The 41,328-nt window shown below is 71.3% G+C and carries 37 protein-coding genes and 1 pseudogene; 15 read left to right on the top strand and 23 right to left on the bottom strand.

Going from position 1 to position 41,328, the window contains the following annotated elements:
- A pseudogene (gene secA, locus ACIY1X_RS05385) lies at nucleotides 1-668 on the bottom strand (preprotein translocase subunit SecA); the annotation flags it as partial.
- Between the two features lie 180 nt (nucleotides 669-848).
- On the opposite strand from secA, the gene ACIY1X_RS05380 reads away from it, so the two are divergent.
- Both ACIY1X_RS05380 and ACIY1X_RS05375 read left to right on the top strand, forming a co-directional pair.
- Nucleotides 849-1,175, top strand: coding sequence for a DciA family protein (locus ACIY1X_RS05380; RefSeq protein ID WP_399678684.1), 327 nt, complete (start codon nucleotides 849-851; stop codon nucleotides 1,173-1,175).
- 162 nt (nucleotides 1,176-1,337) lie between these two features.
- The gene (locus ACIY1X_RS05375; protein ID WP_399678682.1) at nucleotides 1,338-2,558 is read left to right on the top strand and encodes a tyrosine-type recombinase/integrase; all 1,221 of its coding nucleotides are present in this window, start codon (nucleotides 1,338-1,340) and stop codon (nucleotides 2,556-2,558) included.
- Nucleotides 2,559-2,635: 77 nt separating this feature from the next.
- Here the strand turns inward: ACIY1X_RS05375 and ACIY1X_RS05370 are convergent, their stop codons facing one another.
- The 3 genes from ACIY1X_RS05370 to ACIY1X_RS05360 all read right to left on the bottom strand — a co-directional run bounded on the left by ACIY1X_RS05370 (nucleotide 2,636) and on the right by ACIY1X_RS05360 (nucleotide 6,056).
- Nucleotides 2,636-3,457, bottom strand: coding sequence for a TM0106 family RecB-like putative nuclease (locus tag ACIY1X_RS05370; protein WP_399678679.1), 822 nt, complete (start codon nucleotides 3,455-3,457; stop codon nucleotides 2,636-2,638).
- Between the two features lie 270 nt (nucleotides 3,458-3,727).
- Nucleotides 3,728-4,645 carry an MBL fold metallo-hydrolase gene (locus ACIY1X_RS05365; protein WP_399678676.1) on the bottom strand — a complete coding sequence of 306 codons (918 nt, stop codon included), beginning with the start codon at nucleotides 4,643-4,645 and terminating at the stop codon, nucleotides 3,728-3,730.
- A 418-nt stretch (nucleotides 4,646-5,063) separates the two neighbouring features.
- On the bottom strand, nucleotides 5,064-6,056 hold the full coding sequence (locus ACIY1X_RS05360; protein ID WP_399678675.1) for an oxidoreductase: 993 nt from the start codon (nucleotides 6,054-6,056) through the stop codon (nucleotides 5,064-5,066).
- Nucleotides 6,057-6,159: 103 nt separating this feature from the next.
- Here ACIY1X_RS05360 and ACIY1X_RS05355 point away from each other — a divergent pair, with 103 nt between their 5' ends.
- Nucleotides 6,160-7,083, top strand: a complete 924-nt coding sequence (locus ACIY1X_RS05355; protein ID WP_399678673.1) for an AraC family transcriptional regulator — start codon at nucleotides 6,160-6,162, stop codon at nucleotides 7,081-7,083.
- On the opposite strand, the gene ACIY1X_RS05350 is transcribed toward ACIY1X_RS05355, so the two are convergent.
- Nucleotides 7,050-7,505 carry a hypothetical protein gene (locus ACIY1X_RS05350; protein ID WP_051953865.1) on the bottom strand — a complete coding sequence of 152 codons (456 nt, stop codon included), beginning with the start codon at nucleotides 7,503-7,505 and terminating at the stop codon, nucleotides 7,050-7,052. The genes ACIY1X_RS05355 and ACIY1X_RS05350 overlap by 34 nt on opposite strands.
- Nucleotides 7,506-7,738: 233 nt before the next feature.
- On the opposite strand from ACIY1X_RS05350, the gene ACIY1X_RS05345 reads away from it, so the two are divergent.
- The gene (locus tag ACIY1X_RS05345) at nucleotides 7,739-8,026 is read left to right on the top strand and encodes a hypothetical protein (protein WP_399678672.1); all 288 of its coding nucleotides are present in this window, start codon (nucleotides 7,739-7,741) and stop codon (nucleotides 8,024-8,026) included.
- Between the two features lie 23 nt (nucleotides 8,027-8,049).
- On the opposite strand, the gene ACIY1X_RS05340 is transcribed toward ACIY1X_RS05345, so the two are convergent.
- The 3 genes from ACIY1X_RS05340 to xdhA are packed head-to-tail and all read right to left on the bottom strand — an operon-like array spanning nucleotide 8,050 to nucleotide 12,253.
- Nucleotides 8,050-8,484: an NUDIX hydrolase gene (locus ACIY1X_RS05340; protein ID WP_399678670.1), complete on the bottom strand. Its 435-nt coding sequence runs from the start codon at nucleotides 8,482-8,484 to the stop codon at nucleotides 8,050-8,052.
- The gene (xdhB, locus tag ACIY1X_RS05335; protein ID WP_399678667.1) at nucleotides 8,481-10,784 is read right to left on the bottom strand and encodes a xanthine dehydrogenase molybdopterin binding subunit; all 2,304 of its coding nucleotides are present in this window, start codon (nucleotides 10,782-10,784) and stop codon (nucleotides 8,481-8,483) included. Before xdhB ends, ACIY1X_RS05340 begins: the two co-directional genes overlap by 4 nt.
- Entirely contained in the window at nucleotides 10,781-12,253 is a 1,473-nt protein-coding gene (gene xdhA / locus ACIY1X_RS05330; RefSeq protein WP_399678665.1) for a xanthine dehydrogenase small subunit, read from the bottom strand. The genes xdhB and xdhA overlap by 4 nt, the downstream gene beginning before the upstream one ends.
- A gap of 90 nt (nucleotides 12,254-12,343) precedes the next feature.
- Here xdhA and ACIY1X_RS05325 point away from each other — a divergent pair, with 90 nt between their 5' ends.
- Nucleotides 12,344-12,958 carry a TetR-like C-terminal domain-containing protein gene (locus ACIY1X_RS05325; protein ID WP_399678662.1) on the top strand — a complete coding sequence of 205 codons (615 nt, stop codon included), beginning with the start codon at nucleotides 12,344-12,346 and terminating at the stop codon, nucleotides 12,956-12,958.
- An 8-nt stretch (nucleotides 12,959-12,966) separates the two neighbouring features.
- A complete protein-coding gene (locus ACIY1X_RS05320; RefSeq protein WP_399678661.1) occupies nucleotides 12,967-15,678 on the top strand; it encodes an ATP-binding protein in 2,712 nt (903 codons plus the stop codon).
- A gap of 241 nt (nucleotides 15,679-15,919) precedes the next feature.
- On the opposite strand, the gene ACIY1X_RS05315 is transcribed toward ACIY1X_RS05320, so the two are convergent.
- From ACIY1X_RS05315 to ACIY1X_RS05285, 7 genes are read right to left on the bottom strand one after another with little or no spacing between them, the layout of a single operon-like run.
- Nucleotides 15,920-16,669: an SDR family NAD(P)-dependent oxidoreductase gene (locus tag ACIY1X_RS05315; RefSeq protein WP_399678659.1), complete on the bottom strand. Its 750-nt coding sequence runs from the start codon at nucleotides 16,667-16,669 to the stop codon at nucleotides 15,920-15,922.
- A 32-nt stretch (nucleotides 16,670-16,701) separates the two neighbouring features.
- Entirely contained in the window at nucleotides 16,702-17,880 is a 1,179-nt protein-coding gene (locus ACIY1X_RS05310; RefSeq protein ID WP_399678657.1) for a hypothetical protein, read from the bottom strand.
- A 22-nt stretch (nucleotides 17,881-17,902) separates the two neighbouring features.
- On the bottom strand, nucleotides 17,903-18,919 hold the full coding sequence (locus ACIY1X_RS05305; RefSeq protein ID WP_399678656.1) for an HlyD family secretion protein: 1,017 nt from the start codon (nucleotides 18,917-18,919) through the stop codon (nucleotides 17,903-17,905).
- A complete protein-coding gene (locus ACIY1X_RS05300) occupies nucleotides 18,916-20,454 on the bottom strand; it encodes an MFS transporter (RefSeq protein ID WP_399678654.1) in 1,539 nt (512 codons plus the stop codon). Before ACIY1X_RS05300 ends, ACIY1X_RS05305 begins: the two co-directional genes overlap by 4 nt.
- Nucleotides 20,451-21,902: an efflux transporter outer membrane subunit gene (locus ACIY1X_RS05295; protein ID WP_399678651.1), complete on the bottom strand. Its 1,452-nt coding sequence runs from the start codon at nucleotides 21,900-21,902 to the stop codon at nucleotides 20,451-20,453. The genes ACIY1X_RS05300 and ACIY1X_RS05295 overlap by 4 nt, the downstream gene beginning before the upstream one ends.
- Before the next feature lie 2 nt (nucleotides 21,903-21,904).
- Complete coding sequence (locus ACIY1X_RS05290; RefSeq protein ID WP_399678649.1) at nucleotides 21,905-23,422, bottom strand: phospholipase D family protein; 1,518 nt, start codon at nucleotides 23,420-23,422, stop codon at nucleotides 21,905-21,907.
- Nucleotides 23,423-23,449: 27 nt separating this feature from the next.
- On the bottom strand, nucleotides 23,450-24,295 hold the full coding sequence (locus ACIY1X_RS05285) for a peroxiredoxin-like family protein (protein ID WP_399678646.1): 846 nt from the start codon (nucleotides 24,293-24,295) through the stop codon (nucleotides 23,450-23,452).
- 389 nt (nucleotides 24,296-24,684) lie between these two features.
- Here ACIY1X_RS05285 and ACIY1X_RS05280 point away from each other — a divergent pair, with 389 nt between their 5' ends.
- Entirely contained in the window at nucleotides 24,685-25,110 is a 426-nt protein-coding gene (locus ACIY1X_RS05280) for a hypothetical protein (protein WP_399678643.1), read from the top strand.
- Here the strand turns inward: ACIY1X_RS05280 and ACIY1X_RS05275 are convergent.
- Genes ACIY1X_RS05275 through wrbA form a run of 4 tightly spaced genes read right to left on the bottom strand, consistent with a single transcriptional unit; the run spans nucleotide 25,086 to nucleotide 28,194 of the window.
- Entirely contained in the window at nucleotides 25,086-25,703 is a 618-nt protein-coding gene (locus ACIY1X_RS05275; protein ID WP_399678642.1) for a response regulator transcription factor, read from the bottom strand. The genes ACIY1X_RS05280 and ACIY1X_RS05275 overlap by 25 nt on opposite strands.
- A gap of 11 nt (nucleotides 25,704-25,714) precedes the next feature.
- The gene (locus ACIY1X_RS05270; RefSeq protein ID WP_399678639.1) at nucleotides 25,715-26,353 is read right to left on the bottom strand and encodes a DNA-binding response regulator; all 639 of its coding nucleotides are present in this window, start codon (nucleotides 26,351-26,353) and stop codon (nucleotides 25,715-25,717) included.
- On the bottom strand, nucleotides 26,350-27,555 hold the full coding sequence (locus tag ACIY1X_RS05265; protein WP_399678638.1) for an alpha/beta fold hydrolase: 1,206 nt from the start codon (nucleotides 27,553-27,555) through the stop codon (nucleotides 26,350-26,352). Before ACIY1X_RS05265 ends, ACIY1X_RS05270 begins: the two co-directional genes overlap by 4 nt.
- A 36-nt stretch (nucleotides 27,556-27,591) precedes the next feature.
- Nucleotides 27,592-28,194 (bottom strand): NAD(P)H:quinone oxidoreductase, encoded by a 603-nt coding sequence (gene wrbA / locus ACIY1X_RS05260; RefSeq protein WP_038212675.1) that lies wholly within the window; start codon nucleotides 28,192-28,194, stop codon nucleotides 27,592-27,594.
- A 386-nt stretch (nucleotides 28,195-28,580) separates the two neighbouring features.
- Between wrbA and ACIY1X_RS05255 the strand changes: the two genes are divergently transcribed.
- The 7 genes from ACIY1X_RS05255 to ACIY1X_RS05225 all read left to right on the top strand — a co-directional run bounded on the left by ACIY1X_RS05255 (nucleotide 28,581) and on the right by ACIY1X_RS05225 (nucleotide 34,060).
- Nucleotides 28,581-29,567, top strand: a complete 987-nt coding sequence (locus tag ACIY1X_RS05255; RefSeq protein ID WP_399678635.1) for a LysR family transcriptional regulator — start codon at nucleotides 28,581-28,583, stop codon at nucleotides 29,565-29,567.
- A 292-nt stretch (nucleotides 29,568-29,859) separates the two neighbouring features.
- The gene (locus tag ACIY1X_RS05250; protein WP_399678632.1) at nucleotides 29,860-30,687 is read left to right on the top strand and encodes an alpha/beta fold hydrolase; all 828 of its coding nucleotides are present in this window, start codon (nucleotides 29,860-29,862) and stop codon (nucleotides 30,685-30,687) included.
- A gap of 33 nt (nucleotides 30,688-30,720) precedes the next feature.
- On the top strand, nucleotides 30,721-31,584 hold the full coding sequence (locus tag ACIY1X_RS05245) for a hypothetical protein (RefSeq protein ID WP_399678631.1): 864 nt from the start codon (nucleotides 30,721-30,723) through the stop codon (nucleotides 31,582-31,584).
- Nucleotides 31,581-32,156 (top strand): acyloxyacyl hydrolase, encoded by a 576-nt coding sequence (locus ACIY1X_RS05240; RefSeq protein WP_399678628.1) that lies wholly within the window; start codon nucleotides 31,581-31,583, stop codon nucleotides 32,154-32,156. The genes ACIY1X_RS05245 and ACIY1X_RS05240 overlap by 4 nt, the downstream gene beginning before the upstream one ends.
- 51 nt (nucleotides 32,157-32,207) lie before the next feature.
- Nucleotides 32,208-32,666, top strand: coding sequence for a carboxymuconolactone decarboxylase family protein (locus ACIY1X_RS05235; RefSeq protein WP_399678625.1), 459 nt, complete (start codon nucleotides 32,208-32,210; stop codon nucleotides 32,664-32,666).
- A 32-nt stretch (nucleotides 32,667-32,698) separates the two neighbouring features.
- Nucleotides 32,699-33,139: a cupin domain-containing protein gene (locus tag ACIY1X_RS05230; RefSeq protein ID WP_084217337.1), complete on the top strand. Its 441-nt coding sequence runs from the start codon at nucleotides 32,699-32,701 to the stop codon at nucleotides 33,137-33,139.
- Nucleotides 33,140-33,175: 36 nt separating this feature from the next.
- Entirely contained in the window at nucleotides 33,176-34,060 is an 885-nt protein-coding gene (locus ACIY1X_RS05225) for a LysR family transcriptional regulator (RefSeq protein ID WP_399678622.1), read from the top strand.
- Here ACIY1X_RS05225 and ACIY1X_RS05220 read toward each other — a convergent pair.
- On the bottom strand, nucleotides 34,036-34,809 hold the full coding sequence (locus ACIY1X_RS05220; RefSeq protein WP_399678620.1) for an AraC family transcriptional regulator: 774 nt from the start codon (nucleotides 34,807-34,809) through the stop codon (nucleotides 34,036-34,038). The genes ACIY1X_RS05225 and ACIY1X_RS05220 overlap by 25 nt on opposite strands.
- A 159-nt stretch (nucleotides 34,810-34,968) precedes the next feature.
- On the opposite strand from ACIY1X_RS05220, the gene ACIY1X_RS05215 reads away from it, so the two are divergent.
- A complete protein-coding gene (locus ACIY1X_RS05215) occupies nucleotides 34,969-36,204 on the top strand; it encodes an MFS transporter (protein ID WP_399678618.1) in 1,236 nt (411 codons plus the stop codon).
- Between the two features lie 81 nt (nucleotides 36,205-36,285).
- Here the strand turns inward: ACIY1X_RS05215 and ACIY1X_RS05210 are convergent, their stop codons facing one another.
- From ACIY1X_RS05210 to ACIY1X_RS05200, 3 genes are all read right to left on the bottom strand, one after another.
- Nucleotides 36,286-39,186 (bottom strand): ATP-binding protein, encoded by a 2,901-nt coding sequence (locus tag ACIY1X_RS05210; RefSeq protein ID WP_399678616.1) that lies wholly within the window; start codon nucleotides 39,184-39,186, stop codon nucleotides 36,286-36,288.
- Nucleotides 39,187-39,540: 354 nt separating this feature from the next.
- The gene (locus ACIY1X_RS05205) at nucleotides 39,541-40,656 is read right to left on the bottom strand and encodes a LuxR C-terminal-related transcriptional regulator (RefSeq protein ID WP_399678614.1); all 1,116 of its coding nucleotides are present in this window, start codon (nucleotides 40,654-40,656) and stop codon (nucleotides 39,541-39,543) included.
- Between the two features lie 46 nt (nucleotides 40,657-40,702).
- Entirely contained in the window at nucleotides 40,703-41,203 is a 501-nt protein-coding gene (locus ACIY1X_RS05200) for an Ohr family peroxiredoxin (RefSeq protein WP_399678611.1), read from the bottom strand.
- Nucleotides 41,204-41,328: the final 125 nt, after the last annotated feature.

Here is a 41,328-nt window from a genome sequence, read left to right as displayed (position 1 = left end):
AGCGGCGTGCGCGCCTCGTCGATCAGGATCGAGTCCACCTCGTCGACGATGGCGTAGTTCAGGCCGCGCTGCACGCGGTCGACCGGCTCGTACACCATGTTGTCGCGCAGGTAGTCGAAGCCGTACTCGTTGTTGGTGCCGTAGGTGATGTCGGAACCGTAGGCGGCCTGCTTCTCCTCGCGCGGCATGTTGGGCAGGTTGATGCCCACCGTCAGGCCGAGGAAGTTGTACAGGCGCCCCATCCAGGTCGCGTCGCGGCTGGCCAGGTAGTCGTTCACCGTCACCACGTGCACGCCCTTGCCGGTGAGCGCATTCAGGTACACGGGCAGCGTGGCCGTGAGCGTCTTGCCCTCGCCGGTGCGCATCTCGGCGATCTTGCCGTAGTGCAGCGCCATGCCGCCCAGCAGCTGCACGTCGAAGTGGCGCATCTTCATGACGCGCTTGGAACCCTCGCGCACCGTGGCGAAGGCCTCGACCAGCAGGTCGTCCAGCTGCTCGCCCTTGGCCAGCCGGTCCCGGAACTCCTGCGTCTTGGCGCGCAGCGCCTCGTCGCTGAGCTGCTCGAAGGAGGGCTCGAGCGCATTGATCCGCTCGACCGCCTTGCGATACTGCTTGAGGAGACGGTCGTTTCGACTGCCGAACAGTCGGGTCAGGAGATTGGTGGCCATGAATGCTGGATCGGCGCGTGCGCCGCATCGAGCGGCACGGCAGGTCGAAAAGCCTAAGATAAGGTGAATGAGACGGGCCGCAGCGCCGCCGCCTTCGGTGTCATCCGAAAGGCCACCGCGTCGTCGGGCCGTTGCCGGCGGTGCAGCCGGCGAACCCGTCATTTTAGACATCGGCCTTCCATGGCATCCCGCCCCCTGCTTTCGCCCCGCCGCCCGCCTGCCCTGAGCCTGCACGAGGCCGCCGAATCGTCGCCGACGCTGTCCGGGCTGATGGCCCGCGTGCGCGAAGCCCAGGCCTGCCTGCAGGCCATCCGCCCGCTGCTGCCGCCCGGCCTGCGCGCCGGCGTCCAGGCCGGGCCGGTCGAGGAAGGCCGCTGGTGCCTGCTGGTGGACGGCAGCGCGACGGCCGCCAAGCTGCGGCAGATGACGCCGATGCTGCTCGCGCACCTGCGCAGCCAGGGCTTCGGCATCGACGCGCTGCGGATCAAGGTGCGCGGCCGCGCCTGAGCCGGGAGCGCAAAAAAGCCCGGGCGGTCATGGACGCGTCCGGGCCTGGATGTGTGGCTTGTCGGACTGGAACATAGCCCGCAAACCCGCATGAATGCTTGAAATCGTCAGGTCGGGGGCAGAATGTGCCCCCAATTGTGCCCCCACGCTCAACGGGATGCCATGAAACTGACTGACGCGAAGCTGCGAAACCTTACCACGCCCGGCAAGCATGCCGACGGCGGCGGCTTGTACCTTGAAGTTACGGCGGCTGGTGGCCGCTACTGGCGCCTGAAGTACCGCCACGGCGGCAAGGAAAAGCGCCTGGCCTTCGGGGTCTACCCCACGGTGAGCTTGAAAGAGGCACGGGAGAAGCGCGAGGCGGCCAAGCAAGTCCTGGGGCGTGGCGAAGACCCCGGCGAAGCGCGCAAGGAGGAGAAAGCCCGCGTCGCCGTGGAAGCAGCCAACAGCTTCAAGGCGGTAGCCTTGGAGTGGCACAAGGCCAATGCGAAGCGCTGGGCCGAGATCACGGCAACCAAGACCATGAAGCACCTGGAGGCGGACGTGTTCCCCGCCATCGGCAATCGGCCGGTGTCGGCGGTCACCGCCCCCGAGTTGCTCGCGATGCTGCGCAAAGTCGAGTCGCGGGGCGCCGGCTACACGGCAACGCGCCTGCGCGAGTTTTGCGGGCAAATCTTCCGCTATGCCATCGCGACGGGCCGAGCCACCTACAACCCGGCGGGCGATCTGGTGCGCGCCATCGTCGCGCCCGAAGTGAAGCATCGGCCCGCCCTCACCGACCGCCGCCAGTTCGGCGAATTTCTGCGCGACCTGAAAGACTACCAAGCGGCGGACAAGTTGACCCTCCTGGCCACGCGCATGGCCCTACTCACCTTCGTGCGCTCGCAGGAGCTACGGCATGCACAATGGGAGGAAATCGACTTCGAGGCTTGCGAATGGCGCATCCCCGCCGCGCGGATGAAGATGGGCAAGGGGTTGAATCAGGCCCACGTCGTGCCGCTGTCTCAGGCCGCTATCGACACGCTGCGCGACATTCAGGCACTCACGGGCGACACCCCGAGCGTCTTCCCCAACGCCAACGGCGCGGATGGGTTCATGAGCGAGAACACCATAGGCCGCATGCTGGTGCGGATGGGCTACCAAGGCCGGCAGACCCTGCACGGCTTCCGTGCCTCTGCGCGCAGCCTGCTTTCCGAACGGGGCTGGAGCGTGGCCGCGCTGGAACGCCAGCTCGACCACGCCGAGCGCTCGAAGGTGGTGGCCGCCTACGCTCGCAGCGAACACTTGGACGAGCGCCGCAAGATCATGGATGACTGGGGTGCGCTGGTGACTTCACTGGAGACCGGCAACAATGTGGTGTCGCTCGGCAAGAAGGCTGCCTAAATACTGGCAAGCCACGCGCCGATCAGCATGCCTCCGGTAGAACCGCCACACTTGGTCAGCGAAACAGCCTCGGAAGCTCACGCAGCCATCTGGACAGGCGCTGCCAGTGGCAGTCCAAGACGCTCGTAGACGGTGGACTTCTTCACCGCCTGCGGCGGAAAGTCGGGATCCGCCACCAAGCCGGCCAGGCACTCAGGATCCTCCAGCAACTCGTTCTCCGACAGTTCCATGCGCTGGAACATCGCCCAATAGTCGGGCTTGTCGGCCCGGCGATGAAAGTCCAGAAGCTGATAGGTGAGTTCGCGTGCCGCCTCATCTGCGGTCCAAGTCAGCCGGTCCTCGGGCAGCGGCTCAACCAAGGCTCGCCGATAGGGGATGAGGCGTGCTTCGGCCTCCGTCAGGGGCTCCGACGTGGTGGCGCTACTGCTTGCGCCGCCGGCAGGGATGCGAGGTGCGGCCCACGGTAGGTCAGCTGGCCGCAGCTTCAGAAGCGAGTCGCGCAGCTCCTGGGTGGAGCGAACGTCGTCCTCGTTATATTTCTCGATGGACTCCAGTAGCGCTGGCTCGCCGGTTTCCTTCCAGCGCTCGTACCAGACGATGCTGGCGCCGGCGTTGGTGACGTCGCCCTCGCGCGCCTCCAAGTAGAAGTGCTCGATGTTCTTGATGGAGTAGCGCGGCTCCGAAACCATGATGCCTTCGCGCACTACCTGATACAGGTCGACGAGCACGCCGCGGCGCAGCCAGTTGTCCACCTCGGCCTCGCGCTTCGCATGCAGCGTCATCAGCTTCTTGAGGGCGGTTTCCTCGTACTTGGCATAGTGATAGACGTGGGCGCCCGGGTAGCTCATGTAGAACAACAGATGAAAGTCCAGCGTGCCCTTGCTTCTGCTGATCGGCATGGTCTCCTGAAAGTCCAGGGCGCAGCACCACAGGTGCGAGACGTCCGGGGAATCAAAGCCGCATGGTCACGATTCGGCACGCGCCGCGGGGCGCTGCCCGCGACCCCGACGGCGAGCGCCGGGGCATCGAACAGCCAGAGTGGTTGATGCCACCACAGGCCAAGATGCACCAGCACCTCGTCCTTGAAAATGCCTTGCTGCCGAAGCAGCCGGCAGCGTCAGTTTCGAGGAGATGCCGATGCTTGCACTGATAGAGAAAGAAGGATGCAATCAGTAGTCCCAGATGACCGGCACCCAGCGGAAAGCGTCCCCATCAACCGCGACACGGCCGACGGATGGGAATGGAAGGTGTGCGGCCACCAGCAACCCACGGTTCTCCGCAAGCTCTCGGAAGAGGCCAACTCGAACACGTGTTGATTCCTCAGGGTCGTGTTCGAAACCGTTCTGCCAGTCGGGGTGATCGAACCCGACCGGGAACATGGCATCGCCGGCGAAGAGGAGCCGCTCCCCTTCAGACACCAATTCGACCACGCTGTGCCCCGGCGTATGGCCACCCGTGAGGCGAACGAACACACCTGGTGCAACCTCGTGCTTGTCCTTGAAGATCCGAAGTCGATCGCGATACTCGTCGTGGAAGCTGGTCGCGGTCGTCCGGAGCACGGGAGGCACCGGATTCGGCATGACGGTCTGGGAGAAATCAGGCGCCGTCCAGAACTCCACCTCGGCAGCGGCAACGTGGATGCGCACGTCCGGGCGCAGCCGATCCCTGACTTCGGGGACCAAGAGCCCGCCCACATGATCCATGTGCATGTGGGTGATGATCACATCGGTCACGTCCTCGAGCCTGATGCCTGCGGCTTCCAGCCGCCGGGGAAACTGTCCGGCGCGCGGAAAGCCCGAGAACTGGCCTCCCAGCCCGGCGTCAATGAGGATGGTCTGGTCTCCACTTCGAGCGACCATGACATTGAGCGGCCAGTCGAACTTGTCCGGCGGCATGAACATGTGGTCGAGCCATTGCGCGAGGTCGGCCGGATCCACGTTGGTGGCCATGGTGGACGTCGGCAGCGGAAGCACCCCGTCGCTGACCACCAGCGCGTCGATCTTGCCGATCTGCAGCGCATAGCGGGACGGGACCAGGTCATCGGCCTGCGGGGTCGTCTGTTGGGGGGGATTGGCTACTGAAGGCATTGTGGAATCTCCAAAGTGATGGCCCAGCCACCGGGGCCGGAAGCGGCTGGCAACGGGTCGGGATCGCCCTCCTGCCTCAGGGGCTGTCGGGCACCAATCACGGCGAAAGGCCGGACGACATGAAGCGTAGGCATCCAGGGTCTGGGCTGGTAGATCTGCCTGGGGCTGCACACCGTTGCCGGATGCACACCAATCGCCTCCGCAAGAAGTGGGTCGCCCTCGTTTCAAGGACGCACCGCGAAGGGGGAGGAATGACGCCACAGCGCTCCTTCCTGCCTGGCAGCAAGGCGGGCGATTCGTACCATGGCCCCTGAGCCCCGCCCCCCCTGTGCCCCGAGGAAGCAAACCCGGCATCGGCGGCCCATGGCATTGACAGATGGCACAGCTCAGACGCGGGCGACCATCTCGCTGACCGCCATCACGTGAGCGGTCGTGCTTCGAATTTCCCGGCAAGCTGCTCGCTCAGAGCCCACAGACGCTCGGCCTGGATGTGGTCCATCGCCCAGGTTCGAACGCCCGATCGCCCGGTCTCCCCGTCCTCGGCCAGGCGCGCGATATTGCAGTCCTCGCAGTACAAGCCCCCCACTCCCTGCAACAAGGGACTGATCGCGCACCAGAGGGCGGTTGCCGCCCCCTGGGCGGGCGTCTTCAGGTCGCGCTCCGGCGCCACGACGAGCCCGCCGTCCGCATCGTGCACGCCGAAGGCGGCGATCTCTTCCAGCGTCAGGTGCCGCGCCAGGGGGCCCAGCACCGAGCCCGGATGGACCGAGAACGCTCGCACGCCCGCCACGCGACCCCGCCGATCGAGGCCGACGGCGAACAGCGCATTGGCCGTCTTCGACTGCCCGTAGGCGATCCACTTGTCGTACGGCCGCCGCACGAACGAGACGTCGTCGAAATCCACCGGCGCCAGTTGATGCCCGCGGGACGACATCGAGACGACGCGCGCGTCGCCTGCCTCCAGCAGGGCCGGCCAAAGGGCTGCCGTCAGCCGGAAGTGGCCCAGGTGATTCACGGCGAACTGCCATTCCACGCCGCGCGGGTCGCGGGCGAAGGGCGTCGCCATGACGCCCGCGCTGTTGATCAGCAGGTGCAGCGGCCGCCGCATCGCCAGACAGCGCCCGGCAAAGGCTTCGATGGAAGCGGGGTCGGCGAGGTCCATGGCGTCCACGACGACGTTCGGCTCGTCATCGAGCGCCTGGCGTGCCCGCGCGAGGTCCCGCGCCGGCACGGTCACCTGCGCACCGGCGCGGGCCAGCGAGCGCACCATCTCCAGGCCCAGCCCCGAGTAGCCGCCCGTGACGATGGCGTGCTTTCCGTCCAGGCGGATGTCGGCCATGACATCGGCGGCAGTGCTGGCGGCATGGAAGGGCGAGGCAATCGGTGCCTGGGGAAAGATCGTCGTGTGCATGGCAAGAAAAAAAGAGGTGATGAGACCGGTGCCGTCACTGTGAACCCGCAAGACTGGACGTGGAAGCCTCGTTCTGCTCGATTCATGTCGAGATAATCCACTCATGGCCGATCCGCTCTCGGATACCCTGTCGCTGCTCGATGCCCGGTGCGAGCTGTCCACAGGCCTTTGCGCAGGGGAGCGCTGGGGCGTTCGCGTCGGCCGGTACGAAGGCCTCAAGTTCAACGTCGTCCTGCAGGGCAGCGCCTGGCTGGTGCCCGAGGGGGCCGCCGCGGTGCCCCTGGCGGCCGGCGACTGCTTCATGCTCGGCGGGGGCGCACCGTTCGTCCTCGCCAGCGCGCCGGACGTGCCGCCGCGCGACGCCGCCGAGGTCTTCGCCGGCGCGCCGGAGGGCGGCAGCGCCCGCATCGGGTCGGGGAAGGACTTCTCGGTGGCCGGCGGCAGGATGGTCCTGGCGCCGGCGTCGGCCGGCCTGCTGGTCGGCGCCCTGCCCGCGCTCATCCACCTGCCCGCCTCGTCCACGGCCGCGCAGACGGCCCGCTGGCTGCTCTCGCAGTTCGTGCACGAACTGCAAGCAGGTGGCCCGGGCAGCCGCACCCAGGCCACGCATGCGATGCACATGATCTTCGTCGAGCTGATGCGCATGCAGCTCGCATCGCCCGGCGGCGTGCCGGCGGGCTGGCTGTCCGCCCTGGCGGACGAGCGGATCGGCCGCGTCCTCGAGGCACTGCACGGCGAGCCGCTGCGGCGGTGGACGCTGCCCGAGCTGGCCGCGATCGCGCGGCTGTCCCGCTCGGGCTTCGCCCTTCGCTTCAGGAAGGTCGTGGGACGCCCGCCGCTCGACTACGTGCTGACGCTGCGCATGCACATCGCCGCGCGCGACCTGCGGCAGCAGCGCAAGCCGGTGGCCGCCATCTCGCAGGCGCTCGGCTACTCGTCCGAAAGCGCCTTCGGCAGCGCCTTCAAGCGCGTGTTCGGCTGCGCGCCGCGGACCTACGCGCCCCGGCGGCCCGGCACGCCCGCCTGAGCCGCATCGGCACGCGGAGGCAGGAAGCCGCGGGCGCTCGCCAGGTCCGGCCACGGCAGGACGGTCTCTCCCGAGACCAGCCACCGGCCGTCGACCTTTCTCAGGCGCAGCTCGTACAGTGCCGCGTCCGCCCGCTCGCTCATGCGCCGGTACAGGATGGCGGTGGCGGTATCGCCCTGCTCCTCGACGTGGAGGATGCGCTTCTCGGTCGACAGGGGCGGCTCGCCGGCATCCCGGCGGCTGCGGAACTCGGCCATCATCTCGGCCTTCGAGAAGCGCGCGACCTCGCCCTGCGGGGTCAGCACCAGGAAGCCGAGGTCTTCGGTGTACAGGCGCTCCATCTGCTCCATGCGGTAGTGGCTGCCTGTCTCCGCAAGTTCGTCGATGAAGGCGGAAATCTCGGGGTTGACGGTGGTGTTCACTTTTGAATCTCCTGGAATGGCCGCGAGGACCGGAGCCTCGAATCTGGCGGCGGGCGCCGCCGTTGGGTAGACCGGCTTCGGACAAACACCGTTGCCCGGACGGACAAGGTGCGAACGCCCACGGTGCCGATGGCTCACCACCGTGTCGCATCCCTGCGATCTACCGCTGCGGCCGGGCTCTTTCTACGATGCCGCTGAACACAGGCACCCGTTTCCAACGAAAGGAGCGCGCCATGGTCACGCAGAGGATTGGCAGGCCCGTCCAGGTCCTGGACGACGAGGCATGGCACGGCTACCAGAGGACGCGCCTGCTGCAACGGCACGCGCAGCTCGGCCGGCATTTCGCACTGGACTGCGCCGGCCTCGTGCGGCGCCTGGCATGCCCGCAGGGCACGCCCGCCTCCGTCAACGCCGCGCCCGCGGCCGGCGCGGCGCGATCGGAGAGGGTTCAGGCGATCGGACACCTCGTGCGCGTCGCCCCGCTGCCCGGCCAGTGCGGGTGGCAGTGGTTCGCCCGATGAGCATGGGCGCTGCGGGCAGCGCCTCATCCAGGTGCCTGCCTCGATGCCGATGAGGCGCAGGCGAAGTAGCCGGCGGTGGGGGCGAACAGCGGCCCCGGGCATTCGTCCCGCCGCAGCCACTGCCAGCCCGCGCACTTCGACGGCTCCCTGAGCTGCGCGTCGCCGCCGGCATCGCCGCAGACGTACAGCGTGAGGTAGCGCCGCCCGCCGTCCACATGGCTGAACCAGCCCTCGGCCCGGGCATTCGACAGGTGCAGGCCCGTCTCTTCGAGGAGTTCGCGCGCCGCGCACGCGAACGGATCTTCGCCGGGCTCCAGATGGCCTCCCGGAAACCCCCAGGTGCCGCGCCCCAAAGCGCTGCGCCGCAGTCCGAGCAGGTAGCGTCCGTCCCGCCGGATCGCCACGCCGACGCCGAGAACGGTCTCGAGCGGCACACTGCTTGTGGAATTCACGTTCATCGAATGCTTTCGAGGGCGTCGAGGATGGCCTCGGGCGTGGCGGGCGCACGCAGCGCAGGCGCCTTGGCATGGCCGCCTGCGGAGGCGACCGCGTCCCATATGGCAAGCCACACGGACACGGCCAACTGCAGCGGAGGCTCGCCGACGGCCTTGGAGCGGTGCACGGTGTCCTCGGCGTTCTCGTTCTCGAAGAACGCAACGCGGAAGTCCGTCGGCACGTCACGCGAGGTCGGTATCTTGTAGGTCTGGGGGGCGTGGGTCAGCAGGTACCCGTCGTCGCGCCAGGCCAGTTCCTCGGTGGTGAGCCAGCCCATGCCCTGGACGAAGCCGCCTTCGACCTGGCCGCGGTCGAGCGCCGGGTTGAGCGAACGCCCGACGTCCTGCAGGATGTCGACCCGCTCCACCTGGAGTTCGCCGGTGAGCAGGTCGATGCTCACTTCGCTGCAGGCCGCGCCATAGGTGTAGTAGTAGAACGGGCGGCCCTTGAACGCGTCGAAGTCGTATGCGACCTTGGGAACGCGGTAGTAGCCCGTCGCCGACAAGGACACCTGCATCGCGAAGGCGTGCCCGCACAGTTCGGCGAAGGCCATGCCGCGGCCGCCGCATCGGGCCCGGCCGTGCGCGAACCACACCTCGGCCGGCGTGCAGTTCCACAGCGCTGCCGCAACCCGCGTGAGACGCTGCCGCAGCTCCCGCGCGGCGTTGAAGGCGGCCATGCCGTTCAGGTCGGTGCCGCTGCTGGCGGCGGTAGACACGGTGTTGGGCACCTTCGCCGTATCGGTGGCGGTCACGAACACGTCGCCGGCGCGCAGCCCCAGTTCGTGCGAGACGATCTGTGCGATCTTGGTGTGGAGTCCCTGCCCCATCTCGGTACCGCCGTGGTTCACGCTGACGGTTCCGTCGACGTAGATCTGGACCAGCGCGCCGGCCTGGTTGAGGCAGGTGGCGCCGAAGCCCACGCCGAACACCGCCGGCACCAGCGCAAGGCCGCGGCGGATCCAGCGGCTGCCGCCGTTGAACGCCTCGACGGCCTGCCGGCGCGCCCGGTAGCTGCAGTCCTGCTCGAGTCGATCCACCAGTGCGGGCAGCACGTTGTCCTCGAGCACGAAGCCGTAGTGCAGGCGGGCTCTCTCGCCCTGCGCCAGCAGGTTGCGCTTGCGCAGATCGAGCGCATCGATCCCCAGCTTCAGCGCCAGGTCCTGCATGGCCGCTTCCATGCCGAGCACCCCCTGCGGCCCGCCGAACCCCCGGAAGGCGGTGGCCGATTGGGTGTGGGTGCGGGCGCGGAACGACGTGCAATGGAAGTGGGGCACGAAGTACGCATTGGTCGCGTGAAAGACCGCGCGGTCCGCAACGGCCCCGGAATAGTCGGCCGACCAGCCGCAGCGCACGAGGTGGTCGAAGGAGGCGGCAGTGAGCCGGCCCGCATCGTCCACCGCCACCTGCCAGCCGATGCGGAAATCGTGGCGCTTGCCGGTGATCATGAAATCGTCGTCGCGATCGGGCCGCAGCTTCACGGGGCGGCCCAGCGCCGCAGCCGCCAGGGCGGCCAGGGCCGCGAAGACATAGCACTGCGACTCCTTGCCGCCGAAGGCGCCGCCCATGCGCCGGCATTGCACGTTGACCCGGCCCAAGGGCCACCCCAGGGTCCGGGCGACGATCTGCTGCACCTCGCTCGGGTGCTGAGTGGCGCAATGCACGACCACGCGGCCGTCTTCCGCCGGCAGGGCATAGGCGATCTGCCCCTCCAGATAAAAGTGCTCCTGGCCGCCTATGTCGACGCATCCGGTGGAAACCATGGACGCGTGCGCGAGCGCATTTATGACATCGCCGCTGCTTGCAACACGCGCGGGAACCGCCTCCATCCCCTTTTTGCGTGCAGCCGTTGCGTCGACAACGGCCGGCAGCAGCGCTGTCTCCACCTTGGCCAGGCGCGCGGCGCGGCGCGCCGCCACGCGGGTTTCGGCGACGACGAGAAACAACGGCTGCCCCCAGTACGAGACATTCTCGTGGGCCAGCAGGCATTCGTCCCTGACGATGATGCCGTGGAGATTCGATCCCGGGATGTCGTCGGCCGTGAGCACGCGCAGGACACCGGGGTGCGCGCGCACCCTCGAAAGATCGAGCGCCAGGATGCGCCCACTGGCCACAGGCGCGAAGCCGATGGCGGCGTGTGCTGTGCCCTGCGTCTCGGGCAGGTCGTCGGTGTAAGGCGCCAGCCCGGCGACGTGCATGTGGGCACTGTCGTGTGCCCGGGCGTCGCCGACACGCGATCCCGCGGCGTCGATGGCGGCGGTCATGGCTCGGCCTCTTCCTGGCATTCGAGGCGGGCACGCTCCGTGCCCTCGAACTCCAGCGCCGCGCGCAGCAGGAGGTTGCCGGCCACGCGCATGCGGTACCCGGCGCTGGCGCGGTGATCGGACAAAGGTGTGAAATCGTCGGCCAGCGCGGCAGCGGACGAGGTCATGGCGGCCGCGTCGAGCGTGCGGCCGCGCAAGGCGGCCTCCACCCCCCGCGCTCGCTTGGGCGTCGCCGCCATGCCGCCCAGTGCGATCCTCGCGGCGGTGACGCAACCGTCGCCGTCCAGCCGCAGCGCGAGCGCCATGCTGACCGCCGAGATGTCGTCGTCACGCCGCTTCGAGACCTTGTAGGCACGCACGAACAGGTTGTTTCCTCGCGCCGGTACGTCGATCGCCTCGATGAACTCGTCCGGCCGCAGCGCGGTGCGCTGGTAGCCGAGGTAGAAGTCTTCGATCGCCATGGCCCGGCGCCCGGCGGCGCCGCGCAGCAGCAGGCGCGCGCCGAACGCCATCAGCACCGGCATCGAGTCGCCGATGGGCGAGCCGTTGGCGATGTTGCCGCCCAGCGTGGCGACGTGGCGCACAGGCGGCGACGCGAAGCGCTGCCATAGCTCCGCCAGCTCGGGAAAGTCGCGCGCCAGCGCCTCGGCAGCGTCCTCGAGCGGCAGCGCCGCACCGATGCGCAGGCCATGGCCGGTCCGGACGACGCCCCGCAGGTCGCCGACACCGGCAAGGTGGATCACCTTCGGCAGCGCGCGCAGCTGCTTCGTCACCCACAGGCCGACATCGGTGCCGCCGCCGAGCAGCACGGCCTCGGGATGCGCCTGCCGCTGCGCGGCGAGTTCGTCACTGCTGGCGGGGAACATCACGGTCTCCCCGTGGCTTTCGAGCACCCGCGGCGCGGCGTCGACGAGCGTTCGCACGCGCTGCAGCAGCGATGCATCGGCCGCCGCGTCGCGTGCGATCCGCGGCAGGCGGTACATGGACCGGGCGGCGCGCAGGATCGGCGCGTAGCCGGTACATCGGCACAGGTTGCCGCTGAGCTGGCGATGGACCTGTTCGACCGGCGTGGGCTGAGGGTGCCGCAGGTAGTGCTCGTAGAGGCTGACCACGAAGCCGGGCGTGCAGAAGCCGCACTGCGAGGCATGCTCCTCGACCATCGCAGCCTGTACCGGGTGCAGGGCGGACGGGCACCCGATGCTCTCGACCGTCACCAGCAGCCTTCCGTGAACGGCGCTCAGCGGAAGGAAGCATGCGTTGACGCTGCGCCAGCGCACGCTGTCGCGGGAAGACGTGAACTCCCCGAGCAGGACCAGGCAGGCGCCGCAATCCCCTTCGGCGCATCCTTCCTTGGTGCCGGTCAGCCGCCGCTCTTCGCGAAGGTGCTGCAGCAGCGTGTGCGCATTGCCCTTCCATCCGGCGTGGACGATGCGCCCGTCATGGCCGTAGATGATGCTTGCGGAATGCATTGGCCTGGCCTTTCGATTTCATTTCGAAACAGTGTGTAGCTTAAATATATTCGCTACACTGTGTTCCGTAAAGTCAAAAGCAGCATCGCCATGCCGGATCGTCAGGATTGCACCGAGCCCAACGAGCCCACGCTGGGCCGGCCACGCAGCGCCGATGCCACCAAGGCCGTCCGGGCGGCAGCGCTGGCGCTGGCGTACGAAGGGGGCGTCCACCATGCCACGGCGGTACGTATCAGTGAGCGCAGCGGCGTGGCGAAGACCACCCTCTACCGCCGCTGGCCGAATGCAGCCGCCATCGTGATGGACGCGTTCCTGGACGAGGTATCGCCGTTGATCCGCTACCGGCGCAAGGCCGACGTGCGTGCGACATTCGTCGCCGCCATCAAGGAGCTGGCGCGGGCGTTGCGCGGGCCGCGAGGCGATCTGCTCCGTCACCTGCTGGGCGCCGCGCAGAGCGATGCCGAGCTGCAGAAGGCGTTCTGGAACCAGTGGATCGCGCCACGGCGCGAGCAGGCGAAGGCGGTGATCGCCGAAGCGAAGGCGCTCGGGCAACTGCGCGACGACGTCGACGAGGACGTGCTCATCGACACCCTCTTCGGCGCCGTCTACTACAGGCTGATGATTCCGTACGCCGAAATCTCGGGGGCCTACGTCGAGGTGCTCGTGAAGCAGGTCTTCTCCGGCGCCTCGGCACCCCTCCCCTAGGGCCCGTCATGCGAGCACGACCCGAAGAAGCGCTCGACGTTCGCTGGCATTTCGGAGACTTCACCCTCCGGGAGACGCAGCGCCGGCTCGAGCGCGACGGGCAGGCGGTGCGGCTCGGGCCGCGCTCCTTCGACCTGTTGCTCCTGCTGCTCCAGCGTGCCGGGCAGTTCGTCAGCAAGGACGAGCTTCTCTCCACGGTCTGGGCCGGCGTCGTGGTCGAGGACGGGAGCGTGCGCGTTCACATGTCCACGCTCCGGAAGGCCCTGGGCAGGCCGGACGATGGCGACGGTTGCGCGGAATGGATCACCACCGTTCCCTTGCGGGGCTATCGCTTCAACGGGCGGGTCCGCCGCGAGGTACCCGATGCATCGCCCGGCGCCCCGCCGCGGTCGGCTCCCCCTTCGTTCGCAAGGCTGCCGGTGCGGCTGTCCGGGCTCGTGGGTCGGGAGGCGGACGTGGAAGACGTGCTCGCATCGCTCGAAAGCCAGCGGCTGGTCACGATCGCCGGCACGGGCGGCATCGGCAAGACCAGCGTCGCGATCCATGCCGTCGAGCGCTACCAGCTGACGCATGGCGCCCAGGTCGCCTTCGTCGATCTCGCCCCGCTGATCTCCCGGGACCACGTGCTCGGCACCATCGCGCGTGCGGTGGGTGCGCCCGCCGACCTTCCCGATGCCCTCGGCGCCATGACGCAATGCCTGGCGGGCCGGGACGTGCTCTTGCTGATCGACAACTGCGAGCACGTGGTGGATTCGCTGGCGCCGCCGGTCGCCGGCCTGCTGTCGGCATTGCCTCGGCTGCGCATCCTCGCGACCAGCCGCGAACCGCTGCGCGTGCCCGGCGAATACGTCCTCAGGCTGTCCGCGCTCGCGATACCGGATGCGCAGTGCCTCTCTCTCTCCGAAGCCATGCGCTGGCCCGCCGTCGAACTGCTCGTCGAGCGGGCGAGGGCTGCGGGCGCGGGCGGTTTCGTGGATTCGCACGGCCCCCTGCTGGCGGCGATCTCGCGGCAGGTCGACGGCATCCCCCTGGCCATCGAACTGGTGGCGGCACGCCTGGGCGTCCAGTCCATCGAGGACCTGGCGCGCCGGCTGGACAGCCACCTGCGGCTCTACGCCCTCGACAGTCGCGCCGCCCTCCCGCGGCACCGGACGCTGGCGGCGGCCCTGGACTGGAGTGTTGCCCTGCTGGACGATGCGGAACTTCGGGTCTTCCGCCGGCTGTCGGTCTTCCGGGGCCGCTTCGACGTCGCATCCGCGCTCGGCGTCACCGCCGGCGACATGAACCAGGAGGCGGCATTCGATGCGCTGGTCTCGCTGGTCAACAAGTCGCTGGTCTTCTTCGACGGCAGCGACACCGTCGCGCCCTACCGCCTGCTCGACACGACGCGCAGCTACGCCGCCGAGCTGCTTGCGCGCAGCGATGAACGTCCCTCGTTGCTGCAGCAGCATGCGGCGTTCATGCTCGACCTGATGAAGGCGGCGACGGAGGACCTGCAGGAACTGACGGAGCACGCATGGAGCGACCGGTACGCCTACCGCCTGGACGACGTGCGATTCGCGCTGGACACCTGCCTGGTACGGCAACCCGATGCCGGAACGGCCGCTTCGCTCGCGATCGCGTCGGCGCCGCTCTGGTTCCGCCTGTCGGAAGTCAGCGAGTACCTGGGGTGCATCCGCGCGGCGCTGGACCATGTCCATCGGTCGCCGGCGCCCGACCGCCTGGCGGCCGGCCGGCTGGAGATCGCGCTCTACAACGCGCTGTGGCACACCGGCGGCGCGCTGGCGGAAATGACGCAGGCCTGCGAGCGGGCGCTTGCCGGCGCACTGGAGTTCCAGGTGCCGGCCCTGGAGTTTCAGGCCCGATGGGGCCTTTGCGCACTGAACATCACGCGCGGCGAGTACGCGCCGGCGCTGCGGCACGCCGAAATCCTGAACGACCACGCAGGCCGTTCGCACAAGCCTGTGACGCGGAATCTGTCGCAGCGGATGCTGGCGCTCGCCAGCCATTTGTGCGGCGCGTTCCCGAACGCCGAGGCGCATGCCCGCGAGGCCGCCGCCGTGGACGAAGCGACCCGGCGCCATCGCGACAACGCGTTCCAGCCCGATGCGCGGACCACGGCCGTGGCCATCCTGGCCAGGACACTCTGGATCCGGGGCGACGGCGATCTCGCCATGCGCACCGCGCGCCAATGCAGGGAAGAGGCGGAAGCGCTCGGGCACGCCCTGTCCCTGTGCGTTGCGCTGTTCTGGATCTGTCCGGTGGCCATCTGGGCAGGCGAGCGGACGGCGGCGCGCGGCTGCATCGACAGGATGCTGCAGGTGACGGAATCCAGGGGCTTCGCCTACTGGCACCAGTGGGCGCTCTGCTACGACGATGCGTTGAAGCTCGACGAGGTCGTCGATCGGGCGGCACATGTCGAGGAAGTCCGCGCAAGGCTCCCGGCCCTGGACGGGCCCCGCAGGGAGATGCTCGCCACCTTCTGCGACGAATGGATCGATGACGGCCTGGTCGCGCGTGCGATGCGTGGCGAGGCGCAGTGGTGTACGGCCGAGGTGTTCCGCTCCGCCGGGCGGCGCCAAGAGCGGCGGGACGATGCCGCCGGCGCCGAGGCGCTCTACCTGCGCGCCCTGGCGCTTGCGCGTTCGCAAGGCGCAAGCGCATGGGAATGGCGCGCGGCACGGGCCTTGGACGATCTGGCGTGCGCCGTTCCTCGATGAACCGGACGATCCAAGTCGGCGAGCGCAGCGAAGCCCTCAGGGCACCCGAGGAACTGGCCTTGCCAGGCCTCTGGGTGCGCCACCCGCATCGCATGAAACGGCTGGCACGCAGCGGTTCCAAAGGCCGCGGAGCAGGCCGTGCCAGGGCACCCGTGGAACCGGCTTTGCCGGGCCACCGGGTGCGCCCCCCTCCCGCCGAAGGCGAGAGAGGGGGGAGCCGCGAAGCGGCTTGGGGGGTGTTTCAATTCAGCGCGATGCCGCCGTCCACGCGCAGGTCCATGCCGGTGATGAAGCGGCTGTCGTCGCCCGCCAGGAACAGCGCGGCACGCGCCAGCTCGTCGGCCTTGGCGAGACGGCCCAGCGGGATGGCCGACGCCATGCCCTGCTCGAACGCGGGCCGGTCCGCCTCGGACACGCCGAGCTTCTCCAGGATCGGCGTGTCCGTCGGCCCCGGGCTCAGCACGTTGACGCGGATGCGCCGCGCCTTCAGCTCCAGCGCCCAGTTCCGCGCGAACGCGCCGATGGCGGCCTTCGTGCCCGCATAGACCGCGTGGTTCTCCAGGACCTTCGCGCTCGCGATGGAGCCCGTGAGGATGATCGACGCGCCCTCGCGCATCAGCGGCAGCGCCCGGGTGACGCCGAAGAACACGGCGCGCGTGTTGGTGGCGAACTGCGCGTCGTAGCTGGCCGGCGTGACCGCGGGCGAAGGCTCGATGTTGTTCATCCCCGCGTTGGCCATGTAGATGTCGATGGCGCCGAAGCGGGCGGCGATCTCCGACGCGACGCGCTCGTGCGTGGACAGGTCGCCGACATCGCCCACCACGCCGTGCGCCGCCGCGCCCAGTTCCGCCACGGCGGCCTCCACCGCCGGCGCGCGGCGCCCCACGATGACCACGCGTGCGCCTTCCGCGACGAAGGCCTTGGCGGCCGCCAGGCCGATGCCGCTGTTTCCTCCGGTGACCACGGCGACTTTTCCGGATAGCTTGCTCATGCAGATTCCTTGGTTTCAGACGAGCCGTGAATCTAGGGGCCTGCGCAGGCCTCGGGTAGCGCCTGCACGGGACAAACACTTGTTCCCGCGCGGCACGGCGGCGCCTGCGCTCCGGTGTTTCGCAGGTCGTCGATCACCGTCCTCACGATCGCGGCAAGGAAGGCCTCGCGCGGATAGTCCCGCGATGCCGCGAGGTGCCGGACAAGGGGGTTCGGATGCTGCGCCAGCGGCAGCACGTAGGCCCAGTGGTCGGCGTCCGCCTCGGCCAGCAGCCTCGAGCCGGGCAGCAGCATCCGGCCCGCGGGGATCTGCCCGTCGTTCCTGCGGTCCGAGGCGCTCAGCCGGTCGAAGAAGGGCACCAGCGCGGGGGCGACGTTCTTCCGCGCCGTGTACGCCACGACGGAGTAGGTGCGCACGCCGGGCGGCAGCCGGTGGCGCGCCAGCCAGCTCGCCCTTTCCTCCGTCGCCAGGCTGCGTATCTCGCCGCCGCCGGAGGCCGGGCACCCCAGCACCGCCCACAACGGCGCGAGCGCGCCGTACAGCGCGGCGGAGCCGTCCGCGAGCGGCGTGCCCATCACCGCGCCGGACACCGAGACCAGCGCCCTGACCTTGGGCGACAGGCGCCCCTCGCCCTGCAGGCGGTCGAGTGCCAGCAGGGTGTCGGCGACGCCCTTGGAGTAGGCGATCAGCAGGATCTCCCGCACTTCGGGACGCAGGGCCTCGGCGTGCAGCTGCGCGGCGATGAGGCCGGCGTTGCGCACCGACGAGGCACGCCCGGGGACCTGCAGGGCGCGTACGTGCCCGAGGGTCGCCCGCAGGTACGCATATCCCTGCGTGTGGCTGTCCGGCCGCGCGCGGCGCCGCCCATCGCTGAACGGCAGGGACTGGTCGTCCACGCAATCGCCCAGCAGCCCGGGGACGATGAGCACCCGCAGGCCCTCGGGCGCGGCGAACGGCGCCGGCCCGGCCGTCGCCGCGCGCGCCGCATGGTGCAGCCACCTCGACGGCTCCGGGTCCTGATGCCGCCGCGCCAGCTCCTCGCCCAGCCGCTGCGCGAACGCGGGCCGCATGTCGGCGATGCCCGCGTGCTCGAAGGGCAGCGTGGCCGCCAGGCCAGACGGCAGGCCGGCAGGCTGCGCGCACGCCGTCGCCAGCAGGACGGCAGCCAGGCCGATGCAGCGCCGCATGCCGCCAGGGCCTGTGAATGCCATGGAAGGGGTCGCGAAGCTCATCCTAGGGCGCACGCGTCGATGCGACCGGCCCGTCGACCGCGATGCGCGGCCGCACCGACATGCCCACGCGCAGGTGCCGGGCCGCCGCCTGGCCGGGCAGGATGCGGATGCGCACCGGCAGGCGCTGCACGATCTTGGTGAAGTTGCCGGTGGCGTTGTGCGGCGGCACGGGGGAGAAGCTCACGCCGCTGGCAGGGCCCAGGCTTTCCACCCGGCCCTTCAGGCTCGCGCCCGGCAGGGCATCGACGGCGATGTCCACCGGCTGCCCGACCTGCACGCGGCCCAGCTGCGTCTCGCGGAAGTTCGCCTCCACGTAGAGCGCGTCCAGCGGCACCAGCGTCAGCAGCGGCTCGCCCACGCGGGCATGGCCGCCGACCCTGGCCCTGCGCTGGGCGACCACGCCGTCCACAGGCGCCGCGATGCGCGCGTAGGACAGGTTCAGCTCGGCGTCGGCCCGGGCCGCCCGGGCCCTCGCCAGCTCGGCCCGAAGGATCGGCAACTGCTGCTCGGCCGCACGCAGCGCCGCCTGGTCGCGCTCGCGCGCCGCGCGCTGGATCTCCAGCTCCGCCCGGGCCTGCTCCAGCGCCTGCACCGTCCCCGAGCCATCCCGCGCCAGGTTGTCGAAGCGCTGCCGGTTGGCCTGCGCGAGCCTGAGCCGGGCCGCGGATGCGGCCACGGCGGCCCGCGACTGCCCGATCACGCTGGTCTGCCGCTCGATCTGCGCCGCGAGGCTGTCGACGGCCGAGCGCGCGGCATCGACCGCGATGCGCAGCCGCCGGTCGTCGATCTCCACCAGCGGCGCGCCGGCCGGCACCGCCTGGTTGTCGTCCACCGAGACGCGGCTGACGATGCCGGCCACCTGCGGCGCGACGACGGTCAGGTCGGCCTGGACGTAGGCGTCGTCGGTGGCCTGCCACGGCGCCTCCGACTCGTGGCGCTGGAGCACCGCGACGGCGCCCGCGATGGCCAGGGCGGCGGCAGCCGCGGCGCCGATGCGGAAGCGGGAACTGGAACTCATGGGTGGACGCTCTTCGACGGAAGGGAGGATGCGGGGCCCGCAGGTGCAGGCATGCGCTGGAGCATGAGCACCGCGGGGATCAGGAGCAGCGCCAGCACGCCGAACACCCGGTAGACGTCGGCGGCGGCCAGCACGTTGGCCTGCAGGGCGACGGTCTCGGCCAGGCCCGGCGGTCCCGCCGGGGGCCAGGGCAGCCTCGCCAGCAGACGGCCGGCCCGGTCCAGCAGCATCTCGTGGTGGAAGCGCCCCCGCACGGCCAGCAGCTGGCCGATGACCGAGCCTCCCAGCAGCGCACCGAACGCACGCAGGGTGTTGACGATGCCCGCCACGTGGGCGCCCTCCACCGGCTGCACGACGCTCGTGGCCAGGAAGAGCAGCGGAACGATCGCCATCGGCTGGCCGATGGCGTGGAGCATCGCGGCCGCGGCGAACTGCGGGACCCTCCATTCGCCGGTGATCCCGCTGGCCAGCCAGCAGCCCGCGGCGATGCAGGCCAGCCCGGCGGCGAAGACGTGCCGTGCATCCACCCGCCGCTGGTACAGCAGCTGCGCGACGGCGGAGCCCAGCGCCAGCTGGGGCAGTCCCACCATCAGCCCGATGGGTGCGCTCTGCTCGATCCGGAAGCCCTGCAGCGGCCCGAGCAGGTTCGCCGGCAGCGCGACGGCGGTGGCGCAGACCATCAGCAGCAGCACGAACACGCCGAAGCCGAGCCCCAGGTTGCGGCGCCCGAGCATCTGCAGGCGGATGAAGGGGGCCGGATGCCGCCATTCGCTCGCCGCGAAGATCAGGACGAACACCGCGGCGCCCAGCGTCGCGGCGGTGACCAGCGGCGAGCGGAACCCGTCCAGCCGGACGCCCTGGTCCAGGGCGACGGCCGCCAGCGCCAGGCCCGGCGCGCCCGCCGCCAGCCCCAGCCAGTCGGCCTGCCTCAGGCGCTGCGGCGCCGCGGGGTCCTGCGGGATCCCCCAGGCCACCATCGCCATCGCGGCCAGGCCGATGGGCACGACGTGCCAGTAGACCCAGCGCAGGTCCTCCAGCCGATCGACGCAGGCCGCCGCAAGCCACAGCGCCACGTTGGGCGAGAAGGTGGCCGTCAGCGCGTACAGGGCCAGCCCGTGGAGGTTGATCGCCGGCGGCAGGAAGCGCAGCGCGGCCATCATGAGCAGAGGGATCAGCGCGCCCGAGCACAGGCCGTGGAGCGCCCGCAGCGCCAGCAGCAGGTGCAGCTCGCGCACCCAGGGCATGAGCACCGACAGGGCCATCGCCGCGGCCAGCATCGCCAGGTGGAAGCGGCGCATCGAGAAGGTGATGGCGAACCACGTCGCGAACGGCATGACGGCCAGCTCGCCCGCCGCATAGGCCGTGCCCAGCCACGAGGCGTCGTCGCGCGCGAACCCCAGGTCGCCCTGGATGTCGGCCAGCGCCAGGGCTGGGACGCGGCCGTTCAGGCCCGCCACCATCGCCGCGAGCAGGATGCCGACCAGCCCGACGGCGAGCCGCGGACCGAACGCCGCCCGTGCCGGCGCTGGCGTCATGGCCCCTCCTCTTGCGGCGTGGCGGCGTCGGCCTGCAGCGCCGCGGACCACCCGCCGCCGAGCGCGCGATAGAGCGCGACCACCGACAGCGCGGAGGCGGTGGCGCAGTCGGCCAGCTCGGCCTCGCCGGCCAGGAGCGCGCGGTGCGCCACCAGGACCGAGGTGAAGTCGGCCGTCCCCTGCCGATAGGCGCGCCGCGCGACGTCCAGCGCAACCCGGCCCTGCGCCAGCGCGGCCTCCAGCTGGCCGTGGCGCGCCCGTTCCGTCCGGTGGGCGGTCAACGCCTCGCTCACCTCGTGCCATGCGCCCAGCACGGTCTGCCGGTAGGCGATGCCCGCCGCCCGGTGGCGCGCCTCGGCCAGTGCCAGCATGCCCACGAGCCTGCCGCCCTGGAAGACGGGCAGGTGCAGCGTCGGCCCGATCGCGAAGCGCCGCGCGCTCCAGCTCCCGAGGTCCGACAGTTCGGCGGCCTGGTAGCCGATGCCCGCCGCGAGCCCGATGCGCGGGTAGAAGTCCGCCTGCGCGGCGCCGATGTCCGCCACGGCCGCGCGCAGCCGGGCCTCGGCCTGCAGGATGTCGGGCCGGTTGCGGGCCAGGTCCGACGGCACGCCGACGGGCAGGCGCTGCGGCATGGCCGGCATCCCGGCGCCGGCGAGGCGCGCGTCCAGCGCGCCGGGCGGCATGCCCAGCAGCAGGGCCAGCGCGTTCGCCAGGTTGTCGCGCTGCTGCAGCCGCTGCGACTGGCGCGCCTCGATGCCCGCCAGGCTCGCGCGGGCTGCGGCCGCGTCCTGCCGGGTGGCGACCCCGTTGCGCTGCCGGCTGTCCGCCAGCCGCACCAGCTCCGCGGCGATGCGCCGGTTCTCCTGCCCGATGGCGATCTGCGCCTGGGCGCCGCGCAGCAGCAGGTACGTGCGCGCCACTTCGCCGGCCACCGACACCCTCGCCGCCGCCATGCCGAACGCGCTGGCGTCCAGCCTGGCGCCGGCGGCTTCGTCCAGGTGGCGCAGGCGCCCCCACAGATCCAGCTCCCAGCCGGCCTGCAGGCCCAGCGTCCAGCTGCTGGACGGCGCTGTCGGCGCCCCCAGGCGCACGAGCGGCGAATGGGCGCTCAGCGCCGAGCGCGTCTGGCTCGCCTCCGCCGCGACCTGCGGCCAGCGCACCGCCTGCGCCAGCCCCAGCAGCGCACGGCTCTCCGAGACGCGCTGCGCCGCCGCCTGGAGATCGAGGTTCGAACGCGCCGCCTCGGCCTGCAGGTCGCCGAGCGTGTCGTCGTGGAACAGGCGCCACCACTGCGCCGGCACCGGCGCCTCGCTCAGCGCCGACGCCGGACCCGCCCAGCGCGCGGCGGCATCGGGCTGGATGGGTGCGGGCGCCTGCAACTGCGGCGCCGCAGCGCAGCCCGCCAGCACCAGGGCCAGCGCGGAAACGGCATGAAGCGTGCGGCCCATGTCTACAGCCAGTCCTCGTCCACCAGTTGCAGCCAGAACCAGCTCGCGGCCTTGCGCATCCAGTCCATGTTGGGCTCCTCCGGCAGCACCGTCTCCCGGCCGTCGAGGCCGTACTCGGTCCAGCGCGTGCGGCCGCGCTCGTCGCGGCTGACGTGGTAGGCGCTGCGCAGCTTGTCGGCGTGCACCAGTTCCATGAACCTGGACACGAGCGTCGGGCTGTCGATCAGCAGTCCCGATTCGGTGTTCAGCAGCGCGGAGCGCCGGTCGAAGTTCATGGACCCGACGTAGAACCATCGCTCGTCGACCGCCGCCAGCTTGGAATGCAGGCTGCCCCTGGACGCCATGAACGACCCCAGCGTGTTGAACCGCGCCGTGAGCTGCGGGCTCATCTCGTAGAGATTCACCCCCAGGTCCAGCATCACGTCGCGGTAGACGACGTAGCGGGCATGCACCAGGGGCTCGTCCGTCGCGCCGGCGGCGTTCGTCACTAGCGTCACCTCGACGCCCCGCTGCCGGACGCGGCGCAGCACGTCGATGTCTTCCCGGCGCGGGACGAAGTACGGCGAGCCGATGAAGAGCTCCGACCGCGCGCCGGCGGCCAGCGCCTGGATCCTGTCGCTGACGAGCGGGCCTGCGGCCCGGCCGCGCACCTTCTCCGGCGGATCGGCCAGGACCTGCGCCCGCGCCCACACCAGGTCCAGCATGCGCATCGCGATCTGGTACCTCAGGGGCCAGTTGCCGAAGGCGTCCCGCTCTCCCGGCACCAGGTCCAGGGCCGCCACGGGGCCACGCGCCGCGCCCGCGGGCGGCGCAGGCGGCCGCAACGCCGTGATCGGGTAGCTGTGTTCGCTGTTCCAGTAGCTGTCGAACACGGCGGCCTGCTGCGGCACCACGGCCCCGGCCGCCAGCACGTCCATGTCGATGAAGTTCTCGTTCTTCGCACGCATGAAGTACTCGTCCGCCACGTTCCTGCCGCCCGAGATGGAAACCACGCCGTCCGCGATCAGCAGCTTGTTGTGCATTCGGTGGTTGATCCGGCGCAGCTCGTGCACGGAGCGGACGATGCGGGACGCGACGCTCCCCCCGCGGGCCGGCAGCGGGTTGAACAGCCGGACCTCGAATCCCGCCATGCTCCCGATGCGCAGCAGCGCGTCTTCCGCCTCGCCCAGGTTCAGGTCGTCCAGCAGCAGGCGCACGCGCACGCCGCGCCGCGCCGCTGCGCGCAGCGCGCGCATCACCTGGCGGCCCGACGAGTCGCACGCGAAGATGTAGTACTGCAGGTCCAGCGAGCGGCGGGCCGCGTCGATGACGGCCAGGCGCGCATCCAGCGCATGCGGCCCGTCATGCAGGAGCTGGAAGCCGGAATAGGCAGCCGGCGTGCCCTGCGGCGTGCTGGCGCGGACTGCCGCGCCCAGTTCGCCGTCCAGGTAGGGTGCCAGCGACAGCACCTCGGGCACGCTCCCGCGCGGGCCCAGGCTCGCGCAGGCCCCCAGCGCGACGGCGGCGAGGACGGCGAGCATCCGCAGAAGACGTGCCGGCCGCATGGCTCAACGCAGCGGCCGGGCGGCCCCGGCGGACATCGCCTCGATCGCCGACAGCACATCGGCCGGCTCGACCCGCCGCCGCACGTCTTGCGCGATGGCGGCGAAGCGGATCGTGCCGCGGGGATCGATCACGAACGTCGCGGGGACGGGCAGCACCCACAGCCCGTTGCCGTTGAGCACCGGGATGTCGGTGCCCACGCTTCCGTAGAAATCGACGAGGTCGGGATGCAGGGTGAAGGCGAGGCCGAAGCCGTTCGCCGCCTCCAGGCCGGAATCGCTCAGCACGGTGAAGCCGAGCCGGTTGTCGTCGGCCGTGTCCAGGGAGTTTTCCGGCGTCTGCGGCGAGACGGCCAGGAGCGTGGCGCCGAGCCGCTGCAAGGCCCGCTCCCGGCGATGCCATTCGCGCAGTTGCAGACTGCAGTAGCTGCACCACCCGCCGCGATAGAAGACCAGCACCAGCGGCCCCTTGCGCCACACGTCGGAAAGGCGGACCGGGCGGCCGTGCGCGTCCGGCAGCGTGACGTCCGGGGCCGCCTCTCCCGGACGCCGGGACCGCTGCGGGATGCCGGTGGCATCGAACGCTTCCACGGCGTCGCCGGCGGGCGGCGCATCGAATGGCTTCATGATGGGATCGGTTCCGTTGTCGGTCCAGGCCGCAGACAAGTGCGGTCCCGCGCGAGCCGCCGCACCGGCAAGGCTCAGCGCGGCGCGCGCAGACTCGCCGCTGGCCACGGCGCTCGCCGCGGCGAGCGCCGACGCCAGGAGGCCGAGGTGGATCCATGCCCACCGGCTGCCGGGGCCAGGGACCGATCCGCAGATCGGTCCGTCGGGTCGTTGCTCGCGCGCCATGGCTTCGGGTACTGCACCGCTGTCCCCAGCAGGCCTGGGGCACCGCACCGCGAACGCCGCAGCACGTTTTCATGCTAGGGACCCTCACCCGCGGCCGGTAGGCCCGCGGCGGAGACGACGGCGTTGCCGCCGCGGCATCAATCGCGCGGATGGACGCGGTCCACGCAGCACCGGCGCCAGGTCGCGGCAGGCTGCGCGCCGATCGCGTGCGCCTGGCGGCCGCAACCCCTGCGGCCTCTTCGCGACGCGTATCGATGCATGCCGGCGCAACGGTAGAGCTCCGTCTCTCCCTTTGGGCGGTGCCCCGGCGTCCTCGCCGGCCCAAAGATGACGGCTCGCCGTGCCGGTTCATGCCGGCACGCAACTTCCCTCTTCATACCGGAGCCACCATGAAGCAATCCTCCTTCCGCATCGCACTCGCATCGGCGGTCTTCGCCGCCATGCCCGCCATCACCTTCGCACAGGGCGCCGGCGACGCCCGGCAGACGGACCTGCGTGCCCAACGCCGTGCCGAGGCCGTCGAGGCAGCGCGGCACCCGCAGCCGGGCGAAGGCAACCCCGTCCCCGAGGCCGGCCCGAAGGCCAGCCGCGCCGACCGCGCGAAGGCCCGGCAGGCGCGCCGCCCCGCGGCCGTCGAGGCGGCGCGGTCCTTCAAGCCCGGCGAGGGAGACCCGCGGCCCGCCGCCGGCCCTCGCATCCCCCGCGCGGAACGACGCGCCGAACGCGCCGTCAGGCGCGCGGAAATCAAGGCGCTCAACAAGTCCGGCAGACTCCCCGTCTACGGGGAGAGCTACGGCGCGGCACCGACGCCGTGACCCGGGCCCTGCACGCCGACCAGCCCGCGCCGCGTCGCCGCGACGGCGACCTGCGTGCGCGAGCCCGCGTGGAGCTTCCCGCTGATGTTCGCGACATGGGCTTTCACCGTGCTGGCGGAAATCGCCAGCCGCCGCGCGATGGCCTTGTTGCATTCGCCTTGCACGACGAACTGCAGGACGTCCGCCTCGCGCGGCGTCAGGTGCACGGGCAGGCTGCCGTGGACCGTCGCCATGGCTCCCCGGCTCAGGTGCGGCGCGCCACCGCGCGCTGCATGGCGGATGGCGGCCGCCAGTTCATCGGGCGTGGCGTCGTGGAGCAGGTAGCCGCTCACGCCGGCATCGATGGCCCGGGCGATCTCCGCCTCCCGCGCCGCGCGGGCGATGGCGATCACGCGCATCCGTCCGGCGCGTTCCTGGCAGGACATCTCCGCCAGCAGGCGCAGTGCCGAGCGGACGTCGGCCACGGCGACCTGCGCGTCGTCGTGCTCGACCAATTCGAAGTCGGCCTGGCGCGCGATGAGGCCCGCGAGGCCCGCGGCGACGATGTCTTCGTCGTGCCGTACCGCGATCCGCAGCCTGGCGTGCGGCGTCATGGCGGTCTCCTTCAACGGCACGGCGCCTCGGCCGCCACCAGCCCGCGGCGCTGCGCCTCGCCGATGGCGGCGGTCCGGGTCGACGCGTCGAGCTTTCCCAGCAGCGCCTTGACGTGGCTCTTCACCGTGCCCTCGCCGATGCCCAGCGCCGCGCCGATCTCCCGGTTTCTCAGCCCGCGGGCCATGAGCTGAAGGACCTGCAGCTCGCGGCCCGTGGGCGCGACTTGGCCGAGGCTGTCGAGCAGCCGCTCGGCCACCAGCCCGCCCATGTACTTTCCGCCGCCGGCCACGCAACGCACGGCACTCAGCAGCTCGTGCCGCGAGCAGTCCTGCAGCAGATACCCGTGAACGCCGGCACCCAGTGCACGCCGGATCTGCCAGCCCGTCTCCTGGTCCGTGACCACCAGGACCGGCAGCGGATCGACGCGCCGCTGCCACGACGACATGGCGGCGATGCCGCCTCCGTGGTCCGTCACGATCACGTCCACGGCCTGCCCATCGGGCGGCCCGCTGCACACATTGAAGTCCGTGCCGGAGCGCAGTAGCGCCGAGATGCCCGCGGCGACGTACGGGTCGCCGTGCGCGACGGCCACGGCGATGACGCCCTGGCCGGCCGGCGGATCGCAACGCTGCCGGTCGAACCGGGTCATGCCTTGTCCAACGGGTCCGCCGCGGGGCTGGCGGCTTCGACCTGCGCGCCGTGCTCCAGCGTCCGGTGAACCGGGCAGCGCTTGGCCACGTCCAGCAACTGGGCGCGCTGCGCCTCGTCGATCGGCCCGTCGATCGACACCTGGCGGCTGAACACGTCCGCCCCCGCGTGCGCGGCGTCCCTGCGGTGGTTCACGGCGGTGCGGATGCGGCCGACGGGCCAGCCCTTGCCGTCGGCATAGTGGCGCAGGGTCATGGTGGTGCATGCGGCCAGTGCCGACGACAGCAGGTCGTAGGGCGTCGGGCCGGACCCCAGCCCGCCGACCTGCACGGGTTCGTCCGCGATCCAGCGCGACCCGCCCGAGCGCAGCGCGAGCTGGTACTTGCCCAGCCCGGTCTCCTCGGCGACGGCGTCGGCGGCTTCCTGCGGCCCGGCGGGCACGGCCGGCAGGTACCGGCCGGCCCACGCCGAGATCACGCGGGCGACATGCTCGGCATCCTCGCGCGCCAGGAGGAGATGGTCCGCGCGATCCAGCGACACGAAGCTCTTCGGATGGCGGGCGGCGAGGAAGATGCCGCTGGCGTTCCCGATATCCACGATCCGGTCGCCGGGCGAATGCAGCACCAGCAGGGGGCGCCTCAGCGCGGCGATGCGTGCGCCCTGGTGATGCGCGTGCAGGTCGTCGAGGAAGGCCTTCCCGACCGAGAGCGCGCGTCCGTTGACCCGGACGAGCGACGCCCCCCGGGCGCCGACCTGCGCGAGCCCCGCGGGATCGAGCAGCCGCAGCACGTGCGCCACGTCGAACGGCGCGGCGATGGTCGCCACCGCGCGCGCGCTGGCGATGTCCTGCGCGGCGGCCAGCACGGCCGCCCCGCCCAGGCTGTGCCCGACCAGCAGGGCGGGCGCCATGCCCTCCGCCGCCATGGCCTCGGCGGCCGCGTGCAGGTCCTGCACGTTGAGCGTGAAGGTCGTCTGCGGGAAGCTGCCCTCGCTGTCGCCCAGGCCGGTGAAGTCGAAGCGCAGCACGCCGATGCCCTGGCTGGCGAGCGCCCGCGAGATGCGCACCGCGGCCAGGTTGCGCTGCCCGCAGGTGAAGCAGTGCGCGAAGAGCGCCCAGCCGCGCCCGATGCCCTCGGGCAGCTCGAGGCTCCCGGACAGCATCTGCCCGCAGCGGTTGGGAAAGTCGAAACGGCGCGTCGGCATGCGTCATTCCTCAAGCATGCGGGCGCCTTTCTTTCCTCAGCCCTGCAGGCGCGCCGCAAGCTGCGCCACGTGCGCGCCCTGGAAGCGCGCGATCGCCAGCTCGTTGGCGGAGGGCAGGCGCCGGCCATCAGGACCCGCGAGCGTGCCCGCACCGTAGGGCGAGCCGCCGGTGATCTCGTTCATCTCGGTCAGCCCGGCGCAGGTGTAGGGCACGCCGGCGATGAGCATGCCGTGATGCAGCAGCGTCACATGGAAGGACGTGATCGTCGTCTCCTGGCCGCCGTGCTGCGTGGATGTGGACGTGAAGACGCTGCCGATCTTGTTCACGAGCGCGCCGGCTGCCCACAGGCCGCCGGTCTGGTCGAGGAAGGTGCGCATCTGCCCGGCCATGCTGCCGAAGCGCGTGGGCGTCCCGAAAAGGATCGCGTCGTAGTCCGGCAGCTCGGCCACGGTCGCCACCTCCGCAGCCTGGTCGGTCTTCCCGCCGGCCGCGCGCAGCGCCTCCGTGGACATGGTCTCCGGCACGCGCTTGACGGTGACTTCGCTGCCCGCGACCGAGCCGGCGCCTTCGGCGACGGCCCGCGCCATGGTTTCGAGGTGGCCGTACATGCTGTAGTAGAGAACGAGGATCTTGCTCATGGGTGGCTCTGGATGTGTTCCGGTTGAGAGAAGAAAGAAAAGAAGGACGGATTCATCGTAGGAGCCCGCACCGTGGTCCGGAAGGCGCTGGCGGCGGCGCACGACGTTGCCTGCCGAGCATCAATCGCGCCACGCGCCGGAGGGCTGTCACAAACACACGCGTCGAACCGTCTTGATCCTGGCCGGAACTCGCCTCCCGCCGCGGCCGCCGCCCTCGGACCGGCGTCCGCGCCCGCCCGCGCGCCACGCCGTGCCGCTTCGAAGCGGCGACATAACCATCCTTGACATGCTTTAACTGGCGGCCCGCCAGCGCCAGGGGCAGAGTGACCACCGTACCGCACGAAGGCAGCCACGCACCCGCCTCCTTCGAACCGAGAACCTGCCCTATGAGAACGCCTGCCCTTGCCAACTTGTCCGCCGCGGCCACGCCGCCGAGGCCCGACCCTCTCGCCTCCAGCTTCGCCACGAGCTACGCCGGCGTCGTCGCGTTCATCGCGGTCGCCGCCGAAGGCAGCTTCGCCCGCGCCGCCGACCGGCTCGGAATCGGCCGGTCCGCCGTCAGCCGCAGCGTCCAGAAGCTGGAGGACCAGCTCAACGTGCGCCTGTTCCTGCGCACCACCCGCAGCACCACGCTCACCCGTGAAGGCGACCTCTTCTACGCCAACTGCCATAGCGGCGTCGAGCGGATCGTCCAGGCCGTCGAGGAGATGCGCGACCTGCGCGAGGGGCCGCCGCGCGGGCACCTGCGCATCAGCGCCGCGGTCGGCTTCGGCCGCAGGGTGGTGGCCCCGCTGCTCGGCGACTTCCGCAGCGCCTACCCCGACGTGACGATCGACTTGGTCCTGAACGACAAGCCCGCCGACTTCACCTCGGACCGGGTCGACATCGCGTTCCGCAACGGACGCCTGGAAGACGCCCAGATCATCGCCCGGCAGATCATCCCGATGCAGATGATGGTGTGCGCCTCGCGCGCCTACCAGCAGAAGCACGGCCTGCCGACCACGCCCGAGGAGCTCGCGAACCACGCCTGCATCAACTTCCGGTTCGCCTCCGGCCGCGTGTTCGAGTGGGAGTTCAAGGTGGACGGCCAGCTGCGCAAGTTCATGCCCCCGGCCCGGCTCACCTACAACGACCCGGACCTGGTGCTGCAGGCCGTGCTCGACGGCCACGGCATCGCGCAGATGGCGGGCTACCTGGCGTGTGACGCGCTGCGGCGCGGCGAGCTCGTCGCGTGCCTGAACCAGTACGCGCCCGACGACCGGGGCCACTACATCTGCTACCTGAGCCGGCAGCACCTGCCCTCGCGCATGCGCGTCTTCATCGACTTCATGACCAGCCGGATCCGCGCCGCCGACCTGGACTGCGGCACGTGAAGGCCGGCGGCCGATTGTTCCCCGCACGGCAACGGCATGCGTCCCTTGGCGTGGCTTCCTCGGACCGGGCCCGAAACCTAGCATGACCCGCAGTCCATCAGCTCCGCGCACAACGCATCACTTCCCTCAACCACAGCACCACACCGCCATGAACAAGACCCCCAACCCATCGCGCCGCACCCTGATGGCCGCAGGCGCAGCCGTTGCCACCGGATCGCTGGCCGCGGCCATGCACGGCCCGGCAGGCGCAGCGACCCGACGACCGACCACCCAACCCAACCGGAGTTCACGTATGAGCAGCAACACCATCACCACCAAGGACGGCACCCAGATCTACTACAAGGACTGGGGCGAAGGCCCCGTCGTCACCTTCTCGCACGGCTGGCCGCTGAACGCCGATGCCTGGGACGGCCAGATGCACTTCCTGACCCGCCACGGCTTCCGCGTCATCGCGCACGACCGCCGCGGCCACGGCCGCTCCAGCCAGCCCTCGTCGGGCAACGACATGAACGGGTACGCCGACGACCTGGCCGCGCTGTTCGAGGCACTCGACCTGCGTGACGTGTCGATGGTCGGCCATTCGACCGGCGGCGGAGAAGTCGCGCGCTACATCGGGCGGCACGGCACGCGGCGCGTGGCCAGGGCCGTCCTCATCGGCGCCGTGCCTCCCGTGATGCTGAAGTCCGCCGCGAACCCCGAGGGGCTGCCGATGGAGGTGTTCGACGGCATCCGTGCCGGCGTGGCCGGCGACCGCTCGCAGTACTACAAGGATCTGGCCGTCCCGTTCTACGGCGCCAACCGCCCCGGCGCCAAGGTGTCGCAGGGCACGCTGGACCAGTTCTGGCTCTGGAGCATGCAAAGCGGCCAGAAGAACGCCTACGAGTGCGTCAAGGCCTTCTCCGAGACCGACTTCACCGAGGACCTGAAGAAGTTCGACGTGCCGACGCTGTTCATGCACGGCGAGGACGACCAGATCGTGCCGATCGACGACGCCGCGCGCAAGGCCGCAAAGCTGGTCAAGGGGGCCAGGGAAATCTACTACCCGGGCGCGCCGCACGGCCTCACCGCCACGATGCAGGACCGGGTCAACGCCGACCTCCTCGCATTCCTGCGCAGCTGACCGGCCATCCACGCCACCGCCCCGATCCAGACCATGTTGAACATCCTGCTGCAGACCACGATCGAAGAAGACCCGGACGACTGGAGCATCCGTCGCTTCAGTCGCGTCGCCTCCTTCATCGCCGGGCTGCGCGACGCCGAAGGGCATCCCGCCTTCATGGTCACGGCCCGGGATCGGGCGCGGCGCGGCGCACCGGACCCTGTCCTCTCGACGCTGCACGAGTCGGACTTCGACCAGGCATGGCTCTTCGCGGTGGACGCGGGAGACGGCCTGACGCCGGAGGACTGCGCCGGCATCACCCGGTTCCGGCGTCGCGGCGGTGGGCTCATGGTCACCCGCGACCACACGGACCTGGGAAGCTGCATCTGCAACCTGGGCGGCGTGGGGGCCGCGCATCACTTCCGCAGCCGCAACCCCGAGCCCGACGCGAGCCGCCACTGCACCGACAACCCGGCGTCGACGGAGATCGACTGGCCCAACTACCACTCCGGCGCGAACGGCGACTTCCAGCGCGTGCGGCCCGTCGGCAGCATCCACCCGGTGCTGCGCGACCGGCAGTCCGCCACGGGCGTCATCCAGTACCTGCCGGCGCATCCGCACGAAGGCGCGATCAGCGCGCCGGCGGGAGACGCCAGCAGCCGCGTGATCCTCGAAGGCCTCAGCTCCGTGTCGGGACGGCGCTTCAACATCGCCGTGGCCTTCGACCGCACCGTGTCCGGCGGACGCGCCATCGCCCAGTCCACGTTCCACCATTTCGCCGACTACAACTGGGATCCCGCCGCCGGCTGCCCTTCGTTCGTCGGCGAGCCCGCGGGCGACGCCATCGTCCGTTTCCCGGAAGCCCTTCGCTCGACGCAGCAGTACGTGCGCAACGTCGTCGGCTGGCTCAGCGCATGACGGGCCCGACCCGACCAGAACGCATCATGACGGCACTTCCATCGCTCACCCTGGCCGTCCTGCTCACCTGCCCGCTGGGCGCGGCAGCGCAGGAGGCATTCGTGCCAACCGCCGCCTTCCTCCAGGCGGGCGCTTCGCAGGGAACCCAGTCCTTCACCGCAGGGCTCGCCTGGGATCTTCCCTATGCGTGGACCCTCGGGACGGCCCGCATCGAAAGCCGCCTGGAAGCATCGTATGCGTGGTGGCAGATCCGCTCCGGCGACAGGGACGGCATCTCCCATCTGTCGCAGCTGGCGCTCATTCCGGCGCTTCGCTACCGCTCCGCCCATGGCTCCCCCTGGTTCTTCGAGGCGGGGCTGGGCGTGACGGTGACCTCCTCGGTCTACCGCACGCGCCGCAAGCGCTTCTCCACGGCGTTCAACTTCGGCACGCACCTGGCCGTCGGGCGCAGCTTCGGGGCGCAGCGCCAGCACGAGGTCTCGCTGCGGTTCGAGCACTTCTCGAACGCCGGCATCCGGCATCCGAACCCCGGCGCCAACTTCGTGCAGCTGCGCTACGAGCGCCGTTTCTGACAACGCGCCGACACAACACCTCAACCTGCCTCACTCTTCAAGGAGAACCCGATGACTTCCCCCCGATTGCCCTGGACCCGTCTCGCCCCCAAGCCGTATCAGGCGATGGCGGGCGTCGGCGAATCGCTTGCCGACTCGTCGCTGGGCGCGCCTCTGATCGAACTCGTGCAGACACGCGTGTCGCAGATCAACGGCTGCCCCTTCTGCCTCGACATGCACGCCCGCACCCTGCGCAAGCTCGGCCAGGGCTGGCAGCGCATCAACAGCCTCGCCACCTGGCGCGAGGTCGACTTCTACGACGAGCGCGAACGCGCAGCCCTGAACTGGGCGGAAGCGCTGACACGCGTGGCGGAAGGACACGCCGACCAGGACGTGGCCTTCGACATGCTGCAGGCGCACATGAGCGCGCAGGAGATCGTGGAGCTGACCTGGGCCATCGCGCAGATCAATGCATGGAACCGGATGGCCATCGGCATGAAGGCGCCGCCCTCCCGCCAGCCGCTGGAATGACGCCGGCCGGACACGCGTCGAGGAACAAGGAAATGCTCAAGACCAGACACACCGCCGGCGCCGCCCTGCTGGCCTTCGCACTTTTGCCGATCCCGCAGGCCGTCGCCGCGCCGCAGGCGATCGTCACGCCGCTGCAGACGCAGGCACTGCCGGACATCCCGGGCAAGGAGGTGCTCGTGATCGACGTGACCTATCCGCCGGGTGCCGTCGATCCGACGCACAGGCACGATGCCCACGCATTCGTCTACGTCCTCGAAGGCACCATCGTGATGGGCCTCAAGGGCGGCAGGGAAGTCACCCTGACCCGGGGGCAGACCTTCTACGAGGGGCCCGACGACATCCACGTCGTCGGACGCAACGCGAGCAGCACCGAACCCGCGCGCTTCACCGTCACGCTCGTCAAGAAGAAGGGTGTCGACTTCTTCATCCCCGTGCAGGACGCCGGGGGCGGCGCGGGCCGCCACGGCCGCTAGCCCCGCACAGGGCCACGGCGGGGAGCGGCGCCACCCATGCCCGACCGGACGCAGGAGCTGGTCGCCTTCGTGCGCACGGTCGAGGCCGCGTCGTTCAGCGGCGCGGCGCGCACGCTCGGGGCCACGCCGTCGGCGATCTCGAAGCGCATCGCCCGCGTCGAGTCGCGGCTGGGCGCGCGCCTGTTCCACCGCTCCACCCGCAGCCTGGCGCTCACCCAGGAAGGCGCGGCGTACTACGACCGGGTCGCGCCGCTGCTGCGCGCGCTGGACGAGGCGGCCGACGTGGTGCACGCACCCGCGACCGCCCAGGGCAGCCTGAAGATCACCGCGCCCGCCAGCCTGGGCCGCGCGCTGATGCACCCGATCACCGGCGACTTCATGCCGCGCAACCGCGGCCTGAGGCTGGACATCGGGCTGACGGACCGGCATGTCGAACTGATCCGGGAGGGCTTCGACGTCGCGCTGCGTGCCGGAGACATCGCCGACTCGGACCTGAACTCGCGGCTGCTGGCGCGGCTGCCGATGGCCCTGGCCGCCTCGCCGGCCTACCTCGCGGCCCGGGGCGTGCCCGACGACGTGACGGCGCTGCGCCGGCACGACCACGTCCGTTACGTCGTCGGCGGGCGGCCCTATCCCGTGCGGTTCGCCGACGGGAGCGTCTTCACGCCGGAAGGCGTGCTCGACACGGACAGCAGCATGGCGATGCGCATTGCGGCGCTGAACGGCGTGGGCATCGTCTACATGCTGCGCCTCGCCATCCAGGAGGACCTGGACGCCGGCCGCCTGTCCCTCGTGCTGCCCGGCCACGCCCTGCCGACGGTGCCGGTGTACGCGCTGCACGCATTCGGGCGCCACACGCCGGCGCGGGCGCGGCTGTTCATCGACTTCGTCGCCGCTCAGTTGTCGGCATTCGGCGTCTGAGCTGGCCGCGCGTGCCGCTGCGCGAGGTAGCGCCCCGGCGGCACGCCCATGGACTTCTTGAACATGCTGATGAACGCGTTGACGGAGTTGTAGCCGAGGTCGGCGGCCACCTGCTGCACGGTCGCGCCGGAAGAGAGCCACTGCAACGCCACCATCACCTGCAGCCGGTGGCGCCAGTGGCCGAAGGACATGCCGGTCTCGGCGCGGACCAGGCGGGCGAAGGTGCGCTCGCTGACGGCAAGCCGCGATGCCCACTGCGCGGCCGTGCTGCGGTCGGCCGGATCGGCCGTCAGCGCCTGCGCCATCCGGCGCACCCGCGGCTCGGCCGACACCGGCAGATGCAGCGGGCCGGTGGCCACGGTCTCGAGCTGGTCCAGCAGCACGGCCCGCAGCCTCCCGGCCTGCACGCCATGCTGCCGCTCGTGCGGCAGGCCGGCGAGATGCAGCGCCAGCTCGCGCAGCAGGGGACTGATGCCGACCGTGCAGCAGCGCCGCGGCAGGGCGTCCATCTCCACGCCGAGGAAGAGGAAGCACACGCGGCTGTTCGGCGCGACCCGGTTGCCGTGGGGCGTGGCGCCCGGTATCCACAGGCCGCCGTGCACCGGCGCCATCCACATCGCGCCAGGGACCTCGCAGGTCATCGAGCCCTCCAGCACCATCGCAAGCTGGCCCTGGACGTGCCGGTGCTGCGGCATCTCCTCGGGCTGCGCGCCGGCATGCACGATCACGGCGGCGACCGCCGTGCTCATCCTGCCGAAGTCGAATGTCCAGGGACTGGATGGGCGGACGGACATGGGCGGGCGCCATTCTGGCAGGAACGAGGGATCGAACGTCGGCATCGAGGGACGCCGCGGCCAGGCCCGCCGATAGAGTCGATCGCGACATCGCCACCGCCTCTGCCGCCCCCCATGACATCACCGACACCGCCGCGCGCGGCGCACCATCCGGCGCTGGCGCTCGCCGGCATCCTGCTCATCGCCGCCAGCCTGCGCGCGCCGATCACCGTGGTCGGCCCGCTGGTCGTGCCGATCCGCGAATCCCTGGGCCTCGGCGCCGCGCAGGCCGGCCTGCTGACCACCCTTCCGCTGCTGGCCTTCGCGCTGGTCTCCCCCGTCGCGGCACCGTGTGCGGCCCGGTTCGGGCCGGAGCGCACGCTGCTGGCCGCACTGGCCCTAATGTGCGCGGGCATCGTCCTGCGCTCGGCCGGCCCGGCATGGGCGCTGTACGCGGGGACGGGCCTGACCGGCGGCACCATCGCCATCGGCAACGTGCTGCTGCCCAGCCTGCTCAAGCGGGACTTCCCGCTGCACATGGCCCGGCTGACGGCAGGCTACGCCGCGACGATGATCGTGGCAGCGGCCCTGGCCTCGGCCGTGGCCGTTCCGCTGGCCGAGGCGTGGGGCGGCGGCTGGACGCGCGCCCTCGCGGCCGTCGCGGTGCTGCCGCTGCTGGCGGCCCTGCCCTGGCTCGTGCCGGCCCGCCGGCCTGCCGGCGTCGCCCCGCGGCCGTCTCCCGCGGCGCCGCGCCCTTCGGTGTGGCGGGCGCCCCTGGCCTGGCAGGTGGCGGCCTACCTGGGCCTGACCTGCTTCATTCACTTCGCCGCCATCGCATGGCTGCCGGCGATCCTGCAGGAAGCGGGTGCGTCCGGCGCGCGCGCCGGCGCGCTGCACGGCTGGATGCAGCTGGCCGGCGCGGCGCCCGCGCTGGCGCTGGTGCCGCTGCTCCAGCGCCTGCCCGACCAGCGCTGGATCGCCTTCGCCTCGCCGGCGCTCGGCGCATGCGGGCTCGCGGGGCTGCTGGCGCGGCCCGAGTGGGCCGCGCTCTGGACCTTCGCCTTCGGCATGGGCATGGGCGCCTCGCTGGTGCTGAGCCTGGCCTTCGTCGGCCTGCGCGCCGGCTCGCCTCAGGTCGCCGCGTCCCTGTCCGGCATGGCGCAGTGCATCGGCTACCTGCTCGCCGCCGTCGGTCCGACGCTGGCGGGTTCCCTGCGCGAGTGGAGCGGACGCTGGAGCCTCCCGCTGGGCGTCTGCATCGCGCTGTGCATCGCGATGTGCTGGCTGGGTCTCTCGGTCGGGCGTGCGGGGCACATCGATGGAACGCCCGTGCGCCGAGGGCGGGAAGGCCCCCAGCCGAGCGCGGGCTGAATGCGCCCCTGCATCGGTGCCTGCCATGCAACGCTGCGGTCATCCCGGCCCGCGCCGCGGCGCGACCGGCGGCGCCCGGCTCTACCTGCTGCGCGCGGGGCGCCCGCGCACGGCGGCGCGCCTGGAGCCCGTCGCCGCCGGCGCGAGCTGCCGGCGCAGCTGGCGCAGCCGCTCGATGTCGCGGCCCTGGGCGCCGTCGCCGGCCTGCTCGCACGTCTCGGCGAGCAGTTGCGCCGCCCGGGCGTCCAGCCCGGTGGAGACCCACAGCCGGGCGAGGTCCAGCGCCGCGCGCCACGCCCAGCTCGCCGCGCCCTGCTGGCTGGCCGTCTCGAGGGCGCCGCGGTAGTGCGCCTCGGCCTCGCGCGCCATGCCGTCGCGCTCGCAGCGCCGGCCGGCCGCCCGCCGGACCTCGGCCGCGCACCACTGCGCCTTGCCCTGCGACACCCGCTCGAACAGATCGTCGTCGATCCACTCTGGGCAGAAGGTCACCAGCATTTCCTTGCGCGGCGCGTCGTACGCCGGAAGGCGGGCGGCCACCTCGCGCACCTGCCTGCCACGGTCCTCGTCGGCATCGGGCAGCAGGCCCTGCTCGTACCACTGCGCGTAGCGCAGCCATCCCACCAGGCCCTTGCGCTGTGCCTCGTCCTTCATCATATGGATCCACGTGCGCGCCAGGTCCGACTCGCCCGTCCACACGGCGACCGGGCAGGCGCCATACAGGCCGGCGCACATCGTCACCGAGGTCCCCACCGCCTGGGCGCGCGCCACCAGGCTGCGGGCCGCCTCCAGCGCCTCGGCCGTGCGGCCCTGGATCCACAGCGTCCGGCAGAGCACCGCCATGGCGGCCACCACGGGGTCCACGCCCACCATGCTCGCCCGGGTGTGCACCGTGCCGCCGATCATGACGATCGACGCCTCGCTGTGCTGCCTGGAGACCTCGAAGCGGCCGCAGAAGTGGTTCGCCATCGCGCTCACGCGATGGGCGAGGTTGAGCGCCGACGGGTCGGACCATGTCTGCGCGACCGCCAGGAGCGCATCGGCTTCCTGCAGGGCCACCGCGTACTCGCCGCGGAACATGTCGTGCGTGCACCTGCCCCAGCGGGCCTGCAGCTCCAGCATGGGCACCTTCAGTTCCCGTGCGCCGGCCAGCGCGCGCCCGGAGACGGCGGCCAGTTCCGACATCGATCCGCCCGTGTGCAGCAGCGCGCTGATCAGGGCAGTGCACAGCCAGGTGGCGGTCTCGACGTCCTCCGGCAACTGGCGGTCGACCAGTTCGAGGGCCGCCGCGATGCCGTCGCGGTACTCCTCGACCTGGGAGACGTGAAACCACAGGGCCGCGGACGCGGAGACCAGCGATGCGGCCATCTTGGCGTCGGGCTGCTCCGCCAGACAGGCCTTCAGCGCGAAGCGAACGTCGTCCAGGTGGAAGGCGTAGCGCATGCTCCACGCCCGCTCGTCGCGCACGGTCAGCTCCGCCGTCGCCGCCTTCATGAGTTCGAGCATCAACGCCGCATGGCGCTTCATCAGCATCGGCCGCTCGTCGGTACGCGACAACAGCATGGCGGCATAGCTGCGCGTCGTCTCCAGCAGGCGGTAGGGGGCGATCGCGTCGCTGCTGTCGAAGGACACCAGCGACTTGTTGGCCAGGGAGATCAGCGCGTCGAAAGCCTCGTCGGGGTCCATGTCGCCGTCGACCAGGCCGAGCGCCAGGTCGACGTCGAAGCGGCTGCGGAACACCGACAGCCGGCGGAAGAGCCGCAGTTCGCCCTCGCTCAGCAGCGCGATGCTCCAGTCGAGCGCGGCGGCCAGCGTCCGGTGGCGCGGGAACACCGCCCTGCTGCCGAAGGCATACAGCCGCAGGTGGTCGTCCAGCCGCCGCGCCAGATCGTCGACCGACTGGGCGCCCAGGCGCGCTGCGACGAGCTCGATGGCCAGGGGAATGCCATCGACCTGGCGCGCGATCCTGGCGAGCACGCAGCCGTGCGCTTCGCCGAAGGCGCCAGCGCCGGCCGCCCGGCCCCGCTCCACCAGAAGCTGCACGGAGGGCCAGCGCAGCGCCTCCTCCAGCGTCAGGCGCTCGGCGCCAGGCACCGCCAGGGCCGCGAGCCGGATCACGTACTCGCCCGTCACGCGCAACGCCTCGCGGCTCGTTGCCAGGACGCGCAGCCGGGGCAGCGCCGCCAGCAGGCTCGTCATCGGGATCACCAGCGACTCGATGACGTGCTCGCAGTTGTCGACGAGCAGGAGCACGTCGCGCTCGGCCAGGCACTGGACGATGGCCTGGATGGTGTCCGGCATGTCGGCCGCCGCCCCCAGCGACCGTGCGACGGTGCCGACCACGTGGTCCCCGGAGATCAGCGTCGACAGGTCGATGAAGGCGATCCGCGCACCATGCGCCTGCTCGTAGCGCTCCGCCGCCCGGATCGCCGCGCTGGTCTTGCCGATGCCGCCCGCGCCGACCAGCGTGACCAGGCGATGGGAGGCCAGCGACTGCACGATGCCGGCGACATCGCCGTCCCGGCCGACCAGTTCGGTCAGGCGCACCGGCAGGGGCGTGAAGGACGGCTCGACCGCACGCCCCTGCACAGCCGCGCCGCCGTCGAGCGCCTCGCGGCGCACGCGCCCGTTGAACCGGTAGCCCTTCAAGGGCACGTTGGAGATCCACTCCAGGCAGCCGTCGCCCTCGCCCGGCTCGCCCAGCGCCTTGCGAAGCGTCGACATGTGGACGCGAACGCTCGCCTCTTCGACCACCACGCCGGCCCACACGGCGGACAGCAGCTCGTCCTTCCTCACGTATTCGCCGGCCCGCCTGATGAGCTGCAGAAGCAGGTCGAACGAGCGCGGCCCGAGCCGTACGGGCCGGCCTTCGCGCTCGAGGCGCCGCTGCGCCTCGCTGAGCGTGAAGGCACCGAAGCGCCAGCGCACCTCCTCGATGCCGGGGGAGGCGGAAGCGGGCGGCGGTCGCTCGGCCGGTGCTTGCATGGTGTGGCGTGGTCAACCCTGGGACGTGCAGTCGCCGGGCATGCACCGGCGCGGCGCCGCGGCCCGCAGGCAGGGATCGGCCGGGGCGGGCCCGGCACCCGGGTGGTCCGATGCGCCCTCCTCGCGGTGCCTGGCGCGTGCCCGATGTGCAGGCATCCGGCGAAGGAACTGCGCGCGCACTATATGGCCCGGGTGCGGCCTCCGCAATCGATGGACGCGAATGACCTCACCGGCCTGCGGCCCGGCCGCGCGGGCGGGCGGCCCGTGGCCCGGCAGGCACATCTCCCGGCATGGCGCTTTCATGGGCCGGCATCCTTCCTCGCAGGGCGGTCGTCGGGCCGGCGCCGGCCGCCTCTACGCCATCGCGCCCGGCGACAGCGGCAGCGGCCCGCGCCGCGGCGGCGCCGCATCGATCGCCTCCATGCGGGTGGCCGGTGCGTCCTGGCCGTCCGCGACGTGCCGCCGGAGCAGGTCTTCTTCCCGCGCCGTCAGTTCCCCGCGCCGCGGGCACGCCGCAAGGAGCCGCGCCGCCCGGCCGCAGAAGGCGCTGCTGCCGCCCCGCGCCACGGCGGCGATGCCGTCCAGCAGTTCGCGTGCGGAAGCGTCCTGGAACAGTAGGCCGTGGGCGCCGCCGTCGATGACGCGCCGGACGTTCACGTCGGCATCGCTGCGCGCCACGACGACGAGCCTCGGTGCCCGCCCGCCCGGCGCGGCGGCGCGGAGGTTCGATGCGTGGTCGGGATCGCACACGACGACGTCGACGGGCACGTCCGCGCCGCCCGGCCCGGCATGCAACGTCATGCCGGGCTCGCGCCCGACGAGCGCACGCAGGCCGGCCATCAGCAGCGCGTCCCTGTGGTGGACGCGGACCGCGATGGCCGGCCTGCGCGCCGCGGTGCGCAGCCCCGGCATCGCGGCGCCCGGCGCAGCGTCCGCTGCCAGCAGCGCGCCACGGCGCAGGGCGCGCGCAAGCCGGGGCGCCCTGTCGGGGCCGGCGATCCGGCCCAGCGCGGAGCGGACCCGCGCCCGCACGGTGCCCTCGGCGATCCCGAGCCTCCGGGCGATCTCGCGGTTGTCCAGCCCGCGCGCGAGCAGCCGCAGCACGTCCAGTTCGCGCGGCGTCGGCGCTTCCCGGGCGAAGTCGTCCAGCAGTTGGTCAGCGACGCCCACCGACAGGTACCTGCGGCCCTCGGCCACGCGCCGTACCGCCACCTGCAGTTCCTCCGCCGTGCAGTCCATGCCGAGGTAGCCGCGCGCACCCGCGCCGATGGCGCTGCGGACCTGCCAGGTCCTGTGGGACTCCGCGACGACGAGCACCGGCCGCGCGGCGCATGCGGGCCGAAGCGGGTCTTCCAGCACCTGCAGCGCCGTCGCATGGTCCGCCACGAGCACGCCGGCGGGCCCCGCCTGCGCGCCGAGCACGGCCTCGATGCCCGCGGCGATGCACGGACTCCGGTGGGCGACCGCCACCCGGCTCCGCACATCGCACGTGGCCGCTGCCGTCATCGCCGATGCGCTACGCCGCGCCGGCCAGGGCCACGATGCTGGTGATCCCGTTCCTGGCCATCTTCGTGTAGGGACAGTAGCGCTCGGTGCTTCTCACCAGCGCCTGGGCCACGCTCCTCTCGACGCCCGGCAGCGCGATCCTGACATCGGCCGCGAGCGCGAAGAGGCCGTCCACCGGATCGCGGCCCAGCGTCACCTTCACCTCGACGCTCGCGCCGTGGACCGGTATGTTCCGCCTCGCCGCCAGCAGGCTCAGCGCGCCGTGGAAGCAGGCCGCGTAGGCCGCCGCGAAAAGCTGCTCCGGGTTGGTGCCGCCGCCGGTGCCGCCGAGTTCCACCGGCAGCCGCAGGTCGCAGGCGAGGTTGCCGTCGTCCGAGCGCGCGACGCCCGACGCGCGGGCGTGCTCGCACTCGCCGCCGGTGACCGTCACCGCCGTCGAGTAGATCGAATCGAACTGCGCACCGTGGTACTTGTCGAGGAGGCTGGGCGATGGAGGCTGCAGGCGGGTCATGATGGGCGGGAATCGGGACGACGGCGCGGACACGCCCCGCCTGCGCCGCGCGGCGCAGGCGGGAGCGGATGCCGCAGCGGTTCAGCGCGGCGCCTTCGGCATGGCGAACCAGGCATCGAAGCCGA

The organism is Xenophilus sp. (assembly GCF_044462705.1).
Lineage (GTDB): Bacteria > Pseudomonadota > Gammaproteobacteria > Burkholderiales > Burkholderiaceae_C > Xenophilus > Xenophilus azovorans.
The sequence above is the reverse complement of the archived record's forward strand: the minus strand, read 5'-3'. Positions and strand labels throughout refer to the sequence as shown.

Coding starts and splice junctions, on each gene's coding strand:
- ACIY1X_RS05380 (WP_399678684.1), top strand. CDS start 849: ATGGCATCCCGCCCCCTGCTTTCGCCCCGCCGCCCGCCTGCCCTGAGC.
- ACIY1X_RS05375 (WP_399678682.1), top strand. CDS start 1,338: ATGAAACTGACTGACGCGAAGCTGCGAAACCTTACCACGCCCGGCAAG.
- ACIY1X_RS05370 (WP_399678679.1), bottom strand. CDS start 3,457: ATGCCGATCAGCAGAAGCAAGGGCACGCTGGACTTTCATCTGTTGTTC.
- ACIY1X_RS05365 (WP_399678676.1), bottom strand. CDS start 4,645: ATGCCTTCAGTAGCCAATCCCCCCCAACAGACGACCCCGCAGGCCGAT.
- ACIY1X_RS05360 (WP_399678675.1), bottom strand. CDS start 6,056: ATGCACACGACGATCTTTCCCCAGGCACCGATTGCCTCGCCCTTCCAT.
- ACIY1X_RS05355 (WP_399678673.1), top strand. CDS start 6,160: ATGGCCGATCCGCTCTCGGATACCCTGTCGCTGCTCGATGCCCGGTGC.
- ACIY1X_RS05345 (WP_399678672.1), top strand. CDS start 7,739: ATGGTCACGCAGAGGATTGGCAGGCCCGTCCAGGTCCTGGACGACGAG.
- ACIY1X_RS05340 (WP_399678670.1), bottom strand. CDS start 8,484: ATGAACGTGAATTCCACAAGCAGTGTGCCGCTCGAGACCGTTCTCGGC.
- xdhB (WP_399678667.1), bottom strand. CDS start 10,784: ATGACCGCCGCCATCGACGCCGCGGGATCGCGTGTCGGCGACGCCCGG.
- xdhA (WP_399678665.1), bottom strand. CDS start 12,253: ATGCATTCCGCAAGCATCATCTACGGCCATGACGGGCGCATCGTCCAC.
- ACIY1X_RS05325 (WP_399678662.1), top strand. CDS start 12,344: ATGCCGGATCGTCAGGATTGCACCGAGCCCAACGAGCCCACGCTGGGC.
- ACIY1X_RS05320 (WP_399678661.1), top strand. CDS start 12,967: ATGCGAGCACGACCCGAAGAAGCGCTCGACGTTCGCTGGCATTTCGGA.
- ACIY1X_RS05315 (WP_399678659.1), bottom strand. CDS start 16,669: ATGAGCAAGCTATCCGGAAAAGTCGCCGTGGTCACCGGAGGAAACAGC.
- ACIY1X_RS05310 (WP_399678657.1), bottom strand. CDS start 17,880: ATGGCATTCACAGGCCCTGGCGGCATGCGGCGCTGCATCGGCCTGGCT.
- ACIY1X_RS05305 (WP_399678656.1), bottom strand. CDS start 18,919: ATGAGTTCCAGTTCCCGCTTCCGCATCGGCGCCGCGGCTGCCGCCGCC.
- ACIY1X_RS05300 (WP_399678654.1), bottom strand. CDS start 20,454: ATGACGCCAGCGCCGGCACGGGCGGCGTTCGGTCCGCGGCTCGCCGTC.
- ACIY1X_RS05295 (WP_399678651.1), bottom strand. CDS start 21,902: ATGGGCCGCACGCTTCATGCCGTTTCCGCGCTGGCCCTGGTGCTGGCG.
- ACIY1X_RS05290 (WP_399678649.1), bottom strand. CDS start 23,422: ATGCTCGCCGTCCTCGCCGCCGTCGCGCTGGGGGCCTGCGCGAGCCTG.
- ACIY1X_RS05285 (WP_399678646.1), bottom strand. CDS start 24,295: ATGGCGCGCGAGCAACGACCCGACGGACCGATCTGCGGATCGGTCCCT.
- ACIY1X_RS05280 (WP_399678643.1), top strand. CDS start 24,685: ATGAAGCAATCCTCCTTCCGCATCGCACTCGCATCGGCGGTCTTCGCC.
- ACIY1X_RS05275 (WP_399678642.1), bottom strand. CDS start 25,703: ATGACGCCGCACGCCAGGCTGCGGATCGCGGTACGGCACGACGAAGAC.
- ACIY1X_RS05270 (WP_399678639.1), bottom strand. CDS start 26,353: ATGACCCGGTTCGACCGGCAGCGTTGCGATCCGCCGGCCGGCCAGGGC.
- ACIY1X_RS05265 (WP_399678638.1), bottom strand. CDS start 27,555: ATGCCGACGCGCCGTTTCGACTTTCCCAACCGCTGCGGGCAGATGCTG.
- wrbA (WP_038212675.1), bottom strand. CDS start 28,194: ATGAGCAAGATCCTCGTTCTCTACTACAGCATGTACGGCCACCTCGAA.
- ACIY1X_RS05255 (WP_399678635.1), top strand. CDS start 28,581: ATGAGAACGCCTGCCCTTGCCAACTTGTCCGCCGCGGCCACGCCGCCG.
- ACIY1X_RS05250 (WP_399678632.1), top strand. CDS start 29,860: ATGAGCAGCAACACCATCACCACCAAGGACGGCACCCAGATCTACTAC.
- ACIY1X_RS05245 (WP_399678631.1), top strand. CDS start 30,721: ATGTTGAACATCCTGCTGCAGACCACGATCGAAGAAGACCCGGACGAC.
- ACIY1X_RS05240 (WP_399678628.1), top strand. CDS start 31,581: ATGACGGGCCCGACCCGACCAGAACGCATCATGACGGCACTTCCATCG.
- ACIY1X_RS05235 (WP_399678625.1), top strand. CDS start 32,208: ATGACTTCCCCCCGATTGCCCTGGACCCGTCTCGCCCCCAAGCCGTAT.
- ACIY1X_RS05230 (WP_084217337.1), top strand. CDS start 32,699: ATGCTCAAGACCAGACACACCGCCGGCGCCGCCCTGCTGGCCTTCGCA.
- ACIY1X_RS05225 (WP_399678622.1), top strand. CDS start 33,176: ATGCCCGACCGGACGCAGGAGCTGGTCGCCTTCGTGCGCACGGTCGAG.
- ACIY1X_RS05220 (WP_399678620.1), bottom strand. CDS start 34,809: ATGAGCACGGCGGTCGCCGCCGTGATCGTGCATGCCGGCGCGCAGCCC.
- ACIY1X_RS05215 (WP_399678618.1), top strand. CDS start 34,969: ATGACATCACCGACACCGCCGCGCGCGGCGCACCATCCGGCGCTGGCG.
- ACIY1X_RS05210 (WP_399678616.1), bottom strand. CDS start 39,186: ATGCAAGCACCGGCCGAGCGACCGCCGCCCGCTTCCGCCTCCCCCGGC.
- ACIY1X_RS05200 (WP_399678611.1), bottom strand. CDS start 41,203: ATGACCCGCCTGCAGCCTCCATCGCCCAGCCTCCTCGACAAGTACCAC.